The organism is Ancylobacter moscoviensis, from assembly GCF_007559435.1.
In the GTDB taxonomy this organism is placed as follows: domain Bacteria; phylum Pseudomonadota; class Alphaproteobacteria; order Rhizobiales; family Xanthobacteraceae; genus Ancylobacter; species Ancylobacter moscoviensis.
Window position 1 is genome coordinate 164,867 of the sequence record NZ_VMBP01000002.1, and the last position, 54,782, is coordinate 219,648.

Annotated in this window: 57 protein-coding genes (2 of these 57 running past the window's edge); 21 read left to right on the forward strand and 36 right to left on the reverse strand. The window is 69.4% G+C overall.

The features are described 5' to 3' along the window. On the reverse strand, positions 1–724 hold the 5' portion of the coding sequence (locus tag FO470_RS06960) for a glutathione S-transferase family protein (RefSeq protein WP_144342228.1). It extends 245 nt beyond the left edge of the window; the window shows 724 of its 969 coding nt (coding positions 1–724); it begins with the start codon at positions 722–724; its stop codon lies off the left edge, out of view. Positions 725–851: 127 nt separating this feature from the next. Beyond that, positions 852–1,388: a GNAT family N-acetyltransferase gene (locus FO470_RS06965; protein ID WP_144342229.1), complete on the reverse strand. Its 537-nt coding sequence runs from the start codon at positions 1,386–1,388 to the stop codon at positions 852–854. Positions 1,389–1,686: 298 nt separating this feature from the next. Between FO470_RS06965 and FO470_RS06970 the strand changes: the two genes are divergently transcribed. Beyond that, positions 1,687–2,223 (forward strand): GNAT family N-acetyltransferase, encoded by a 537-nt coding sequence (locus FO470_RS06970; protein ID WP_144342230.1) that lies wholly within the window; start codon positions 1,687–1,689, stop codon positions 2,221–2,223. A 17-nt stretch (positions 2,224–2,240) separates the two neighbouring features. Here FO470_RS06970 and FO470_RS06975 read toward each other — a convergent pair whose 3' ends face one another. From FO470_RS06975 to FO470_RS07010, 8 genes are all read right to left on the reverse strand, one after another. Then, positions 2,241–2,765, reverse strand: coding sequence for a dihydrofolate reductase family protein (locus FO470_RS06975; protein ID WP_144342231.1), 525 nt, complete (start codon positions 2,763–2,765; stop codon positions 2,241–2,243). A 61-nt stretch (positions 2,766–2,826) separates the two neighbouring features. Further along, positions 2,827–3,825 (reverse strand): alpha/beta fold hydrolase, encoded by a 999-nt coding sequence (locus FO470_RS06980; protein WP_144342232.1) that lies wholly within the window; start codon positions 3,823–3,825, stop codon positions 2,827–2,829. A 162-nt stretch (positions 3,826–3,987) separates the two neighbouring features. Then, entirely contained in the window at positions 3,988–4,599 is a 612-nt protein-coding gene (locus FO470_RS06985) for a cob(I)yrinic acid a,c-diamide adenosyltransferase (RefSeq protein WP_144342233.1), read from the reverse strand. Next, entirely contained in the window at positions 4,559–5,665 is a 1,107-nt protein-coding gene (locus tag FO470_RS06990; protein ID WP_144342234.1) for a gamma carbonic anhydrase family protein, read from the reverse strand. Before FO470_RS06990 ends, FO470_RS06985 begins: the two co-directional genes overlap by 41 nt. Before the next feature lie 8 nt (positions 5,666–5,673). Next, entirely contained in the window at positions 5,674–7,380 is a 1,707-nt protein-coding gene (locus tag FO470_RS06995; RefSeq protein WP_186291877.1) for a methylmalonyl-CoA mutase family protein, read from the reverse strand. Then, positions 7,331–8,353: a methylmalonyl Co-A mutase-associated GTPase MeaB gene (gene meaB / locus FO470_RS07000; protein WP_144342235.1), complete on the reverse strand. Its 1,023-nt coding sequence runs from the start codon at positions 8,351–8,353 to the stop codon at positions 7,331–7,333. The genes FO470_RS06995 and meaB overlap by 50 nt, the downstream gene beginning before the upstream one ends. After that, a complete protein-coding gene (locus FO470_RS07005; protein WP_144342236.1) occupies positions 8,350–9,780 on the reverse strand; it encodes a phenylacetate--CoA ligase family protein in 1,431 nt (476 codons plus the stop codon). Before FO470_RS07005 ends, meaB begins: the two co-directional genes overlap by 4 nt. Before the next feature lie 15 nt (positions 9,781–9,795). Further along, positions 9,796–10,203, reverse strand: coding sequence for a cobalamin B12-binding domain-containing protein (locus tag FO470_RS07010; protein ID WP_144342237.1), 408 nt, complete (start codon positions 10,201–10,203; stop codon positions 9,796–9,798). A gap of 136 nt (positions 10,204–10,339) precedes the next feature. Here FO470_RS07010 and FO470_RS07015 point away from each other — a divergent pair, with 136 nt between their 5' ends. Then, positions 10,340–11,011, forward strand: a complete 672-nt coding sequence (locus tag FO470_RS07015) for a GntR family transcriptional regulator (protein ID WP_144342238.1) — start codon at positions 10,340–10,342, stop codon at positions 11,009–11,011. 40 nt (positions 11,012–11,051) lie between these two features. Here the strand turns inward: FO470_RS07015 and FO470_RS07020 are convergent, their stop codons facing one another. The 4 genes from FO470_RS07020 to FO470_RS07035 all read right to left on the reverse strand — a co-directional run bounded on the left by FO470_RS07020 (position 11,052) and on the right by FO470_RS07035 (position 18,067). Then, complete coding sequence (locus FO470_RS07020; protein WP_144342239.1) at positions 11,052–13,124, reverse strand: hypothetical protein; 2,073 nt, start codon at positions 13,122–13,124, stop codon at positions 11,052–11,054. Further along, a complete protein-coding gene (locus tag FO470_RS07025) occupies positions 13,121–16,003 on the reverse strand; it encodes a DUF4159 domain-containing protein (protein ID WP_144342240.1) in 2,883 nt (960 codons plus the stop codon). The genes FO470_RS07020 and FO470_RS07025 overlap by 4 nt, the downstream gene beginning before the upstream one ends. Continuing rightward, complete coding sequence (locus FO470_RS07030; protein ID WP_144342241.1) at positions 16,000–16,947, reverse strand: DUF58 domain-containing protein; 948 nt, start codon at positions 16,945–16,947, stop codon at positions 16,000–16,002. The genes FO470_RS07025 and FO470_RS07030 overlap by 4 nt, the downstream gene beginning before the upstream one ends. A 109-nt stretch (positions 16,948–17,056) precedes the next feature. Further along, positions 17,057–18,067 carry an AAA family ATPase gene (locus FO470_RS07035; RefSeq protein WP_144342242.1) on the reverse strand — a complete coding sequence of 337 codons (1,011 nt, stop codon included), beginning with the start codon at positions 18,065–18,067 and terminating at the stop codon, positions 17,057–17,059. A 255-nt stretch (positions 18,068–18,322) separates the two neighbouring features. Between FO470_RS07035 and FO470_RS07040 the strand changes: the two genes are divergently transcribed. From FO470_RS07040 to FO470_RS07055, 4 genes are read left to right on the forward strand one after another with little or no spacing between them, the layout of a single operon-like run. Continuing rightward, entirely contained in the window at positions 18,323–18,910 is a 588-nt protein-coding gene (locus FO470_RS07040) for a DUF1285 domain-containing protein (protein ID WP_144342243.1), read from the forward strand. After that, positions 18,907–19,572 (forward strand): CoA pyrophosphatase, encoded by a 666-nt coding sequence (locus tag FO470_RS07045; protein ID WP_144342244.1) that lies wholly within the window; start codon positions 18,907–18,909, stop codon positions 19,570–19,572. The genes FO470_RS07040 and FO470_RS07045 overlap by 4 nt, the downstream gene beginning before the upstream one ends. Then, on the forward strand, positions 19,572–19,832 hold the full coding sequence (locus FO470_RS07050) for a DUF6111 family protein (protein ID WP_144342245.1): 261 nt from the start codon (positions 19,572–19,574) through the stop codon (positions 19,830–19,832). Before FO470_RS07045 ends, FO470_RS07050 begins: the two co-directional genes overlap by 1 nt. Beyond that, complete coding sequence (locus tag FO470_RS07055) at positions 19,829–21,040, forward strand: CCA tRNA nucleotidyltransferase (RefSeq protein ID WP_144342246.1); 1,212 nt, start codon at positions 19,829–19,831, stop codon at positions 21,038–21,040. The genes FO470_RS07050 and FO470_RS07055 overlap by 4 nt, the downstream gene beginning before the upstream one ends. A 30-nt stretch (positions 21,041–21,070) precedes the next feature. Here the strand turns inward: FO470_RS07055 and hemF are convergent, their stop codons facing one another. Together hemF and FO470_RS07065 are read right to left on the reverse strand one after the other, a co-directional pair. Next, positions 21,071–21,964 carry an oxygen-dependent coproporphyrinogen oxidase gene (gene hemF / locus FO470_RS07060; protein WP_144342247.1) on the reverse strand — a complete coding sequence of 298 codons (894 nt, stop codon included), beginning with the start codon at positions 21,962–21,964 and terminating at the stop codon, positions 21,071–21,073. A 100-nt stretch (positions 21,965–22,064) separates the two neighbouring features. Then, complete coding sequence (locus FO470_RS07065; protein WP_144342248.1) at positions 22,065–22,760, reverse strand: VIT1/CCC1 transporter family protein; 696 nt, start codon at positions 22,758–22,760, stop codon at positions 22,065–22,067. A gap of 72 nt (positions 22,761–22,832) precedes the next feature. On the opposite strand from FO470_RS07065, the gene FO470_RS07070 reads away from it, so the two are divergent. Next, entirely contained in the window at positions 22,833–24,692 is a 1,860-nt protein-coding gene (locus tag FO470_RS07070) for an ABC transporter ATP-binding protein (RefSeq protein WP_144342249.1), read from the forward strand. Positions 24,693–24,695: 3 nt separating this feature from the next. Here the strand turns inward: FO470_RS07070 and FO470_RS07075 are convergent, their stop codons facing one another. Beyond that, positions 24,696–25,157 carry a tRNA (cytidine(34)-2'-O)-methyltransferase gene (locus tag FO470_RS07075; protein ID WP_144342250.1) on the reverse strand — a complete coding sequence of 154 codons (462 nt, stop codon included), beginning with the start codon at positions 25,155–25,157 and terminating at the stop codon, positions 24,696–24,698. 261 nt (positions 25,158–25,418) lie between these two features. Between FO470_RS07075 and petA the strand changes: the two genes are divergently transcribed. From petA to FO470_RS07095, 4 genes are all read left to right on the forward strand, one after another. Continuing rightward, positions 25,419–26,006 carry a ubiquinol-cytochrome c reductase iron-sulfur subunit gene (gene petA / locus FO470_RS07080; protein ID WP_186291878.1) on the forward strand — a complete coding sequence of 196 codons (588 nt, stop codon included), beginning with the start codon at positions 25,419–25,421 and terminating at the stop codon, positions 26,004–26,006. 23 nt (positions 26,007–26,029) lie between these two features. Next, complete coding sequence (locus tag FO470_RS19810; protein ID WP_144342252.1) at positions 26,030–27,304, forward strand: cytochrome b; 1,275 nt, start codon at positions 26,030–26,032, stop codon at positions 27,302–27,304. A gap of 10 nt (positions 27,305–27,314) precedes the next feature. Further along, positions 27,315–28,166, forward strand: a complete 852-nt coding sequence (locus FO470_RS19815) for a cytochrome c1 (RefSeq protein WP_144342253.1) — start codon at positions 27,315–27,317, stop codon at positions 28,164–28,166. Positions 28,167–28,270: 104 nt separating this feature from the next. Next, positions 28,271–29,008 (forward strand): transporter substrate-binding domain-containing protein, encoded by a 738-nt coding sequence (locus FO470_RS07095; protein ID WP_144342254.1) that lies wholly within the window; start codon positions 28,271–28,273, stop codon positions 29,006–29,008. Positions 29,009–29,010: 2 nt separating this feature from the next. Here FO470_RS07095 and FO470_RS07100 read toward each other — a convergent pair whose 3' ends face one another. The 11 genes from FO470_RS07100 to lgt form a co-directional block, all read right to left on the reverse strand. After that, positions 29,011–29,487, reverse strand: coding sequence for a MaoC family dehydratase (locus tag FO470_RS07100; protein WP_144342255.1), 477 nt, complete (start codon positions 29,485–29,487; stop codon positions 29,011–29,013). A 9-nt stretch (positions 29,488–29,496) separates the two neighbouring features. Further along, positions 29,497–29,955: a MaoC family dehydratase gene (locus FO470_RS07105; protein WP_144342256.1), complete on the reverse strand. Its 459-nt coding sequence runs from the start codon at positions 29,953–29,955 to the stop codon at positions 29,497–29,499. A 206-nt stretch (positions 29,956–30,161) separates the two neighbouring features. Then, on the reverse strand, positions 30,162–31,259 hold the full coding sequence (ychF, locus tag FO470_RS07110) for a redox-regulated ATPase YchF (RefSeq protein ID WP_144342802.1): 1,098 nt from the start codon (positions 31,257–31,259) through the stop codon (positions 30,162–30,164). An 82-nt stretch (positions 31,260–31,341) separates the two neighbouring features. Next, the gene (pth, locus tag FO470_RS07115; protein ID WP_144342257.1) at positions 31,342–31,971 is read right to left on the reverse strand and encodes an aminoacyl-tRNA hydrolase; all 630 of its coding nucleotides are present in this window, start codon (positions 31,969–31,971) and stop codon (positions 31,342–31,344) included. Between the two features lie 161 nt (positions 31,972–32,132). Then, positions 32,133–32,771 (reverse strand): 50S ribosomal protein L25/general stress protein Ctc, encoded by a 639-nt coding sequence (locus FO470_RS07120; RefSeq protein ID WP_144342258.1) that lies wholly within the window; start codon positions 32,769–32,771, stop codon positions 32,133–32,135. A gap of 171 nt (positions 32,772–32,942) precedes the next feature. After that, entirely contained in the window at positions 32,943–33,788 is an 846-nt protein-coding gene (locus FO470_RS07125; protein ID WP_144342259.1) for a hypothetical protein, read from the reverse strand. Between the two features lie 134 nt (positions 33,789–33,922). Beyond that, complete coding sequence (locus tag FO470_RS07130) at positions 33,923–34,876, reverse strand: ribose-phosphate pyrophosphokinase (RefSeq protein ID WP_144342260.1); 954 nt, start codon at positions 34,874–34,876, stop codon at positions 33,923–33,925. Between the two features lie 182 nt (positions 34,877–35,058). Continuing rightward, entirely contained in the window at positions 35,059–35,775 is a 717-nt protein-coding gene (locus FO470_RS07135; RefSeq protein ID WP_144342261.1) for a hypothetical protein, read from the reverse strand. Positions 35,776–35,974: 199 nt separating this feature from the next. Further along, the gene (gene pgeF, locus FO470_RS07140) at positions 35,975–36,736 is read right to left on the reverse strand and encodes a peptidoglycan editing factor PgeF (RefSeq protein WP_144342262.1); all 762 of its coding nucleotides are present in this window, start codon (positions 36,734–36,736) and stop codon (positions 35,975–35,977) included. Then, entirely contained in the window at positions 36,733–37,860 is a 1,128-nt protein-coding gene (locus tag FO470_RS07145; protein WP_144342263.1) for a class I SAM-dependent methyltransferase, read from the reverse strand. The genes pgeF and FO470_RS07145 overlap by 4 nt, the downstream gene beginning before the upstream one ends. 10 nt (positions 37,861–37,870) lie before the next feature. Further along, positions 37,871–38,722 (reverse strand): prolipoprotein diacylglyceryl transferase, encoded by an 852-nt coding sequence (gene lgt / locus FO470_RS07150; protein WP_144342264.1) that lies wholly within the window; start codon positions 38,720–38,722, stop codon positions 37,871–37,873. 351 nt (positions 38,723–39,073) lie between these two features. Here lgt and FO470_RS07155 point away from each other — a divergent pair, with 351 nt between their 5' ends. The 5 genes from FO470_RS07155 (at position 39,074) to FO470_RS07175 (ending at position 42,345) form a co-directional block, all read left to right on the forward strand. Continuing rightward, positions 39,074–39,361, forward strand: coding sequence for an accessory factor UbiK family protein (locus tag FO470_RS07155; protein WP_144342265.1), 288 nt, complete (start codon positions 39,074–39,076; stop codon positions 39,359–39,361). Between the two features lie 248 nt (positions 39,362–39,609). Beyond that, positions 39,610–40,107: a type III secretion system chaperone family protein gene (locus FO470_RS07160; protein ID WP_144342266.1), complete on the forward strand. Its 498-nt coding sequence runs from the start codon at positions 39,610–39,612 to the stop codon at positions 40,105–40,107. Positions 40,108–40,301: 194 nt separating this feature from the next. Then, positions 40,302–41,126: a pyrroline-5-carboxylate reductase gene (gene proC, locus FO470_RS07165; RefSeq protein WP_144342267.1), complete on the forward strand. Its 825-nt coding sequence runs from the start codon at positions 40,302–40,304 to the stop codon at positions 41,124–41,126. Positions 41,127–41,268: 142 nt separating this feature from the next. Next, entirely contained in the window at positions 41,269–41,976 is a 708-nt protein-coding gene (locus FO470_RS07170; protein WP_246659504.1) for a TetR/AcrR family transcriptional regulator, read from the forward strand. Between the two features lie 15 nt (positions 41,977–41,991). Beyond that, a complete protein-coding gene (locus tag FO470_RS07175) occupies positions 41,992–42,345 on the forward strand; it encodes a tRNA-binding protein (RefSeq protein WP_144342268.1) in 354 nt (117 codons plus the stop codon). Positions 42,346–42,411: 66 nt separating this feature from the next. On the opposite strand, the gene FO470_RS07180 is transcribed toward FO470_RS07175, so the two are convergent. The 3 genes from FO470_RS07180 to FO470_RS07190 form a co-directional block, all read right to left on the reverse strand. Then, a complete protein-coding gene (locus FO470_RS07180; RefSeq protein WP_144342269.1) occupies positions 42,412–43,815 on the reverse strand; it encodes an ATP-binding protein in 1,404 nt (467 codons plus the stop codon). Beyond that, the gene (locus FO470_RS07185) at positions 43,812–44,501 is read right to left on the reverse strand and encodes a response regulator (RefSeq protein WP_418655043.1); all 690 of its coding nucleotides are present in this window, start codon (positions 44,499–44,501) and stop codon (positions 43,812–43,814) included. Before FO470_RS07185 ends, FO470_RS07180 begins: the two co-directional genes overlap by 4 nt. 64 nt (positions 44,502–44,565) lie before the next feature. After that, positions 44,566–45,162: a MarR family winged helix-turn-helix transcriptional regulator gene (locus FO470_RS07190; protein ID WP_144342271.1), complete on the reverse strand. Its 597-nt coding sequence runs from the start codon at positions 45,160–45,162 to the stop codon at positions 44,566–44,568. Positions 45,163–45,410: 248 nt separating this feature from the next. Here FO470_RS07190 and FO470_RS07195 point away from each other — a divergent pair, with 248 nt between their 5' ends. Continuing rightward, complete coding sequence (locus FO470_RS07195; RefSeq protein ID WP_144342272.1) at positions 45,411–46,301, forward strand: branched-chain amino acid aminotransferase; 891 nt, start codon at positions 45,411–45,413, stop codon at positions 46,299–46,301. Between the two features lie 158 nt (positions 46,302–46,459). On the opposite strand, the gene FO470_RS07200 is transcribed toward FO470_RS07195, so the two are convergent. From FO470_RS07200 to uvrC, 4 genes are all read right to left on the reverse strand, one after another. Next, positions 46,460–46,918 carry a molybdenum cofactor biosynthesis protein MoaE gene (locus FO470_RS07200; protein WP_144342273.1) on the reverse strand — a complete coding sequence of 153 codons (459 nt, stop codon included), beginning with the start codon at positions 46,916–46,918 and terminating at the stop codon, positions 46,460–46,462. Between the two features lie 14 nt (positions 46,919–46,932). Continuing rightward, complete coding sequence (moaD, locus tag FO470_RS07205; protein WP_144342274.1) at positions 46,933–47,184, reverse strand: molybdopterin converting factor subunit 1; 252 nt, start codon at positions 47,182–47,184, stop codon at positions 46,933–46,935. Then, a complete protein-coding gene (pgsA, locus tag FO470_RS07210; RefSeq protein ID WP_418655044.1) occupies positions 47,181–47,822 on the reverse strand; it encodes a CDP-diacylglycerol--glycerol-3-phosphate 3-phosphatidyltransferase in 642 nt (213 codons plus the stop codon). Before pgsA ends, moaD begins: the two co-directional genes overlap by 4 nt. A 143-nt stretch (positions 47,823–47,965) precedes the next feature. Next, positions 47,966–50,110 (reverse strand): excinuclease ABC subunit UvrC, encoded by a 2,145-nt coding sequence (gene uvrC, locus FO470_RS07215; RefSeq protein WP_144342275.1) that lies wholly within the window; start codon positions 50,108–50,110, stop codon positions 47,966–47,968. Between the two features lie 118 nt (positions 50,111–50,228). On the opposite strand from uvrC, the gene FO470_RS07220 reads away from it, so the two are divergent. Both FO470_RS07220 and FO470_RS07225 read left to right on the forward strand, forming a co-directional pair. Next, complete coding sequence (locus FO470_RS07220; protein WP_246659505.1) at positions 50,229–51,056, forward strand: FkbM family methyltransferase; 828 nt, start codon at positions 50,229–50,231, stop codon at positions 51,054–51,056. Positions 51,057–51,164: 108 nt separating this feature from the next. Then, on the forward strand, positions 51,165–52,103 hold the full coding sequence (locus FO470_RS07225) for a DMT family transporter (protein WP_144342277.1): 939 nt from the start codon (positions 51,165–51,167) through the stop codon (positions 52,101–52,103). Here the strand turns inward: FO470_RS07225 and FO470_RS07230 are convergent. Further along, positions 52,100–52,939, reverse strand: a complete 840-nt coding sequence (locus FO470_RS07230; protein WP_246659506.1) for an SDR family oxidoreductase — start codon at positions 52,937–52,939, stop codon at positions 52,100–52,102. The genes FO470_RS07225 and FO470_RS07230 overlap by 4 nt on opposite strands. 346 nt (positions 52,940–53,285) lie before the next feature. Between FO470_RS07230 and FO470_RS07235 the strand changes: the two genes are divergently transcribed. Both FO470_RS07235 and FO470_RS07240 read left to right on the forward strand, forming a co-directional pair. Further along, a complete protein-coding gene (locus FO470_RS07235; protein ID WP_144342278.1) occupies positions 53,286–53,900 on the forward strand; it encodes an outer membrane protein in 615 nt (204 codons plus the stop codon). A 411-nt stretch (positions 53,901–54,311) separates the two neighbouring features. Then, positions 54,312–54,782: the 5' portion of an outer membrane protein gene (locus FO470_RS07240; RefSeq protein WP_144342279.1), read on the forward strand. 174 nt of this gene lie beyond the right edge of the window; 471 of the gene's 645 nt are visible here — the first part of the coding sequence; the start codon lies at positions 54,312–54,314; the stop codon falls past the right edge of the window.

Genomic DNA, 54,782 nt, shown 5'->3' on the forward strand with positions numbered 1-54,782 from the left:
CCTCGGTCAGCGTCTCGCCCATCAGCCAAGAGCGGCCGGCGAGCCGGGCTTCCAGCTCGTCCAGCATCGCGAACAGGGCGGCGACGGCCTCCTCATAGGCCTCCTGCGAGGTGGCGAAGCCGGCCTTGTAGACGCCGTTGTTCACCGTGTCGTAGATGCGCGCGTTGAGCGCGTCGATCTCGGCGGCGAGGGCCGGGGGGTAGTAGTCGTGGCGGTCGTCGGTGAAGGCGCCGAAGCCTGAGTTGAACATGCGGATGATCTCCGCCGACTCGTTGCTGACGATGGTGGCGCGCCGCCGGTCCCACAGCACGGGCACGGTGACGCGGCCGGAATAGGCGGGATCGGCGGTGAGATAGACCTCGTAGAGCCGCTTCATGCCCAGCACGGAATCGCTCGTCGCGCCCTCGGTGCGGCGCGCGGCGTGGTCGGCGAAGACCCAGCCCTCGGCGCCCATGAAGGGATCGATCACCGAGACGGAGACGATGTCCGCCAGCTTCTTCAGCTGGCGGAAGATGAGCGTGCGGTGCGCCCAGGGGCAGGCATAGGAGACGTAGAGGTGGTAGCGCCCCGCTTCCGCCGGAAAGCCGCCTTCACCGGTGGGGCCGGGGGCGCCGTCCGGCGTGATCCAGTTGCGGAAGCGGGTGACGGTGCGCACGAAGCGGCCACCCGTGCTCTGGGTGTCGTACCATTTGTCGACCCACTTGCCTTCGACGAGCAATCCCATGGGTGCCTCCCGTTCCGTTGCTGTTTCCAGAGTAGGGCGGAACGGCGCGGGCGCCAGCGGGCATCGCTTGCGCGGCCGGCAGCATGGTCTTGCGCCGATGCCGCGCCGGCGGGCTCGGGCGGGACGCTCAGGCGGGGAGGCGCTTCCAGTAGAGCCGCGTGCCGGTGAGCCCGCCCTGCGGCTTGAGCGCGAAATCGGGGATCTCGCCGGCCCGGACATAGCCGAGCTTCTCGTAGAGGCCGGAGGCGCCGCCATCGACGGCGGTGTCGAGCACCAGCAGCGTGCGCCCGCGTGCGGCGGCAAGGCGCTCGGCCTCGCGCAGCAGGGCGGTGGCGACGCCCCGGCCGCGATGGGAGGGGCGGGTCATCATCTTGGCGATCTCGGCCCGGTGCGGCTGGTTGGGCGGCAGATCGAGCAGCAGGCTGACGGTGCCGACGAGTTCGTCCTGCGCGCGTTCATCCCGCGTAAAGGCGCCGAGCACGACGCGCCCGCCGCGCGCGGCCGCCTCCAGCGCGGCGCGCCAGAAGGCGGCGGCTTCGTCCGGTGCCAGCGGATCCATGAAGCCGACCGAACCGCCGCCGGCCACCGTCTCGACGAGCAGCACGGCGAGGGCGTCGACATCGGCGGGATGGGGGAGAAGCGGGCGGAGCGTGAGGGTGGTCATAATGGACCCGGCAGGAGGCGAGGTATCCTCACCCTGTCTAGCCGGCGTGCCGTTGCCCGGCAACGTGCCATGCGGATCCGCCGGCAAATGCGTGCTCGACCTCGCCCGCCGGCTGTGCTATCGGGCGCGTCCGATCTAGGGAAAGCCAGATGAACCGGATGCCGGCCCAGCGACGACGAGAGGAGCCAGCCCGCCGCGCCAGCGCGCGTGCGTGCCTGTCCGTCTCTGCCTGCCGGCGGCCGTGAGGCGCGGACGCTCGGCGCGGCAGCGTGCCGATGTCTGAGTGCCGAGAGCCAGCATGACCGAGCTTTCCATTTCCCTGCTGCCTGAGAACCCTTCCGACGACGCCGCGATCGAGCGGCTGGTGGCGCGCACCTTCGGGCCGGGCCGCTTCGCGCGCACGGCCTACCGGCTGCGCGAGAACAACCCGCACCGGCGCGACCTGTCCTTCACCGCCTATATCGGCACGATGCTGGTGGGCTCGGTGCGGCTCACGCCGATCGAGATCGGCGAATTGCCGGCGCTGCTGCTCGGCCCGCTGACGGTGGAGCCGCCCTTCCGCTCGCACGGCATCGGCCGGCGGCTGGTGGAGCGCTGCCTCGACGCGGCGAAGGCGGCGATGTCCGCCGAGGGCGCGGCGCGGCTGGTGCTGCTGGTCGGCGACGAGCCCTATTACGGACGCCTGGGCTTCCACCGCGTGCCACACGGGCAGGTGAGCCTGCCGGGGCCGGTGGACCCGGCCCGCGTGCTGGTCTGCGCGCTGGACGGCACGCCGATGGAGGCGGTGCGCGGCGCGGTGCGCAAGGCGGCCTTCCAGCAGGCGCCGGCGGCGTAAACGCGACCGTCCGGCCGTCAGCTCAGCGCATAGCGCAGCCGCACCATGCCGTTGGCGTAGCTTTCCGTTCCCTCGAGCGCCAGCCGGCGCGACGGGGTGGCCTCCGGCGGGAAGAGCGGCACGCCGCTGCCGAGCAGCACCGGAATGACGAAGAGATCGAGCCGGTCGAGCGCGTCGGCAGCGATGAAGGCCGCCTGCAGCCCACCGCCGCCGACCACCCAGGCATTCCCGCCGTCCTGCGCGCGCAGATACGCGATCAGTGCGGGAACGCCGGCATGCCACGCCTCGACGCCGGGCGGTGCATCGGGGAGCGGCGTGGAGGTGACGACGATGCCGCGCTTGCCGGCATAGGGCCAGCCGCCCTCGAAGCCAGCGACGGCATCGAAGGTCCCGCGCCCCATCACCACCGTGCCGATGCCGGCGATGAAGCCGGCATAGTCGTAATCGACGTCGTCGAACGGGGTGAGCCAGCCGATACCGCCGTCCCGGTCGGCGATGTAGCTGTCGAGGCTGGCGGCGATGAAGCCGCGGATCGTGCTCATGAGGGGCTCCCGTCGATTCGAGGAGGGGCGAGCATGACTGGCGAGGGATCCGCCTTCCAGCTCAGAGCGCTTCCAGCAGCGCCTTGTGGAACGTCTCCGGCGCCTCGACCTGCGGCGAGTGGCCGAGGCCGGGGAATTCGATCAGCCGGGCGCCGGGGATGGCCTTCGCCGTGGCCTTGCCGAGTTCGGCATAGTTGCCGAGCGTCCTGGCGACCTCGGGCGCGGCCCGGTTGGCGCCGGGCGCGGTCTTGTCGGTCATGCCGACGAACAGCAGCGTCGGCACGGCGATGTCGCCGAACTCGTAGACGACCGGCTGGGTGAAGACCATGTCGGAGGTCCGGGCCTGGTTCCAGGCGACGATCTCCTTGCCCGGCCCGCCATAGAGGCCGGCCTGCATGGCCACCCAGCGGTCATATTCCGGCTTCCACTGGCCGTTGTAGTAGAATTTGAGCTGGTAGCCCTTGATGGAGTCGAAGCTTGTCTTGAGCTCGCCCTGATAGAGCTGGTCGATGGTGGCGTAGGGCACGCCCTTGGCCTTCCAGTCCTCCAGCCCCAGCGGGTTGACCATCACCAGCTTCTCGGTCGCCGCCGGGAAGGAGAGGGCGTAGCGCGCCGCCAGCATGCCGCCCATGGAGTGGCCCATGACGGTCGCCTTCTCGATGCCGAGCGAGGCGAGCAGCTTGCGGGTGTTGTCGGCGAGCTGGTGGAAGCTGAACTGGTAGCCCTCCGGCTTGGTCGAGGCGCAGAAGCCGATCTGGTCGGGGACGACGACGCGGAAGCCGGCCTTGGTGAGCACGTCGATGGTGCCCTGCCAGGTGGCGCCGCAGAAATTCTTGCCGTGCAGCAGCACGACGGTGCGCCCGTTCGCCGTGCCGGCGGGGGCGACGTCCATATAGGCCATGGACACCGGCTTGCCCTGCGAGGTGAAGTCGAAGCGCTTCACCGGGTGAGGATAGTCGAAGCCCTGAAGCTCGGGGCCGTAGGTCTGTTGTGTGTCGGCAAGAGCGGCGGTGCCGAAGCAGAGAAGGGCGGCAGACAGGCACAGACGGACGGGATTCACCGGCTCGGATCTCCAGTTTCGAAGCGGGGCGGCACGCGGCAATGCCGCGCCGGCCCCGCCAGATCGGGGCCGGTTCGAAACTAGGGCAGGTCGGGCACGCAGGGGGTCACAAGGAGGGGAGAGCGGGGGCTTTTCCCCGGTCCCGGTTGCGGGCGTGGCGGCTCAAGCCGCGGCCCCGCTGCTCAGGCTCTTTCCGCGCTCCCACAGAACGTCGGGGCGGCCATCCGCGCGGTTTTCGAGACGCGCGACGATGAACAGCAGGTCGGACAGCCGATTGAGATAGGACAGGCCGAAATTCTCGGGCGGCGATGCCGCGCCGCCGGCCTCGTACAGTTCCGGGACGCTGTGCTCGATCTGCGCGAGGCTGAACAGGCGCCGCTCGGCCCGCCGGCATACGGTGCGGGCGATATGGGCGAAGGCGGATGTCGGCGCCCCGCCGGGGAGTATGAATTCCTCCGGCATGCCCAGTCCGGCATTTGCCTGTTCGAAGGCCGCCTCGATGCGCGAGAGGTGAGCGCGCGACAGGAGCGGGGTGCCGGGCACGCTGATCTGCGCGCCGAGATCGAAGAGATCGTGCTGCACCAGCGTGAAGATCTCCCGCGTCGCCTGCGAGCTGGACAGCGCGACAAGGACGCCGATCCAGCTGTTCAGCTCGTCGATGGCGCCCAGCGTTTCGATCGGCGGGCTGTCCTTGTCGACCCTCAGGCCGGAACCGAGGCCGGTCTGGCCCTGATCACCGGTGCGGGTGACGATCCGCGATAGGCGATGTCCCATTCGACCCTCCCTGTTGTGTCGGGCGATCCTGCGCGGCGCGATAGGCCGCCCCATAGGCGCGGTATTGATGGACGATGTCCTGCATGGCGGCGCGCCTCGTATCGTCGAGCCGCGAGAGCGGACGCGCCGGGTGCCCGCCCCAGAGCCAGCCGCCTTCGAGCTGCTGTTGCGGGGCGGTCGTGGACCCGGCGGCGAGCAGCACGTCGTCGTCGACGACGGTACCGGCCGCGAGATCGGCGCCGATGCCGATCAGGGCGCGCGCGCCGATGCGGCCCGCCCGAATGTTGACGTTGTGGCCGATGGTGGTGTCCGGGCCGATGACGACGGTGCCTTCGGCGGCGTCGATGCGGGTGTTGTCCTGAACGTTGGTGTTGGCGCCGATGGAGATCGCCGTCCCGGCGGCATCGAGCCGGCAGCCGAAGAAGACGCCGGAACCGGCGCCGAGTTCGACCGCGCCGGCGAGGCGGGCCGTCTGCGCGACGAAGGCGTGGGGATGGAGGTTTTCGGCCTCGCCTGCTTCTCCGGCCGCGGCCGTGAACGGAGAGGCGGCCGCGGCTTCGCGAAGGAGCCGCGCCCGCTCTCCCAGCTCGCCCGGGGCCAGCTCGCGGACCGGCTTGGCCGGGCTTCCGGCATAGGCGAAGCCGCTGTTCAGCGTCGAGCGCGGGAAGACGATGGAGCCAGCCTCGATGAGGACGCCGTCCTCCACCACGGAGCCGTCGAGAACCACCACCTTGTCCTCGATCACGCAGTCATCGCCGACGGTGCAGGCATGGATGACGGCGTCGCGCCCCACGGTCACCCTGTCGCCGATGATCGCGGGATAGACCTCGTGGGCGATATGGACGGTCGACACCTCCCCGAGGTGAAAATCGTCGCCGATCCGCACGAAATGCCCGTCGGCGCGAATGACCGTCCCGGCGCCGAGCACCGCCCGTGCGCCGAGGGTCACCCGGCCGAGGACGCTCGCGTCAGCACCGCACAGGCGGGGCTCAGCGGCGAAGCGCGGGCAGGTTCCCTCGAAGGGAAGGATGAAGGGGGCGGCCCGCAGGAGGAGTTCGCTCGCCATGGTACCGCTCAGAACACCGGCGTTTCGCGATAGGTGCCCCACACGCCCTTCAGCGTCTCGATGATGTCGCCCATCGTCGCCCCGGCGCGGACCAGCTCGATCGTGATCGGCATGATGTTCCGCGACGGGTCCCGGGCCGTCTCCACGAGCTGCTGCAGCAGCAGGTCGAACTTCACCGGATCGCGCTCGCTGCGCACGCGCTGTGTCCGGGCGATCTGGCGGGCCGCCGTCGTCTGGTCGTAGGGATGAGTGTGGATGACGGGATCGGGCGTGTCGTCGACGAAGCAGTTGACGCCGATGACGGGCTTCTCGCCGGACTGCTTGCGCAGGGCGGTCTCATAGGCGAAGTCGGCGATGTGGCGCTGGAACCAGCCCTCCTGGATGAGCTTGAGCGTGCCGCCGCGCTCCTCGACCTCCTCGAGGATGTCGAAGATCCGCTTCTCATATTCGGTGGTCAGGGACTCGACGTAATAGGAGCCGCCCAGCGGGTCGACGACCTGCGTGACGTTGGTCTCCTCGGCGATCACCTGCTGGGTGCGCAGCGCCATGCGCATCGCATCCTCGGTAGGGATCGCGAAGGCCTCGTCATAGCCGTTGGTGTGCAGCGACTGGGTGCCGCCCAGCGCGGCGGCGAGCGCCTGCATGGCGGTGCGCACGACATTGACCATGTATTGCGGCTTGGTCAGCGAGGCCGCCGCGGTCTGGCAATGGAAGCGCAGGCGCATGGATTCCGGGTTCTGCGCCCCGAAGCGCTCCTTCATGATCTTGGCGTAGCAGCGCCGCAGGGCGCGGAACTTGGCGATCTCTTCGAAGAAGTCCGCCTGGCAGACGAAGAAGAAGGCGAGGCGGGGGGCGAACTCATCCACCTGCATGCCGGTCTTGAGCACTTCCTCGACATAGACGATCAGGTTGGCGAGGGTGAAGGCGGCCTCGTGCAGCGGCGAGGAACCGGCCTCCGAGATGTGGTAGCCGGAAATGTTGATCGGGTTGTACCGCTTCAGGTTCCGGGCGCAGTAGGTGATGCAGTCGCGGACGATCCGCACCGACGGCGCGATGGGGAAGACGTATTCCTTCTGCGCCATGTACTCCTTGAGGATGTCGGCCTGGATCGTCCCCGAGAGCTTGTTGAGGTCGTAGCCGCGCTTCTCCGCGAGCACGATGTACATGGCGAGCAGGATCCAGGCCGACGGATTGATCGTCATGGAGACGGAGATCTTCTCCAGATCGATGCCGTCGAACAGCGCCTCCATGTCGGCCAGCGTGTCGATCGCCACGCCTTCGCGGCCGACCTCGCCCTCGCTCATCGGGTGGTCGGAATCGTAGCCCATCAGGGTCGGCATATCGAAATCGGTCGAGATGCCGGTCTGGCCCTGCGCGATCAGGTATTTGAAGCGCTTGTTGGTATCCTCGCCGGTGCCGAAGCCGGCGATCTGGCGCATCGTCCAGGTCCGCGAGCGGTACATGGTGGGGTAGGGGCCGCGGGTGAACGGGTAGCGGCCGGGCAGGCCGATATCCTCGACCGGCGTATCGGCGAGGTCGGCGGCGGTGTAGGTGCGCTTGACCGGGATGTCGCCGAGCGTGAAGAAGTCGCTCCGGCGCTCCGCCTGCTTGTGCAGGAACTGCGCGACCTCGTTCGCCTCCCAGTCCCGTTCCTCGGCGCGAAGCTCACCAATGGTCTTCTGCGAAATGGGGCGGGCGGTGATGGTCTCGTTCATGGGCCGATCCTCGTTCAAACGACGCGGCAAGCAGTTCATTGGCTAGCGAGTAGGGGTCGGCGTCGCGGCGCCGGAGACGTTCCGCCAGCGCCGGTGCGCGGGTCACGGCGGCCTTGGCGAAGCGCTCGATGAGCAGGTTTTCCGCCGTCTTCTCCAGCCGGAAGCGGGCGATCGCCAATTGCCGCCGGCTGCCGCTCGCCGTGCCGAACGCCACGTCCCGGTGCCTGTCGATGGCGCGGGTGAGCGCGTCGAAGCCCTCGCCCGTATAGGAGCTGACGCCGACGACCGGCGTCTGCCATTCCGGCTTCGCCGACGTCGCCGCGCCGAGCGTCAGCATCTGCTTGATGTCGACGAGCGTGCGGTTGGCGTCGCTGCGGTCGCATTTCGACACGACGTGGATGTCGGCGATTTCCAGCATGCCGGCCTTGATGGCCTGGATCTCGTCGCCCAGCCCCGGTGCCGAGACGACGACGGTGGTGTGGGAGGCCTTGGCGATCTCGACCTCGTCCTGGCCGACGCCGACGGTCTCGATGATGATGGTGTCGAAGCCGCCGAGATCGAGGATGTCGACGGCGTCGAGCGTCGCCCGCGCCAGCCCGCCCATCGCCCCGCGCGTCGCCATGCTGCGGATGTAGACGCCGGGGTCGTTGACGAGGTCCGACATGCGGATGCGGTCGCCGAGGATGGCGCCGCCCGAATAGGGGCTCGACGGGTCGACCGCGACGATGCCGACCTTCAGGCCCTGCGTGCGCAGGCGCGCGGTGAGCGCGGCGACGAGGGTGGACTTGCCACTGCCGGGAACGCCGGTCAGGCCGATGACATGGGCGCGGCCGGCGCGCCGGTAGATCGTGGCCAGCGCCCCCCGCGCTTCCGGCATGCCGGCTTCGGCGCGCGATATCAGGCGGCCGATGGCCGGCACCTCGCCGCGCGCGGCGCGCTCCACCAGCTCGCTCGAGGGGACATAGCGGCTCATGCGCCGCTCTCCGCCTCGATCTGGGCGTACATCTCGCGAAAGACGGAACGGTCGTCGGTGACGCGGCGCGCCTTGAAATCGGTGCGCGGCAGGGTGCCCTTGGCGACGATCTCGGCCCTCGTGCGAAGCCCGAGCAGCTTCTGGATGCGGTGGCTGACGTCCGCCCGGAAGCGCTCCAGCTCGCCGCTGGCGAAGGTGCCCTCATCCGCCTCGACCCGCAGCAGCAGCTCGTCCATCGCGGCTTCGCGGGTGATGACGATCTGGTGCTCGCCGCCATAGCCGGGCGTCTGGTTGAGTGCGGCGTCGATCTCGCTGGGATAGACGTTCTCGCCGCGGATGGTGAACATGTCGTCGATCCGGCCGAAGATCCCGTGGGGGAGCCGCGGATAGGTGCGCCCGCACGGGTTCGGCCCGTCCTGCCAGAGCGTCAGGTCGCCGGAGGCGAGGCGGATCATCGGCTGCGAGGTCCGCTCCAGATGGGTGTAGACGGGCGTGCCGCGCTGGCCGTAGGGGACGCGCCGCATCGTCGCGGGATCGCAGACCTCGGTGTAGACGATGTCCTGCCAGCAGAGCATGCCCTCGGTCTCGGCCGAGCCGGCGACGTTCATCCACGGGGTCATTTCGGCCATCGAGCCGCAGTCGAACACCTTGGCGCCGAAGAGATCGGCGATGCGGTCGCGCACGCCGGGGATGGATGCTCCCGGCTCGCCCGAGAAGAACATGTATTTGAGGCCGAACTCCCGCGGGTTGAGGCCCTCGTCGCGGGCGGCCTGGGCGAGATGCAGCGCGTAGGTGGGCGTGCCGTAGAAGCCCGCCGGCTTCATGGTGTCGAGCCATTGCGCGCAGCGTATGGTCATTCCCGGAGCGCCGGCCCCGAACGGGAACGCCTTGGCCCCGAGGCGTTCGGCGCCCGACAGAGCGCCCCAGCTTCCCATGTAGAGGCTGAGGATGGCGGCGATGCAGATCATGTCGCCCGGCCGCATGCCCATCGCCCACATGATGCGGGCATGGGCATTGGCGATGGCGATCCAATCGTTGCGGCCGATGGCGAAGGCGGTGGGGCGCCCGGTGGTGCCGCTGGTCCCGTGGATGTGGAAGACCTCGGCGTCGGGGATGCAGAGATAGTCGCCGAAGGGCGGCGACATCGCCTGCGATTCCCTCAGCTCCTTCTTGGTGACGACCGGAACCCGGTCCTCGAAATCCTCCAGCGAGCGCAGCTGGTCGGGGTGGAAGCCGGCCTCGTTCCAGCGGCGGCGGTAGAAGGGCGAGTGGTCATAGGCATAGCGGCAGACGACGCGCAGTCGCTCCAGTATCGCCTTCTCGCGATCACCGGGCGGCATGGTCTCGCGCTGCCGGAACCAGTAGCGGCTGTCGGTCGGGGGGAGATAGGAGGCGTCGTAGGAGGGCGGGAAGGACCAGGATTCCATGGCGCGCCCTCCCTCTCACCGCTCGCCACGTTCGGCGACGAGACGGGTCAGCGTCTGCACGATCTCGTCCGGCGGCGTGTCCTGCAGCAGGACCTCCCGCACTCCCATCCTCTTGATCTCGACGACATCCTCGTCCGGCATCACCCCGCCGGCGACGACGATCATGTCGTCGGCGCCCTTGCTGGCCAGAAGCTGGAAGATCTTCGGGAAGACAGTGAGCTGCACGCCGGAGAGCAGGCTCACGCCGAGCACGTCCACGTCTTCCTGGATCGCGGCGGTCACGACCTCCTCGGGCGTGCGGTGCAGGCCGGAATAGATGACGTCCATGCCCGCGTCGCGCAGGGTTCGGGCCACCACCTTCACGCCGCGATCATGGCCATCGAGGCCAACCTTCGCGAGAAGCACACGGATGGGCTGCGTCACCTCAGTCCTCCCTTGTCGAGTTTCTTATCGAACTCTGAATTCAGAACTCCGAACGCAGAGTGCAGATGGCTTGTGACCCTGTCAAGCGGTCGCCATATTGCTGCGTGGCAACACGATTCTTGCGGAGGATGCGGGCTTGGAGTCCCTGGAAGCGCCGAAAAGCCTGGTCGATCAAGCCTATGAGGTGATCCTCGACGCCCTCAGCGACGGGACGTTCAAGCCCGGCGAGCGGCTGACGCAGGAAGACATCGCGGCGCGCCTGAAGGTCTCCCGGCAGCCGGTCACGCATGCGCTGGTCGTGCTCAAGGCGCAGGGGTTCCTCGCCCAGTCGGGCCGGCGCGGCCTGATCGTGACGCCGGTCGACGCTGCGTTCTTCGAGGCGATCTATCAGTTTCGCTCGGCCGTGGAGCCTCTCGCCGTCCGGCTGGCGACGCCACGGCTGACCAAGCAGGCGATCCTGCGCGGCCGCTCACTGATCGAGCACGGCCGCAACATGGTCGTGGCCGGCGATGCCCGCGCCGGCCTACAGGCCGACATGGACTTCCATTCCTTCATCTACGACCTGTCCGGCAATCCCATCGTCGGCGAGACGATGCGCCTGCACTGGCGCCACCTGCGTCGGGCCATGGGACAGGTGCTGCGCTATCCGGGGATGTCGATCAGCGTCTGGCAGGAACACGGGCGGATACTGGAGGCCATGATCCGCGGCGATGCCGAAGGCGCGGCCGAGCTGATGCGCCGGCACCTGATCGAGGCCTATGAGCGGGTGGAAAAACCGGCCGAGACCCCGAGCGCTTCCACCGAGTGAAGGGGAGGGCCCGTGGTCTTCCCTGTGCCGGCGCGGCGGCCTACCGGCCTTCGCGTGCCCAGGCGGCGGCGACGCCGGCGAGCAGGATGAGCAGGCCCGACAGCCCCGCGAAGAGGGGGAACAGGCCGAGGCCACGCACCACCGAGACGTCGCGCATGGCGAGGCCCATCCAGTCGTCGCCGGCGAAGCGTTCGCCCGAGCGCACCGCGACGACGCGCGGGACACCGCCGGAAAGGTTCGCCATGCGCCAGACGCCGCCGCCCGTCGCCTCGACCGTCGGGCGCAGCGCCTGCGTGGTCGACGTGACCTCGGAGAATTCGCGCGGATTGAGCGGGCCGACATTGACGAGAGCCGTATGGGTGCCGTCGGTGGCGCGCCAGAGGCCGAGCGTGTCGGCCGGGAAGGTGGCGCGGAACAGGCCGGGCGCGGCCGATTCCAGCGTCACCTGACGGCTGGCGCCGGTGGGGGTGGTGACGGTCACGGGCGGGGCGGAATCGCCCATGGTCTGGCGCTCGACCACGAGGTCGCCGCCATGGGCGCTCATGCGCAGACGTTCCTCCTCGAGGTCGGGCTCCTTCATCAGCCAGTGCGACAGGCGGCGCAGCAGGTCGATATGCGGGCCGCCACCTTCGAAGCCGCGCGCCCAGAGCCAGAAATGATCGGACAGCAGCAGCGCGACGCGGCCCTCGCCGACGCGGTCGAGCAGCACCACGGGCTTGCCGTCCGGCCCGTCCATCACGCTGGTGCCGCGCGGGTTCTGGGTGTCGATGACGCGGAAAAAGCGCGACCAGGCCGGGGGATCGCTCTGCGAGCCGGGGAGGGCGCGGGTGACGGGATGGCGTTGGCCGGCCTCGGTGAGATGCGCGCGGTAAGGCGTCTCCGTCATCTGGCCGGTGGGCGCGGCCGGCAGGATGGAATCGAGCGGCGTGTAATAGACCGAGCCGTCGGAGATGTAGTCGGTGCCGGCGGCGACCAGCAGCGCGCCGCCTTCCTCGACGTAGCGCACGATGTTGTCGAAATAGATCATCGGCAGCACGCCCTGCTGGGCGTAGCGGTCGAAGATGATCAGATCGAAGTCCTTGATCTTCTGCTGAAACAGCTCGCGCGTCGGGAAGGCGATGAGCGACAGCTCGTTGATCGGCGTGCCGTCCTGCTTCTCCGGCGGGCGCAGGATGGTGAAATGCACGAGGTCCACATTGGCGTCGGACTTCAGCAGGTTACGCCAGGTGCGCTCGCCCACATGCGGCTCGCCGGAGACCAGCAACACGCGCAGCTTGTCGCGCACGCCGTCGATGGAGACCGCGGCGCGGTTGTTGACCGGGGTCAGCTCGCCGTCGAGGCCGGCGGCCTCGATCTCGACGATGTTGGCCCCCGCATGGGTGATCTCGACCTCGACGGTGGCCGGCTGGCCGGCGGTGACGATGGGGCTCGCCACGACCTCACCGTCGCGCCGCACGGTGACGGAGACGCGCGCGCCGGCCGGCGCGCCCTCGTCCTCGACGCGGTAGCCGACCGTCTGGCGCTGGCCGACGATGCCGAAGCGCGGTGTGGAGGTGAGCGCCACGCGGCGGTCGCGCTCGCCCTCATGGCCGGAGACGATGGCGTGCACCGGCGCGCGGAAGCCGAGCGAGGCGATGGTGGCGGGAATGTCGTGCACGCGCCCGTCGGTGAGGAAGATGGCGCCGGCCACGCGCTCGGGCGGCACATCCGCGAGACCGGCCGAGAGCGCGGTGAACAGGCGCGTGCCGTCCACCTCGCCGGCACCGCCGCCGGCATCGATGAAGCGGATTTCGGCGCCCTGCTCCTTCAGGCGGGCGAGGCGGGTCTCCAGCTCGGCGCGGGCGGCCTCCGTCATCTGCGTGCGGTCGCCGAATTCCTGGCTGGCGCTCCGGTCGACGACGACGGCGACGACGGTGGAGAGCGGTTCGCGCTCTTCCTGCGTCAGCGAGGGATTGGCGAGCGCCAGCACGGCGAGCGCGATGGCGAGCGCGCGCAGCAGCGAGCCGCGGGTGCGCGAGACGAGGACGAGGAGCGCCACGGCACCCGCCAGAACGGCGGCGGCGATCAGCCAGGGCAGCGGGATGAGCGGATCGAAGGCGAGGCCGAGATTCATTGTCCGAGCCTCTCGAGCAGCGCGGGCACGTGCACCTGGTCGGCCTTGTAGTTGCCGGTGAGGACGTACATCACGAGATTGGCGCCGGCGCGGAAGGCGAGCTCGCGCTGGCGCTGGCCGCCGCCGGAGACGGGCAGCATGGGCTGGCCGTCATCGTCGAGCGCCCAGGCGCCGGCGAGGTCGTTGGAGGTGATGACCACGGGCGATACGCCGTCGCCGGCGCGGGCCGGGCGCTCCTCGCCCTCCGCGGCGGCCGGCAGGGCCTCCACCCAGGTGGTGCCGCCGTTGAAGCGGCCAGGGAAGTCGCGCAGCAGGTAGAACGCCTTGGTGAGCACGTGATCGCGCGGCACCGGCTCCAGCTCGGGGACGTCGAGGCCGGAGAGGATGGTGCGCAGCGTGTCGTTGGCGGGCGTGCCGGCGCCGTTCGAGCCGGGCATCGTGGTCTCAGCGTCGCGCGTGTCGAAGATGATGGTGCCGCCCTGCTTCATGAAGGCATCGATGCGCGCCAGCGTCTCCTGGCTCGGCCGGGCGGCGCCGGGCACGATGGGCCAGTAGATGAGCGGGAAGAAGGAGAGCTCGTCGCGGGCGATGTCGACGCCCATCGGCTCGCCGGCCTCCAGCGCGGTGCGTTCGCCGAGGAAGGAGGTCAGCCCCTTCAGCCCGGCGCGGCTGACGGCGTCGGTCTCGGCGTCGCCGGTGACGACATAGGCGAGGCGGGTGGCGTTGGTGGCCTGGATGGCAAAGTCGGTCTGCGCCTGCGTCATCGGCTTGTCGGCCGGGGCGGCGGCGCTCGCGGGTGGCGTGGCCGGGGCCGCCGTCTGCGCGCCGGCCCGGTCGAGCGGCAGCGCCGCGGCGAGGCCGACGGCCAGCAGCAGGGCGGACGCGCTCGCGGCGCGGCGGGCGGTGAGGCGGGAGAAGCCGCCGGCGAGCAGGAACACGATCATGGCATCGACGAGCAGCAGGGCGAGCAGCGCCAGCAGCAGCGGGGCGCGCAGGTCGCGCGGCGTGACGTCGCGATAGGGCTCGACGCGGCCGAGGCCGGACAAGTCGAGCGCGGCGAGCCGGTCGCGCGGCAACAGGGCGTTGACCGCCACCAGCCCTTCCGGCGGGCCGTAGAAGCCCGGCGGATGGTCGGCGCTGGCCCGGCCGTTGAAGCCGACCGGGATCGCCTTGGCGGTGGGCATGGTGGGGCGGAAGGCGCCGAAGCCGTCCAGCAGGCGGCTCGGGGCGACGGTCTCGCCGGTGGTCGCGTTCGCGCCGCTCTGGTCGGCGGCGATCTCGGCCGCGCTGGCGCCGCCGAGCGCCACCACCCGGCGCAGCATGTCGACGAAGGCGCCGGAGATCGGCAGGTTCGACCAGGAGGTGTCGGCGGTGACGTGGAACAGCACCAGCGTGCCGGCGCCGCGCCGCTCCCCGGTGACGAGGGGCGTGCCGTCCGACAGCGTCGCCCAGGTGCGCGAGGCGAGTAGGCCGTCCGGCTCGGCGAGGACCTGCCGCTCGACGGTGACGTCGTTCGGCACGGCCACGTCGCGGAACGGCCCTTCGGCCGAGAAGCCGCCCAGCGACTGCGGCTGCTCCCAGGAGAGCGAACCGCCGAGCACGCGCCCGCCCCGTCGCAGCGTGACCGGCACGAGGTCGTCCGAACCATTGGCGAGGCGCGGGCCGGCGAAGCGGATGAGAACGCCGCCGCCCTCGATCCAGCGGGTGAGGCGTTCATGCGTCTCCGGCGGCAGCGTGCCGATGTCGGAGAGGATGATGACGGGGAGCTTCTGCTCGATGAAGCGGTCCACCGCCTCGCTGGTGCCGGCACCGTCCGCGGTACGGATGTCGGCGAAGGGGCCGAGCGCGCGGGTGAGATAATAGGACGGGGCGAGCAGCGGCTGGCGCTGGTCCGCCGTGGCGCCGGAGACGACGCCGACCGTGCGCCGGCGCCAGCGCTTGTCGAGCAGCTGGACGGCGCCGGCGGATTCCTCGTCGACGATTTCGAGGCGGGCGACCTCGTTGCGGATCTCCACCGGCAGGTCGAAGCGGGCTTCGGTCTCCTTCGCGCCGGGCTCGAAGCCGAAGGGCGCATCGCCGAGAGGCAGGCCGCGCAGGTCGAGCGCGCGCACCGTGCCGGAGCGGGCGAGCGTGTCGCGGTCGGCCCGCACCACCTTCACCGTGAGCGCATCGACGGCGTTGTCGGCGGCGGTGAGCGCCAGCGGTTCGGCGACGCCGGAGACCAATGTGGTGAGCGGACGGTCGCCGACCGCGCTCGCGATGTCGGCTGGCACGCCGGCGACGCCCTCCAAGGCCACGCCGTCCGAGAGATAGACGACGGAGGCTTCCGGTGCGGCGGCCAGCGCCTTGCGCAGGCTGGCGAGTGCCGGGGCCCGGTCCGGCATGTGCGGCACCGGCGCGAGGGTGCGCAGGCGCTCGCGCGCCTCGTTCGGCGCCATCACGCGCGGCTCCAGCGGCGGCTCGCCGGTGGGAACGAGGATGATGCCGCGCCCTTCGAGATCGGCATCGGCCACCACGCCCTCGGCGCTGGCACGGCGGGCCGACCAGGTGGCGGCGGCCGGCCAGCCGGAATCGATGAGCAGCACGACCGGGCCGGAGGAGGCCGGGCCGGCGACCGGCGGGTTCCAGATCGGGCCGGCGGCGGCGAAGATGATGATCGCGGCGAGCAGCAGGCGCAGCGCGGTGAGCCACCAGGGCGTGCGCGCCGGGGTCTCCTCCTTGGGCGGGATGTCGAGGAGGAGGCGCGTGGGGGCGAAGGAGACGCGGCGCGGGCGCGGCGGCACCAGCCGCAGCAGGAACCACAGCAGCGGCAGGCCGGCGAGGGCGGCCAGCAGCAGCGGCGTGGTGAAGGCGAGGGGCAGGCCGAGGAAACCCGTCATGCGGCGTGCCCCGATTCATCGCGTCCCGTCTCGTGCGTGCCCTCGTTCGGCGGCACGGCGCCGTGGCCGCCGCTCATGCGGGCATGCAGGGCCAGCAGCAGCTCACTGGCGGGACGGTCGGTGCGGTGGATGAGGAAGCTCCAGGTACGGCGCTCGGCCTCGCGGCGGATGGTGGCGCGGTGGGTGGCGACGCGGGCGACGTATTCCTCGCGCACCGTCTCGGCGCGGCCGATGGTCAGCGTGGTGCCGCTCTCGGGCTCGCGGAATTCGACGCGACCGGAGAAGGGGAAGGTCTCCTCCGCCGGATCGCAGATCTGCACGACATGGCCGTGCGCGCCGGAGGCGGAAAGGCCGGCGAGGCTGGCGACGATCTCGCGCGTCGGGCTCCACAGATCGCTCAGCAGCACCACCTCGGCGAGGGGCGAGGGCGAGAAGGCCGGGGGCAGGCTCGACGGCAGGCTGGGTGCGTGGACGAGCGCCTCCGCCATCTTCTCGACGATGCGGCGCGAGGCGGACGGGCGCATGACCCCGGGAATGCCGACGCGCTCGCCGCCGCGCACCAGCAGCTCCGCGAGGGCGAAGGCGACGATGAGGGCGCGGTCGCGCTTGGTTTCCCAGACGAGCGGCGAGGCGAAGACCATGGAGGAGGACAGGTCCGGCCAGATCCACACCGTGTGGGCGGCTTCCCATTCCCGCTCGCGCACATAGAGATGGTCGTCGCGGGCCGAGCGGCGCCAGTCGACGCGGGCGGAGGGCTCGCCGTCCATGAAGCGCCGGTACTGCCAGAAGTTCTCGCCGGTGCCGGCGCGGCGGCGCCCGTGCAGGCCGTGATAGACGCTGGCCGCGATCCGGCGCGCCTCCAGCACGAGACGGGGCATGGCGGCCACCAGGCCCGCCGCGTCCTGCGCTGCGCTTCGCACGGCTGTATCGGCGTCGAACTCCACCCGATCAGGTCCTCGTCACGTCGTCCCGCTGTGCCGGCTCCGGGCCGTCCCAGAAGGCAATGCAATCCTCCAGCCACACGGCTGGAATGAAGGCCGGGCTGATATGGGATCAGCCGATACGCTTGGCCAGCTTGGCGATGATGCCGGGCACGGTCTCGCCATCCGCGCGGGCCGCGAAGGTGAGCGCCATGCGGTGCTTGAGGATCGGCTCGGCCAGCGCCACCACGTCGTCGATCGAGGGCGCATAGCGTCCGTCGAGCAGCGCGCGGGCACGCACGGCGAGCATCAGGGACTGCGAGGCGCGCGGGCCGGGACCCCAGGCGATGAACTTGCCGAGTTCGCCGGCGTCCGGGCCCGGACGGGCCGAGCGCACGAGGTTGAGGATGGCCTCGACCACGGATTCGCCGACGGGCAGGCGGCGCACCAGCCGCTGGGCGGCGGTGAGCTCCTCGGCGGTCATCACCGCGCGCGGCTTGGTCTCCTCGGCGCTGGTGGTGTCGAACAGGATCTTCCTCTCGGCGTCGCGGTCGGGATAATCGACGTCGATTTCCATGATGAAGCGGTCGAGCTGGGCTTCGGGCAGCGGATAGGTGCCTTCCTGCTCCAGCGGGTTCTGGGTCGCCAGCACGTGGAAGGGCTTGGGCAGGTCGTGGCGCACGCCGGCGACCGTCACATGGCCTTCCTGCATGGATTGCAGCAGCGCCGACTGGGTGCGCGGGGAGGCGCGGTTGATCTCGTCCGCCATGAGAAGCTGGGCGAAGACCGGGCCGGGAATGAAGCGGAAGGAACGGCGCCCACCCGCGCTCTCCTCCAGCACCTCGGCGCCGAGGATGTCGGAGGGCATCAGGTCCGGGGTGAACTGCACGCGGCGGGCGTCGAGGCCGAGCACCACGCCGAGCGTTTCCACCAGCTTGGTCTTGGCGAGGCCGGGTACGCCGACCAGCAGGCCATGGCCGCCGGAGAGGATGGTGATCAGGGTGCGCTCGACCACGGCCTCCTGGCCGAAGATCACCGCGCCGATGCCGGCGCGCGCGGCACGCACATTGGCCGCGGTCGATTCCGCCGAGCGGATGATCATGTCGTCGAGGGATTCGAAATTCTCGCCGGTGGCAGACGTCATGCCGTTCTCCTGCAATCCCCGAGTTCCGTAGGTGGGCGACCCGTATTCAACGCCCCGTCATCGTCATTCCCGTCGGCTATGGTGCGCTGCAATATCGACCGTTGCAATGCACGCACTCCCGTACCGTCTGGGGCTGGATCGGGAGGGCCGACGCAGGCTTTCGTAAGGGCGAGCTTACGCTATCTTGGAACCGCGTCGACTATCGGGCGGGGGATCACGACTGCGCGATTGCGTATGTGTGACACGGATTTTGTCATGAATTCAGAGGCTTCCGGCCGATTTGACGAATTGATGCGCGGGGTCGGAAACGGTGCGAAACGGGCGCTGCCGCCGATCGAGCGCTGGAATCCGCCCGATTGTGGCGAAATCGACATCGCCATCGACCGCGAGGGCGTGTGGCACCATGAAGGCCGCCCGATCCCCCGGCCGGCGCTGGTGCGCCTGTTCGCCTCGGTGCTCACGCGCGAGGGCGAGCGCTATGTGCTGGTCACGCCGGTGGAGAAGCTGGGCATCCGGGTGGAGGACGCGCCTTTCCTCGCCGTCGACATGGCGGCGGAGGAGGGGGAGGGTGGGCCGCGCCTTGTCTTCCGCACCAATCTCGACGATCTCGTGCCGCTGGACGCCGAGCATCCGCTGCGCATCGAGACGCGGGCGGACGGCGAGCCGCGCCCCTATATATATGTGCGTCGCGGCCTGTGGGCGCGGCTGACCCGCGCGGTGTTCCTCGACCTCGCCGAGCGGGCCGAGGAAAGGGAGGTCGAGGGGCGCGCCGTGTTCGGCGTCGCTTCGGGCGGGGCATTCTTTCCGCTCGCCGCCGCCGAGACCGTGAAAGAGAGCCGATGACCGCCGTGCCGCAACCCGCCCCTTCTCCCGAATCGGCCATGCCTCTCACGCTCGACGATTTCCTCGCCCGGGCGCGAACCCGGCTGCTTCACGAGCCGGACCTGACCGGTGAGGCGCCGCGCGGCGACCATGAGCTGACGCCGGAATTCCGCGCGATGGTCGACGCGATGCCGGTGCGCGGCGCGGCGGTGCTGGTGCCGGTGGTGGCGCGCGAGCGGCCGAGCGTGCTGCTCACGCTGCGCTCCCCAGATCTGCCGAGCCATGCGGGGCAGATCGCCTTTCCCGGCGGCAAGATCGACCCGACCGATGCCGGCCCGCTGGACGCGGCGCTGCGCGAGGCGGAGGAGGAGGTGGGGCTGGCGCGCGAGCTGGTCTCGCCCGTCGGCTATCTCGACGCCTATCTCTCGCGCACCGGCTACCGCATCGTGCCGGTCGTCGGCATCGTGAAGCCGGAATTCGGCCTCACCCTCAATCCCGGCGAGGTGGACGAAGCCTTCGAGGTGCCGCTCGACTTCCTCATGAGCCCCGACAACCACCGGCAGGAGAGCCGGGAATGGCTGGGGCTGATGCGCACCTTCCACGCCATGACCTATGAGAAGCGCCGTATCTGGGGCATCACCGCCGGCATCCTGCGCAGCCTCTATGAGCGGGTGTACGCCTGATGGCCCGCATCCTCGCCGAGATCGCGCTGTTCCTGCTGCCCTTCGCCGCCTTCGCGCTGTATCTGCGCTATGGCCGCAAGGTGGATTCCTTCCTCGCCGGCTGGTCGCTGCGGGCGCTGATCGGTTGCGCCGTAGTGGCGGTGCTGCTGGTGGCGGCGAGCCTCTATTTCATCGAGGCGACGGGGCGCGGGCCGACCACCGGCCGCTATGTGCCGCCGAGCTGGCAGGACGGGGTGCTGGTGCCGGGGCATATCGAATGAACCCGCTTCTGGAGGGGCGGCCGGGGCTCGCCCGCGTGCTCGACGCGCTCGACCGCGACGGCGAGGAGGCGCGGATCGTCGGTGGCGCGGTGCGCGACTGGCTGACCGGGCGCGGGGTGCGCTCCGACGTCGACATCGCCACCACCGCCCTGCCGGAAGAGGTGACGCGCCGGGCCGTGGCGGCGGGGCTGAAGCCGGTGCCGACCGGCATCGAGCACGGCACGGTGACGGTGATCGCGGAGGGCGAACCCTACGAGGTGACGACGCTGCGCGAGGATGTGGAGACCGACGGGCGCCGGGCGCGCGTGGTCTTCGGCCGGAGCTGGCCGCACGACGCCGGGCGGCGCGACTTCACCATGAACGCGCTCTATCTCACCCGCACCGGCGAGCTCGTCGACCTCGTGGACGGAGCGGCCGACGCGAAGGCGGGGCGGGTGCGCTTCATCGGCGATCCCGACGTGCGCATCCGCGAGGATTATCTGCGCATCCTGCGGCTGTTCCGCTTCCATGCCGCCTACGGCCGGGGGCCGCTCGACGCGGCGGCGCTGACGGCAGCGGTGCGCAACCGGGACGGTCTCGGCCGGCTCTCGCGCGAGCGGGTGCGGGCGGAGATGATGAAGCTCATCGTCGCCCCCCGCGCGGCGGAGACGCTTGCGCAGATGGACGCCGCCGGCCTGCTCGCGCCGGTGCTCGGGCGGGCGGGAGACGTGGCGACCTTCTCCCGTCTCACCGAGGTCGAGACGGCGCTCGGCATGGCGCCCGATGCGGTGCGCCGGCTGGGCGCGCTGGCGGTGCGGGGCGAGGAGGACGCCGAGGCGCTGCGCGAGGGGCTGCGCCTGTCCAATGCCGAGGCGGAGCGGCTTGCCGCGCTGGCCGGCCCCGCGCCGGCACCGGCGATGTGCGAGAAGGGGCAGAAGGCATTTCTCTACCGCATGGGGCGCGAGGCGTTTCAGGACCGCGCGCTGATCGCCTTCGCCCGCTCCGGCGCCGCGCTCGACGATGCGGGTTGGCGCGACCTCGCCGTCCTCGCCGCCGGCTGGCCGCTGCCGGTCTTCCCGCTGAAGGCGGCGGATTTCATCGCGCGCGGGCTGACGCCGGGCCCCGCGCTCGGCACCGCGCTGAAGCGGGCCGAGGAAGCGTGGATCGAGGCGGGGTTCCCGACGGGCGCGGAGGCGCTGGAAGGAATCGCGCGGGGGGCCATAGGTTAGGCTCTACCCCCGCCGGATGCGCGGCCTTCTCTACGGCCACTTCACCACAGGCGGCATGGAGGAGAGGATGGAATCGACGTTCCCTCCCGTCTTCAGCCCGAACAGGGTGCCGCGGTCGTAGAGCAGGTTGAACTCGACATAGCGGCCGCGGCGGATGAGCTGTTCCTCACGCTCGGCGTCGGTCCAGGGCTTGTCGAGATTGGCGCGCACGAGGCGCGGGTAGATGTCGAGGAAGGCGAGGCCGACTGCTTTCGTGAAGTGGAAGTCGGCGTCGCGGTCGCCCGAATCCAGCCAGTCGTAGAAGATGCCGCCGATGCCGCGCGGTTCCTTGCGGTGGGGAAGGTAGAAATACTCGTCGCACCACGCCTTGTAGCGGGCATAGTCGACCTGAAGGCGGCCTTCGCAGGCGCCGCGCATGGCGGCGTGGAAGGCGACGGCGTCGGGGTCGTCCTGCGTGCGGCGGGCTTCCAGCACCGGGGTCAGGTCCGCGCCGCCGCCGAACCACGCCTTGGTGGTGACGACGAAGCGCGTGTTCATGTGCACGGCCGGCACATGCGGGTTGGTCATGTGGGCGATGAGCGAGATGCCGGTGGCGTGGAAGCGCGGGTCTTCCTCGGCGCCGGGAATCTGCTTGCGGAATTCCGGGGCGAACTCGCCATGGACCGTCGAGCAGTGGACGCCGACCTTCTCGAACAGCCGCCCGTGCATGATCGACATGATGCCGCCACCGCCCGGGCCGCCGGTATGGTCGGTGCGCTGCCACGGCGTGCGCACGAAACGGCCGGGCTCGCCGGGATAGAGAGATGCCGGGGCCTCGCGCTCCAGCGCCTCGAACGCGGCGCAGATGCGGTCGCGCAGTTCCTCGAACCAGCCGCGCGCGGCGGCCTTGCGGGCTTCGATGTCGGCGGGGAGAGCGGTCGTCATGGCGGGTTCTCGATCCTGCGTTGCCGATGGCGCGCCGTGCTTCTAGCCGCTCCGGCCGGTGGCCGGAAGTCCGGGATTCTCAGGACCCGCTACAGGACGTTCACACCACCTGGCCGGACAGCGCGCCGATGGCGGCGGTCGCCGCCATGGCGAGAGCGCCCCAGAAGGTAACGCGGATGGCCGCCTTTCGTGCGTCGGCGCCGCCGGCTTTCGCGCCCGCCACGCCAAGAACGGCGAGGAAGACCAGCGAGGCGCCCGAGACGGCGACCGGCAGGCTGCCGGCGGGCGCGACCAGCACGGTGGCGAGGGGCAGGGCGGCGCCGATGGCGAAGCTCGCCGCCGAGGCCAGCGCCGCCTGCACCGGGCGGGCGGTGGTGATCTCGGTGATGCCGAGTTCGTCGCGCGCATGGGTTTCCAGCGCGTTCTTCGCCATCAACTGGCGGGCGACCTCGCTGGCCAGGGCGGGATCGAGACCGCGCTCCTCGTAGATCTGCGCCAGCTCCTCATGCTCGAAGGCGGGATCCGCGGCGAGTTCGGCGGTCTCGCGGGCGAGGTCGGCGCGCTCGGTGTCCGCCTGCGAGGAGACCGAGACATATTCGCCCGCCGCCATCGACATGGCGCCGGCGACCAGCCCGGCGATGCCGGCCAGCAGCACCGCGCTCCGGTCGGCATTCGCCGCCGCGACGCCGACGATCAGGCTCGCCGTCGACAGGATGCCGTCATTGGCGCCGAGCACGGCGGCGCGCAGCCAGCCGGCGCGGCCGACGAAATGGTTTTCGGCATGGCGTGGCCGCATCGAAATTCTCCCTAGATTCCGTGCTGTCCTGACACACTGGCGCCGCAACGTCGGGGCACAAGCGCAGGTATCATGATCTCACGCATCTTCGCCTCCTTCGAGAAGCTCGTCGATCCGTTCCGGCCCGTACCCATAACGCGGCCGCCGGAAGGACTCATGACGTTCTACTGGCACTTCGTGCGGCAGAGCGGCTGGGTCTTCCTGGCGGCGCTGGGCGCCGCCTTCATCGTCGCCATCGTCGAGGTGTCGCTGTTCCGCTATATCGGGCAGATCGTCGATCTGCTGCAATCCTCCAGCCCGGTGTCGATCTTCGCCGATCATGGCGGCCTGCTGCTGTGGATGGCCTTCGTCGTGGTGATCGCGCGCCCGGCCTCGCAGGCGCTGCACGACCTGCTGGTGCGCCAGTCCATCACCGCCAATTTCGGCAGTCTGATCCGCTGGCAATCCTATCGCTGGGTGGTGCGGCAGTCGCTCGGCTATTTCCAGAGCGATTTCGCTGGGCGCATCGCCACGCGCGTGCTGCAGGCTGGGCCGGCGCTGCGCGGCTCCGTGGTCGAGGTGATCGACGCGCTCTGGTACGTCACCGTCTATGCGGTGAGCGCGGTGGTGCTGTTCGCGGAGGCGGACTGGCGGCTCGCGGTGCCGATCGTGGCGTGGATCGCGTTCTACATCTTCGCGCTGACGCGCTTCGTGCCGACCGTGCGGCTGCTCTCCAAGAAGACCTCCGAGAGCAACTCCATGCTCTCCGGCCGCGTGGTCGACAGCTACACCAACATGATGACGGTGAAGCTGTTCGCCCATGGCGACCGCGAGGATTCCTTCGTCGGCGAGGCGATGGCGCAGCACAATGCCGACTTCAAGGAGCAGCAGCGCCAGATCACCCGCATGGCGCTGACCGTGAGCATGCTGAACAGCCTGATGCTCGGCGGCGTCGGCGGGCTGGGCATCTGGCTGTGGTCGATCGAGGCGATCAATCTGGGCGCCATCGCGCTCTCCACCGGCCTCGCCATCCGCATCACCAACATGTCCGGCTGGATCATGTGGGTGGTGACGGGCGTGTTCGAGAACGTCGGCACGGTGCAGGAGGCGATCCTCACCATCGCGCGCCCGCACACCGTGACCGACCGCCCGAACGCTCCGGCGCTGAGCGTGCGGCAGGGCGAGATCCGCTTCGACGATGTCAGCTTCCACTACGGGCGCGGCTCGGGGGTGATCGATCACCTGAACCTCACCATCCGGCCGGGCGAGCGGGTGGGCCTCGTCGGCCCCTCGGGCGCGGGCAAGTCGACGCTGATGAGCCTGCTGCTGCGCTTCTACGACCCCGAGGGCGGGCGCGTGCTGATCGACGGGCAGGACGTCTCCACCGTGGCGCAGGAGACGCTGCGCGCGAAGATCGGCGTCGTCACGCAGGACACCTCGCTGATGCACCGTTCGGTGCGCGACAACATTCGCTACGGCAAGCCCGACGCCGACGAGGCGGCGATCTGGGAGGCGGCGCGGCGCGCCCACGCCACCGATTTCATCGCCACGCTGACCGACCCGCAGGGCCGCGTCGGGCTGGAGGCGCATGTCGGCGAGCGCGGTGTGAAGCTCTCCGGCGGCCAGCGCCAACGCATCGCCATCGCCCGCGTGCTGCTGAAGGACGCGCCGATCCTGGTGCTGGACGAGGCCACCTCGGCGCTCGATTCGGAGGTCGAGGCGGCGATCCAGGCCAATCTCGACACGCTGATGACCGGCAAGACGGTGATCGCCATCGCCCATCGCCTCTCCACCATCGCCCGCATGGACCGGCTGGTGGTGATGGAGCACGGGCGGGTCGTGGAGAGCGGCACCCACGCCGAGCTGGTCGCCAAGGGCGGGCTCTACGCCCGGCTGTGGCACCGCCAGTCCGGCGGCTTCATCGACGCCGACGAACCGGCGGCGGCGGAGTAGGGATCAGGCGAACCCGCCCGTCTGCCGCAGGGCCTCGCCGAGAATCATCGCGCCGGCGAGGGCGACGTTGAGGGAGCGCGTGCCTTCCGCGAGGGGGATGACGATTCGCGCGTCCGCCGATCCGTGCACCGCCTCGGGAACGCCGGCGCTCTCGCGGCCGAGCAGCAGTATGTCCTCCGGAGCGAAGGCGAAGCGGGTATAGGGGCTGGCGCCGCGCGTGGTGCAGAGGACCAGCCGGCGGCCTTCCTCCCGGCGCCACGCATCGAAGGCGGCGAAGCTCGCGTGGCGCGTGATCGCGGCCCGGTCGAGATAATCCATGCCGGCGCGCCGGAAGCCGGCGTCGCCGACCGGGAAGCCGGCCGGCTCGATGATGTGCAGGCCGACGCCGAGGCAGGCGCTGGCGCGCGCCAGCGTGCCCGCGTTCTGCGCGATGTCCGGCTCGTAGAGCGCGAGCGCCAGGGGCATCCGATCCGTTCCTCGTCCGGGGCTTCGATCCTTCCCTAGCCGATGGCCGCGCCGGCGGCGACCGGAGCCGCATGCCGGGGAGGTGGACAGCCGGGGGCAGGACGGACTGCCGCACTGCGTTCATCTGGACAAGGGACGGTTCGAATGCAATTAGAGGCACTCGAAGGTAGGGTCGACCGCGGCCTTGCGTTCGCACGCCTGTTTCGCGCGGGGCGCTCGAATTTCGGGCCGACGCAGGCGTGTCGGGGCAGCGGTCAGGGCATGAGGGGAAAGGAAACCATCGTGGCATCAACCGAGACGGCGGGAACCACGCGCCGCGACTTCCTCTATCTGGCGACCGGAGCCATGGGCGGCATAGGTGCCGCGGCGCTGGTCTGGCCCTTCGTTTCCCAGCTTCAGCCCGACGCGTCGGTGCTCGCGCTGTCGTCGACCGAGGTGGATCTGTCGCAGGTCGCCGAGGGTCAGATGATCACGGTGAAGTGGCGCGGCAAGCCGGTCTTCGTGTGGAACCGCACCCCCGACGACATCGCCAAGTCGAAGGCGACCGAGATTTCGGTCCTGCTCGATCCGGTGGCGCGCAACGCCAATCTGCCGCTTGACGCGCTGGCGACCGACGAGAACCGCGCCGCCGAAGGCGAGGGCCACGAGAAGTGGCTGGTGGTCATCGGCATCTGCACGCATCTGGGCTGCGTGCCGATCGGCCACATGGGCGAATATGACGGCTGGTTCTGCCCCTGCCACGGCTCTGAATACGATTCGGCCGGCCGCGTGCGCCGTGGACCGGCGCCGGAAAACCTGGCGATCCCGCCCTACCATTTCGTGTCCGACACGAAGATCTCCATCGGCTGACCGGCGTTCAGGGATACTGACAGATGAGCGGACACTCCACGTTCGAGCCGAAGAATCCGGCGCTCAAGTGGTTCGAGAGCCGGCTGCCGCTGGTCGGCCTGATCCATTCCTCCTTCGTCGCTTACCCGACGCCGCGCAACCTGAACTACTGGTGGACCTTCGGCGGCATCCTGTCGCTGATGCTGGTCTGCCAGATCGTGTCGGGCGTGGTGCTGGTCATGCACTACACGCCGCATGTGACGCTGGCGTTCGACTCGGTCGAGCACATCATGCGTGACGTCAGCTGGGGCTGGCTGATCCGCTACATCCACGCCAACGGCGCCTCGATGTTCTTCATCGCGGTGTACATCCACATGTTCCGCGGCCTCTACTACGGGTCCTACAAGGCCCCGCGCGAGGTGCTGTGGATCCTCGGCTGCATCATCTACCTGCTGATGATGGCCACCGCCTTCATGGGCTACGTGCTGCCGTGGGGCCAGATGAGCTTTTGGGGCGCCACCGTCATCACCAACCTGTTCTCGGCCTTCCCGGTGGTCGGCCCGACCATCGTCGAGTGGCTGTGGGGCGGCTTCGCGGTCGACAACCCGACGCTCAACCGCTTCTTCTCGCTGCACTACCTGCTGCCCTTCATGATCGCGGGCGTCGTCGTCCTGCACGTCTGGGCGCTGCACGTCGTCGGCCAGAACAACCCGACCGGCGTCGAACCGAAGAGTGAGAAGGACACCGTGCCCTTCACGCCCTACGCGACCATCAAGGACGGGTTCGGGATGGTGTGCTTCCTGATCTTCTTCGCGTGGTTCCTGTTCTACATCCCGAACTATCTCGGCCACGCCGACAACTACATCCCGGCTAACCCGCTGGTGACGCCGGCCCACATCGTGCCCGAATGGTACTACCTGCCGTTCTACGCGATGCTGCGCGCGGTGCCGGACAAGCTCGGCGGCGTGCTGACGATGTTCGGCGCGATCATCGTGCTGTTCTTCGTGCCGTGGCTCGACACCTCCAAGGTGCGCTCGGCGGCCTATCGCCCGCTCTACAAGCAGTTCTTCTGGATCTGGGTGGCGGTGTGCATCGGCCTCGGCTGGCTCGGTTCCAAGCCGGCGGAGGGCGGTTACGTGATCGCCGGCCGTATCCTGACGATCTACTACTTCGCGCACTTCCTGATCATCCTTCCGCTGCTCGGCCTGTTCGAGAAGCCGAAGGCCATCCCGGCCTCCATCACCGAGGCCGTGCTGGGCAAGAACAAGGGCGCGGCTCCCGCCTCCGCGGGCGTCTCGGCGCCGCAGACCAAGGGTTGAGCGGAACATCATGAGCAACACCATGTCCTTCCGTTCCTCCCTTCTCCGTCCGCTCGCCGTGGCCTCGCTGGTCATCGGGCTCGCCGTCCCGGCGCTCGCTGCCGAGGGCGCCCCCAAGCCTTCGCGCGAGGACTGGAGCTTCGCCGGCCCGTTCGGCAAGTTCGACCGGGCGCAGGTCCAGCGCGGCTTCCAGGTGTTCAAGGAAGTCTGCGCCTCCTGCCACTCCGCGCACCTCTTGGCGTTCCGCAACCTCGCCCAGCCGGGCGGACCGGAATTCAGCGAGGCGCAGGTCAAGGCCGTGGCCGAGGGCTATCAGGTCCAGGACGGGCCGAACGACGCCGGCGACATGTTCGACCGTCCCGGCCGCCTGTCGGACCGCTGGCCCTCTCCCTTCCCGAACGAGCAGGCGGCGCGCGCCTCGAACGGCGGCGCGTTCCCGCCGGACTTCTCGACGCTCGCCAAGGCGCGCACCTATGAGGTGGGCTTCCCCGGCTTCCTGATCGACATCGTGCGCCAGTATCAGGAGCAGGGGCCGGACTACATCCACGCCCTGCTGAACGGCTACAAGGAGCCGCCGGAGGGCTTCAACCTGCCGGAAGGCGCGCATTACAACGCGTTCTTCCCCGGCCACGCCATCAAGATGCCGCAGCCGATCTCGGACGACCAGGTGACCTACACCGACGGCACGCCGCAGACGGTCGACCAGTATTCGCGCGACGTCACCGCCTTCATGATGTGGCTCGCCGAGCCGCACCTTGAGACGCGCAAGCGCGTCGGCTTCCAGGTGATGATCTTCCTGATCATCTTCGCGGGCCTGCTCTACTTCACCAAGAAGAAGGTGTGGAAGAGCGTCGAGCACTGAGCGCGACGGCTTCGATCGACGAACCGCGAAGGGCCCCGGGAGGGGCCCTTTTCGTTTTGGGCAATGGTGTAGGCTGGACGGGCACGTCGACAGGAGGAAGACGCATGGGCGCTATCGACATCTCCGGCCATCTGCTGCGGGTCGGGTTTCTGATCGAGCCGCCTTTCGGCTTCCGCGCGGCGGACGGCGCGGCCGCCGGCTGCGACATCGAGACGGCCGCCCGCGTCGCGCGCGATCTGGGGCTTGCCGGCATCGCGCCTATCGAGGCCACCTTCGAGGAGCTTCTGCCGGGGCTGGCGGAGTCTCGCTGGGACATGACGGTCGCCCTGTTCGTCACGCCGGAGCGGATGCGGATCGCGGATTTCTGCCGGCCGATCTGGGCGCTGGGGGATGGGCTCCTGGTGGCGCAGGGCAATCCGCGTCGCATCGTCGGCTACGGCTCGCTGGCGGCGGATGCAGACGCGCGGCTCGCCGCCATCCACGGGCAGGTCCAGCATCACACCGCACTGAACCACGGCGTGCCGGTCGAGCGCATCGTGCTGTTCGACAGCTATGAAGCCGCCGCCGCGGCCGTGGCGGAGGGCCGTGTCGATGCCTATGCCAGCGTGGCGATGGCGCATCGCGGCCATCTCGCCCTTCATCCGTCGCTGCCTTGCATGGTGGTGGACGTTCCCCCTGCCGAAAGACCGCCATTACGCGGCGCCTTTGCGGTGGCCAAAGGGCGGGATGGGCTTCGCGCCGGGATCGATGCCGCGCTGCTCCGCTTCCTCGGCACCCCCGAACACGCCGCGCTGATGACGCGCTTCGGCTTCTCGCCGCCGGAAATCGGGCCGTTCGCCTGAGCTCACGCCTCCAGCCGCTCGACGAAGATGCAGTTGGTCAGCTCGAAGACCAGCGTGCCGGCCGGGTCGAGGCCGGTTTCGTGGGTGAAGACGAGCCCCCATTCCGGGCGGCTGGCGCTGCCTTTCTTGGCCGTCACCTCGCTCTCGAAGGTGAGGGTGTCGCCAGCGCGGACCGGGCGCAGCCAGCGCAGGTTCCTGAAGCCGGGAGAGGGGCCTATGCGCGGCACCTTCTTTCCCTCGCGCCGGAGCGTCTCGTGCAGGTGCGCGCAGGCCTGGGCGCGCAGCTTGGCGGCGATGGCGACCGTCTGCCAGCCCGACGCGACGAGGCTGCCGAAGGGCGTGCGGGCGCCCGCCAGGGGGTCGAGATGGAAGGGCTGCGGATCCCAGGCGCGCGCGAAGGCGACGATCTCCGCCTCGGTGAATGTGTGCGAGCCCAGTCGCGTGATCTCGCCGATCTCGATGTCCTCGAAGAACAGCATGGCGCGCCCTCAGATCGGCCGGAAGCCGGGATTGCGCCGGCCGAACATGACGGTCCCGACGAGGTCCATCATGACGTTGCCGTCCGTATCCAGCAGCTCGAAGCGGAATTTCACGAGGCCGGTCTCGGGCCGGCTTTTCGAGGAGCGCGTCTCCAGCACCTCGCGGCGCAGGCTCAGCACGGTGCCGGGGTGCACGGGGCGCAGGAAGCGCACCTCGTCCACGCCGGGCGAGCCGAGGCCGTCGCTGTTGAGCAGGAAGCCGTCGTCGGCCAGCCGCATCAGGATGCAGCACAAATGCCAGCCGGAGGCGGATAGGCCGCCGAGCCGGGTCGCCTCGGCGGCGGCATCGTCCAGATGGATCGGCAGCGGATCGTATTCGCGGGCGAAGGCGATGATCTCCTCGCGCCCGACCACATAGCGGCCGCAGCTCGCCACATGGCCTTCCTGAAAGTCCTCCCAGAACCACATGCACGCTCACCCCGGCCTGCGGCGGCCTGCCGGCTGCCCGTCCGCCTGCTTGTTTCAGGCAGAATGACAGGCGACGTTTCCCCGGCGGTCAAGCCCTGGCGGGCCGATGCCGCGGCGAGAGGGGGGCTTCGAGGGGTGAATCCGGAGGGCCAGCCCCTCTCATAGGAGCGGGCGGACGGCAGGTTCGCCCGTGTCCGCCCGTGTCTTCAGTTGGCGAAGCGGAAGTGCAGCACGTCGCCGTCGGCGACGACATATTCCTTGCCTTCCAGCCGCAGCCGGCCGGCATCGCGCGCGCCGGCCTCGCCCTTGCCCTTGACGTAGTCGTCGAAGGCAATGGTCTCGGCGCGGATGAAGCCCTTCTCGAAATCGGTATGGATGACGCCTGCCGCGCCCGGCGCCTTGGTGCCGGCGGTGATGGTCCAGGCGCGCGCTTCCTTCGGGCCGACGGTGAAGTAGGTCACGAGCTTCAGCAGCTCGTAGCCGGCGCGGATGACGCGGTTGAGGCCGGGCTCGTCGAGATCGATGGCCTCAAGATATTCCTTCTGCTCCTCGGGGGGCAGCACGGCGATCTCGCTCTCGATCTTGGCGGAGACGACGACCGCCTTGGCGCCTTCCTTCGCCGCCTGCTCGAACACCTGCGCGGAGAGGGCGTTGCCCTCCTTGGCGGAGGCTTCCTCGACGTTGCAGACATAGAGCACCGGCTTGGAGGAGAGCAGGCCGAGCATGCGGAAGGGCTTCTCCTCCTCGGGCTTCACCTCGACGAGGCGGGCCGGCTTGCCCTCGCGCAGCAGCACCAGCGAACGGCTGATGAGGTCGAACAGCTCCTTTGATTCCTTGTCACCGCCCTTGGCCTTCTTCTCCAGCGCCGGGGCGCGCTTCTCGAGGCTTTCGAGATCGGCGAGCATCAGCTCGGTCTCGATGGTCTCGATGTCGGCGAGCGGGGCGATCTTGCCGTCGACATGGGTGATGTCGCCATCCTCGAAGCAGCGCACCACATGGGCGATGGCGTCGCATTCGCGGATGTTGGCGAGGAACTGGTTGCCGAGTCCCTCGCCCTTCGAGGCGCCGCGCACCAGGCCGGCGATGTCGACGAAGGTGAGGCGGGTCGGGATGATCTGCTGCGAGCCGGCGATCTGCGCCAGCGTCTCCAGCCGCGGATCGGGCACGGCGACGTCGCCGACATTCGGCTCGATGGTGCAGAACGGATAGTTCGCCGCCTGCGCCGCCGCCGTCTGCGTCAGCGCGTTGAAGAGGGTCGACTTGCCGACGTTCGGCAGGCCGACGATGCCGCATTTGAAGCCCATGGTGCGATGCTCGGTCGAGAAGGGATGGTTGCCACCGTGGTTAGGCAAGACGGCGGGCGAGTGCAAGCGTGAACGGCTGGGATCAGCCGGGGCGGCTGGCGGGGGACTTGTTGCCGGCGGGTTTCTCCGGCGTGCCGAAGCCCTGCGCCTCCATGAACAGGTGCAGCCGGTTCTGGAACTCGTCGAGCCGGTGGGTGGCGAGGAGGCCGGCGAGATCGGCGCAACCGTCGCACACCGCATCCACCCAGCCGCGCTCGGCCTTGGCGAAGTCGCTGAGCACGTAGTTGTGCACCAGCGCCTTGTCGCCGGGATGGCCGATGCCGAGGCGGATGCGGGCGTAGTCGTTGCCGCAATGAGCGGTGATGGAGCGCAGGCCGTTGTGCCCGGCATTGCCGCCGCCGACCTTGTAGCGGACCTTGGCCGGGGGCAGGTCGAGCTCGTCATGGAAGACGAACACGTCGCGCAGCTCGATCTTGTAGAAGCGCTGCGCCTCGGCGACCGCCCGGCCGGATTCGTTCATGTAGGTCTCGGGCAGCAGGGCGAGCACCTTCACGCCCTCGATCTCGCCCTCGCAAGCCGCGCCCTGGAAGCGCCGGCGCCACGGCGAGAAACGATGCCGGCGGGCGATCGCGTCCACCGCCATGAAGCCGATATTGTGCCGGTTGCCGGCATATTTCGGCCCGGGATTGCCGAGCCCGGTGAAGAGCAACACCGCGCGTCTCCTCATCTGGCGCCACCATGGCGGGCGCCGAAACGGCAAGAGCCGGAAGCGGGCTTCCGGCTCTCATCGCAGGACCGGCCGGGCGCGGGGCGCGCGGCGCGGTCAGATGCCCGGCGCGATCAGGCTCGAAAGCCGACCGCGCCCGCAGAACATCACGCCTTGGGGGCTTCCGTCGCAGCGGCGGCAGCGGCGGTCGCGGCAGCCTCGTCGGCCTCCGCGTCCTTCAGACCCGACGGGGCGACGATGGTGGCGAGGGTGTCGTCACCATGGCCGGCCCAGGTCACGCCCGCCGGCAGCTTGATCGCCGAGAGGTGGATCGAGTCGCCGAAGCCGTACTTGGTTAGGTCGACCTCGATGGCTTCCGGAATGGCGTCCGCCGGAACGTTCAGCGAGACGGTGTGGCTGACGATGTTCAGCGTGCCGCCCTGCTTGAGCGCGGGGGCGGTCTCGGCGTTCAGGAAGTGCACGGGCACGTCGACCGAAAGGGTCGCGCCGACGGCGACGCGCAGGAAGTCGACATGCAGCGGGAAGTCCTTCACCGGGTCGAGCTGGTAGTCGCGCGGAATCACGCGGTGCTTCTGGCCGTCGACGTCGACGCTGAACAGCGTGGTGAGGAAGTGGCCCGCATAGATGATCTTGTTGATCTCGATGTGGTCCAGGGTGATACCGACGGGCGCCTTGCCGTCGCCGTAGATGACGGCGGGCACGCGGCCGGCGCGGCGTTCTGCACGAGCGGCCCCCTTGCCGACCTTCGTGCGCGCCTGCGCCTTCAGTTCCTTGATGGCGGTCATGGCTTGTCCTTACATGGTTGCAAAAGGAGAAGGCCGCTCGCGCGGCCCGTTCCTTCAGGCTTGGTCCGGTTGTGGCCGCGGCGCGCCTCCAGGGGTGCGGAAAGGCCGGGGCCGGGCGGGCTCATAGCAGCAAAAGCCTTGCAGGGCAATGTTCGGCTGCGCGCCCGGCGCTCAGAACTTGCCGAGCACGCCGGCCTTGACGGTGCCGCTGGGGTCCGAATCCGGGCTGATCGAGCGCTGGAACGAAATGAAGCGCTCATAGGAGCCGGAAGGCGCGCGCAGTTCCACGCCGGTGGTGACGGTCTGGCCGCTGTTCACCTCGACCGTGGCGCCGAGCTTCTCGTCACGGGCGCCGAGCGGCACATGATAGCTGCTGCCGACGGAGAGATTGTCGTAGAGCGAGGCGGAGCGGCCATCGGCGGAGGCGCCGAGGGTGCCGGTGCTGTAGACGCTCAGATTGTCCTGCTGGAGGCCGACCCGCCCCTTGATCTCGCCGCTGCCGCTGGTGGTGGTCTTGTTGAGCAGGCCCGATACCGGCGCGGTGGCGCTGGCCGAGGAGGAGACGGAGAGGCTCGCGGCTCCCTGCTTCACCTCGACATTGGTCGGCAGCTTGGCGCGCTTCGCCTTGGGCGCGGGGCCGGGCACGAGCCAGAGCGGCGGCTCGTCCTTCTCCTCAGCCTCCACCGGGCGACCGAGGCCGAGCTCGATCGAGTCCCACAGCGACGGCGCCACGGCCATCTCCGCATCGGGGTCGAAGGGCTCGACCTGCGCCGGCGGCTCGGCCGGCGCGCCCGTGGCGGGGGCGGCGTCGGCGGCGTGATGCGCGGCCTCGTAGGGCGAGGTGCCGGCCTCGTCCGTCTCTTCCGGTGGGGTGACGAGAACGGAGATGCCGCTCCAAGGATTGGCGGCATAGCCGGGCAGCGAGCCGTTCGACTGGGCGACGGCCGGGGCGGCGAGGGCGATGAAGGTGGCGCTGGCGATGAGCGCACGTGAGCGGCGCGTGGTCATGCGCGTCATGGCGTCGTCCGGTTCATACGTGAGCCGGTAGTCTGAGGCCGAACTGTGGAACGATGATGGCGCAGCGCACAAAAGTGCGGCTTGAGGTCGTCCGGAAAGGCATGGCCGCCATGCGAGGTCGGCGGGCGGGGCGCTCAGTCGAAGAGGCTGGAGACGCTTTCCTCGTGCGCCGTGCGGCCGATGGCTTCGGCAAGCAGGCTGGCGATGGAGACGACGCGGATGTTGCGCGCCACGCGCACCGCCTCGGTCGGCTGGATCGAGTCGGTGATCACCAGCTCCTTGAGGTTGGAGGCGGTGACGCGCGAAACCGCGCCGCCGGACAGCACGCCATGGGTGATGTAGGCGTGCACCTCGGTGGCGCCGCGCGCCAGCAGGGCATCGGCCGCATTCACCAGCGTGCCGCCGGAATCGATGATGTCGTCGACGAGGATGCAGCGGCGGCCCTCGACGTCGCCGATGACGTTCATCACCTCACTCTCGCCCGGCCGCTCGCGGCGCTTGTCGACGATGGCGAGCTGGGCGTCGATGCGCTTGGCCAGCGCACGGGCGCGCACCACGCCGCCGACGTCCGGCGAGACCACGGTGATGTTGGAGAGATCGAAGCGGGACTTGATGTCGGCGACCATCACCGGGGCGGAGAACAGGTTGTCGGTAGGGATGTCGAAGAAGCCCTGGATCTGCCCGGCATGCAGGTCGACGGTGAGCACGCGGTCGGCGCCGGCATGGGTGATGAGGTTGGCGACCAGCTTGGCGGAGATCGGCGTACGGCCGGAGGAGCGGCGGTCCTGCCTGGCATAGCCGAAATAGGGGATGACGGCGGTGATGCGGCGGGCGGAGGAGCGGCGCAGCGCATCGGTGATGATGAGCAGCTCCATCAGGTGGTCGTTGGTCGGGAAAGAGGTGGACTGGAGGACGAAGACGTCCTTGCCGCGCACGTTCTCCTGGATCTCGACGAAGATCTCCATGTCCGCGAAACGGCGGACCACCGCCTTGGTCATCGGCGTCTGGAGGTACGCTCCGATCGCCTCCGCCAGCGGCCGGTTTGCGTTGCCCGCGACGAGTTTGATCGAACCGTTCTTGTGAGACATTTCCGGCGCGCTCCCAGCCGTAATTCTTCCGCCCGACCGTCTTACAACCGTCGCGCAGCCCTGATAGGCGGGCCGGCCCGCGCTGTAAAGCGGCGAGACCGCGCGTGGAGCGCCTTGTCCCTATGCGTTGCCGTCAGGTCTCACCGGCAGCGGCGTACCGGCGCCAGGCTCAACCCACGGTCTCAGGGATGGGCGGCGAAGGTCAGCGCGTTGGCGGGGGCGCCGGTCGCTGGCGCCTCGGCCACGGCCTCGCCCGGTTCCTCCGCAGCGGCCGCATCGGCGACCGCCGGGCCGTCATCCTCGCGCACCGGCGGGGCGTCGGCGGGATCGGGCTGGCGCGCGGCGGCGGCCGGAGTGCCGCTCGGCGTGCCGCCGTTGAGGCGGGTGGCGATCTCGTCGATGCTCTGCGCAGCGATGCGCTGAAGCATGGCATCGTCGAGCTTGTTCCAGACGTCCTTGCCGGGCCCGACCTTCTCCACGCCGGAGATGCGCATGATGCGGTCGCGATCGGCGTCGAACACGTCCCAGGCCCAGTCGACCTCGCCCTTGCCGTTCTCGACGCTGGCGGCGAGGTAGCCGCGCACGCGATAGGCCGCCTGCCCCTCGCGCGAGACGATGGGCATCTGGCGGGCGGTGGCTTCGCTGGAGAGATTGGCGACGAGGCGGTCGAACACCGGCTCGGGCGGGCCGTCGATGGATTCGAAGGCGATGGCCTTGGTTCCGGCCGGAACCTTGGCGGCGACAGGCTTGGAAGAGGCGATGGAATTAGGAGAGGCGACGGAATTGGTCGCGACCGGCTTATTGCCGTCGGTCTGGCAGGCACCAAGGGCGAGGGCGGCGAGCAGGGCCGCGATCGTCGGCAGGTGCCGGCCCCGCGGGCGGCGAAGTCGCTCGGTCATAAGCACCCATCCCTGTGAGCCGGTCGCGGCGCGTATCTCCCCGAAGCGGAGTCGCGACCGTCGCCGACGGACGGGCAATGGTTAAGACCAATTAACGATTAGGTCCAGAGGGGGCGCCGTTCAGACTTCATTAGCGTTAACACGAAAAGGTTCGGCAAATGCCCCCGGCGCCGGGCGACGCCCGCCCGCCGATCTTGCGTCAGACGAGGGTGATCGCGGCGACCAGCCGGCCGTAGTCGGGCTCGTTGCGGTGGGTGGAGCGGCGGTAGCTGTAGAACCGCTCTTCGTCCGCATAGGTGTTCAGCCCGAGATCGTCGATGGTGCCGACGCCGAGCCCGGCAAGGCGGGCGGCGATGTAGCCGGGCAGGTCGAACATCGCGTGGCCGGCCCGGGGCGAGGGCGCCAGAAAGCGGGCATTGACGGCATCCAGCGCGGTAAGGTTCTCCACGAATTCCGGCCCGACCTCGTAGCTCTCCTGCCGGATCAGCGGCCCGATGGCGGCGACGATGCGCGCGCGCCGGGCCCCGAGCTCCTCCATCCGGGCGAGAGTGCCCTCCAGCACGCCGCCGACCGCGCCCTTCCAGCCCGCATGGGCGGCACCGACGACGCGGGCCTCGGGATCGGCGAACAGCACCGGGCCGCAATCGGCGATGGAGACGGCGGCGGCGATGCCGGGCGTCGCGGTGGCGACGGCATCGGCCTTGGGGCGTTCGGCCCACGGCCGGTCGACGACCACGCAATCCGGCGAGTGGATCTGCCAGGCGGTGAGCAGGTGCCCGGCCGGCACGCCGAGCGCCCCGGCCATGCGGGCGCGGTTTTCCGCCACGCGCGCCGGGTCGTCGCGCGAGCCGGTGCCGCCGTTGAGCCCGGCATAGATGCCTTCCGAGACGCCGCCCTCGCGGGTGAAGAAGGCATGGCGGATGCCGGGAAGGGCCTTGAGCGCGGCAGATTCGACCTTCATGCGGGTGTCCTCGGAAATTCCTCGTCCGGCGCGAATCCGGCGATGCTGTCGAGTTCAGGATGCACCAGAGCGAGTGCCTTGAAGAGGGTGCCCATCTCCGCCGCGCCGGTTCCCGCGAGACGCGCGCGCGCCGCGTCGATGGTTGCGCGGGTGGAGGCGTCGGCGTCGCGCTTCAGCCGCTCGGCGCGGGCATCGAGGCCGAGCCGTTCCAGCAGCGCGCCCTGACCGATGGGCCCGAAGGCACGGGCGCCGGCCGCGGCAGCGGCGCGGGCGAGGGCGGCGAAGTCGACATGGGCGGTGAGGTCGGCCTCGCCGGGATGGGCGAGCACATCGTCATAGGCGTGGGCGCGCAGCGCCTGCAGCGTGTCTCCGAAGCCGCCGGCCGGCTCCCGCTCGCCGCGATGGCCGTAGTCGATGAAGAGCGCGGCGCCGCCGGTCGTCGCGAGGCGGGCGCCGAGCTTCTCCGCGATGGCGAGGCCGGCGGGGCAGATCTCTAGCAGTGCGCCGGACGGGGCCGCGCGCAGCCGCGCCTCGGCATGGGCGTCGAGCCGGGCGCCGGGACGCAGGCCGAAGACGAGCGCGCCATCCTCGCCCCGGCCCACCATCCGCTCGGCGATGCCTTCCGGCGTGCGGACGAACTGGCGGATCGGCAGGGCGTCGAAGAACTCGTTGGCGAGCAGGATGAGCGGGCCGGCAGGCAGCTCCTCGACTGAGCCAACCCATTCCGCGCTCTGGCCGTTCAGCTTCTCCGCCTGCTTGTCCCGCAGCCGCGGCGAAGCCTCCACCAGCACGACCCGCGCGGCCTGGAGGAAGCCGGGAACGACGCGCGCGGCGCGCAGCGCGTCCGCCATCATCGTACCGCGGCCGGGGCCGAGCTCGGCGAGGACGAAGGAGGCGGGTGTGCCGAGGCGCATCCACGTGTCGGCCGCCCACAGGCCGAGCAGTTCGCCGAACATCTGGCTGATCTCCGGCGCGGTGATGAAATCGCCGGCGGCGCCGAAGGGGTCGTGCGTCGTGTAGTAGCCGAGCGTGGGATGGAACAGGCACTGCTCCATATAATCGGCGACCGTCATAGGGCCGCCTTCCGCGATCCGCCGCGCTATGGCTTCGGCCAGCGGGGTCATGCCGGTGCCGTCATGCCGGAATATCGGCGCCGAGCGCCGGGCGCCGGCGGGCGCGCAGCATCAGCCAGCTGCCCAGCGCCAGCATCGGCAGCGAGAGAACCATGCCCATGGTGAGCCAGCCGCCATAGAGATAGCCGAGCTGGGCGTCGGGCTCGCGGAAGAACTCCACGAAGATGCGCGCGCAGCCATAGAGGAAGACAAACAGGCCGGCGACCATGCCCGGCCGTGCCAGCGCGCCGGCGCGTATGGCGAGCAGCAGTATGGTGAAGATCGCCACGCCTTCGAGCCCGGCCTCGTAGAGCTGGCTGGGATGGCGCGGTTCCGGCCCGCCATGGGGAAAGACGAAAGCCCACGGTACGTCGGAGGCACGGCCCCAGAGCTCACCGTTGATGAAATTGGCGAGGCGGCCAAGGAACAGGCCGACCGGCACCACGGTCGCGGCGATGTCGAGCATCGAGACGAAGGGCAGTCCGCGCCGGCGGCAGAACAGGTACATCGCGAGGATGGAGCCGAGGAAGCCGCCATGGAAGGCCATGCCGCCGTGCCAGAGCGTCAGCGCTTCCCACGGGTTCGCCGCGTAATAGGGCAGGTTATAGAACAGCACATAGCCGATGCGCCCGCCGAGGATGACGCCGAGCGCGATCCACACCACCGCGTCGTCGAATTCCTCCGGCTGGATCGGCGCGCGTCCGCCCCACAGCGCCGGGCTGGAGCACAGCTTCTTGGCCATCCACCAGCCGAACAGCAGGCCGGCGATATAGGCGAGCGCGTACCAGCGGATCGCGAACGGCCCGAGCTCGATCAGCACCGGATCGATGCTGGGGAAGGGCAGGGCGAACAGCGGCGGGGCGAGCATGGGCATGGCGGATCGGGTGGTTCTGGGCGGGTGGCGGAACGGACGGCGGCGCGGCGCTGCTCTTGCCCGCCCGAGGTGACAGCATCAAGGCGGGTCACTCCTAGCGCCTTATGGTGTACCGACCGTTACCACCGCGCATGGCGGCCCGCCGGAACTTGCCTGTTTGCCTGCCTCTTGCGCACCGCAGCACGCGGCCCCATTCTTCTCGCAAAGGCACGGCATTATACCGGCCCGGAGCTTTTCCCGTTCGAGACGCCGCCTGACCGGCCGGGAAACGTTCCAATTCGTTGAGTTTGGAGCCCTCTGCCCTCCGATGGCGTTCATCCGCGGAAAGGGGCCCCACGTCGGGAGATGACCATGACCCAGACCACCAGCCGAATCTTCGATGATTTCGCCCGGCTGATGAACGACGCCGCCGGCATGGCCACGGGCGTGCGCCGCGAGGCGGAGACCGTGATGCGCGCGCAGGCCGAGCGCCTTCTGCGCGAGCTCGACGTCGTGACCCGCGAGGAATTCGAGACGGTAAAGGAACTCGCCGCCGCCGCCCGCGAGGAGAACGAGCGGCTGGCCGCCCGCATCGCCGCGCTCGAGGCCAAGGAGTCCAAGCTCGAGGCGACGATCGATCCGCCGGATTCGCTGGGCTGATCTTTCCCGGACCGACACCCTGTGGACGCATCGCTTCCGCGCTTGCGGGGGTGGGGCGAATCCCCCGACAACTTTGTCATGAACCCGCCTTTTCCGCGGGTCCTGATCCAACGGTCGTAGCGAGGTACGGATTCAGCGCGATATAGTCGGAGAAACGGTGATTCGTTCGATTCTCGAACGGGTTGACGGATAAACCGCCGCGTTGATTGCGTTCGACCCCCTCCGCGTCCACCCTCGCGAGGTCGAGCATGACCTATACCGATTTCGAAACGGACAGCCGCCTCAATCCGCTCGATCTCGTCGAGCGCATGGCCGCGCTCAACGAATGGTCGTTCGAGCGTTCGGCCGAGGACGAGATCACCATCTCGCTGGAAGGCCGCTGGACCGACTGCCACGTTTCCTTCCAGTGGATGGACGAGGTGGAGGCACTGCATATCGCCTGCGCCTTCGACCTCAAGGTGCCGGAGAAACGCAAGACCGAGGTGCTGCGCCTGCTTTCGCTGATCAACGAGCAGATGTGGGTCGGCCATTTCGACCTCTGGTCGAAGGAAGGCGTGATCATGTTCCGCCATGCCCTACTGCTGGCCGGCGCGGAAGCGACCGACCGCCAGTGCGAGGTGCTGATGGAATGTGCCATCGAGGCGGTGGAACGCTACTTCCCCGCCTTCCAGTTCGTCGTCTGGGCCGGCAAGTCGGCCCGGGAGGCGATGGACGCCACGCTGTTCGAGACCGTCGGCGAGGCGTGAGCGGCGGGCGGCCGGGACGCCAATGCTTCCCGGCCGGCGTGTTTCGAGGCGGCCCGCCGGACGCTTCGGCAGGCCCGTAGGCACGGCGCCGGGCTATCCTTGATTCCCATTGCCAAAGGCGCCGGGGCCCGGCACAAGGCCGGGCATGACGGCGCGCCACGGGCGTCGCCGGGGCAGGAATGGGGATCGCGATCATGGCCATACTTTCCGATATTCCCGGCCGGGTGCTGCTCGTCGGCGCCGGCAAGATGGGCGGCGCCATGCTGGAGGGCTGGATCGGCCTCGGGCTCGATCCGGCACGTGCGGCGGTGATCGACCCCGGCCCGCCGCCCGAGGTCGCCGCCATGATCGAGGCGCGCGGCGTGGCCCTGAACCCGCTGAACGGCGGCGTTCCGGCCGTCATGCTGCTGGCGGTGAAGCCGCAGGTGGCGCCCGACGTGCTGGCGAAGGTCGCTCCGCTCGCCGGCCCCGGGACGCTGATCGTCTCGGTCATGGCCGGGCGCACGCTCGCCTTTCTCGAAGCCGCCTTCGCACCGGGCACCGCGGTGGTGCGCTCCATTCCCAACACGCCGGCGGCGATCGGGCGCGGCGTCACCGTCGCCGTGCCGAACCCGGCGGTGACGCCGGAGCAGATGAGCATCGCCGATGCGCTGCTGCGCGCCACCGGCGGGGTGGAGTGGGTGGAGGACGAGGCGCTGATCGACGTCGCCACCGCCGTTTCCGGCTCGGGCCCGGCCTATGTGTTCCTGCTCGCCGAGGCGCTCGCCGCCGCCGGTGCGAAGGCGGGCCTGCCCGCCGACATGGCGGACCGGCTGGCGCGCGCGACCGTGGCGGGAGCGGGCGAGCTGATGGTGCAGACCGGCATCGACCCCGCACAGCTGCGCAGGAACGTGACCTCGCCGAACGGCACGACGGCGGCGGCGCTGGCCGTGCTGATGGACGAGGCGAAGGGCTTCGGCCCGCTGCTCGCCGAGGCGGTGGACGCGGCGGCGCGGCGCTCGCGCGAGCTTGCCGGCTGACGGAAGGCCGGATCTCCCGGAAAATTGCGCCGGCGAGGGCACGATTGCGCTGCCGCAAGGCAGGGGAGAGGGCGGTGTGGCCTTCTCCTCGCCGTCCTCGCGCCTTAAGTTGAAGGGGCGACGTTCAGGACAGGAGGTCACCATGGCACGCTCTCCCGGAACGAAGGCGACGCCTGCCGCCAAGGGGGCCGCCGACCCTCGCGCGGCCATTCTCGACAGTTTCCTGGCGCTGCTGGCGCAGAAGCCCTTCGAGCGGATCAGCCTTGGCGACGTGGCGGACCGGGCGGGCCTTTCGCTCGCCGAGCTGCGCGCCTCCTTCGGCTCGACCTTCGACATGCTCGTCGGCTTCACCCGCGACACCGACCGGCAGGTGCTGGCGACGTCCGGCGACGACATGGACGGCGAGCCGGCGCGCGACCGGCTGTTCGATGTGCTGATGCGCCGGCTCGACGTGCTGGGTCCGCACAAGGCGGCGGTGCGCTCGCTGGCGGAATCGGCGCGGCGCAATCCCTTCTTCGCGCTGGCCCTGAACCGGCTCGCCGTGCGCTCGCAGCAATGGATGCTGGCGGCGGCGAAGATCGACACCGCCGGGTTGAAGGGGGCGGTGCGCGCGCAGGGGCTGGCGCTCGTCTTCGCCCGCGTGCTGCAGACCTATCTGCGCGACGACGATCCGGGCCTCGCCCGCACCATGGCGGCGCTGGATCGTGAACTCGCCCGGGGCGAGCGGGTGCTCGGGCTGGTGGAGGGCGCGGTGAGCCTCGCCACCTGCGGCCGGCGCGGCCGCGCACGCCACGGGGAAAAGAAGCATGCGCCGCCGGGCGAGCCGGTGGCGGCGGGAGAGGGAATTTAGAGTGAGGAGCGTCCTGTGAGCCTTGCGCCGCTCGAACAGATTTCGATCGCCGATTTCCTCAAGGTGGACATCCGGGCCGGCACGATCATTCAGGCCGAGCCTTTCCCGGAGGCCCGCAAGCCGGCGGTCAAGCTGGTGATCGATTTCGGTCCGCATATCGGCTGCCGGAAATCCACGGCGCAGGTCACCGTGCACTATGCGCCGGAGGACCTCGTCGGCCGTCAGGTGGCGGCGGTGGTGAATTTCCCGCCGCGCCAGATCGGGCCGGCGATCTCCGAGGTGCTGACCCTCGGCTTCCCGGATGAGGACGGGGCGGTGGTGCTGTTCCAGCCCGACCGCGAGGTGCCGAACGGTGCCCGGTTGTTCTAGGCGCGGTATCCCGGACAAACTGCACGACATGCGGCGCCGATCCTAGATTTAGGAGAAACGCCACGGTCAGACCGGGATGCGCACGGTCGCCCGCAGACCGCCGAGCGGGCTTTCGCCGAGGACCACGTCGCCGCCATGCGAGCGGGCGGCGTCGCGGGCGATGGTGAGGCCGAGGCCGGAGCCGCCGGCGTCCTGATTGCGCGCATCGTCGAGGCGGACGAAGGGGCGGAACACGTCCTCGCGCCGCTCGGCCGGGATGCCTGGCCCGTCGTCGTCGACGGTGACGGTGAGCCAGCGCTCGTCGCGGGTGCCGGCGATCTCGATGCGGGCGCCGTGGCGGCCGGCATTGCCGACCAGATTGGCGAGGCAGCGGCGAAAGGCGTCGAGCCGGATCATCACCATCGGGTCGCCGGTGAAGCTGGCGCCGACCTTGGCGCCGCGGCGTTCCGCATTGAAGCGGGCGTCGTCGATCAGCTTGCCGACATCGGCCAGCACCGGAGTCTCCCCGGTGTCGTCACGGGCGAAGGCGAGATAGGCCTCCAGCATGCTCTGCAGCTCGTCGACATCCTTGCGCAGCGCCTCGGTGTCCGGCGTGTCCCCGATCAGCGCCAGCTCCAGCTTGAAGCGGGTGAGGATGGTGCGCATGTCGTGCGAGACGCCCGCAAGCATGGTGGTGCGCTGCTCGATCTGCCGCTCGATGCGCCGCTTCATCTCCAGGAAGGCGAGCGCCGCCCCGCGCACCTCACGCGCGCCGCGTGGGCGGAAGCCGGCGACGTCGCGCCCCTTGCCGAAGGCGATGGCGGCATCGGCCAGGGCCTCGATCGGCTTGATCTGGTTGCGCAGGAACAGGATGGCGACAGTGAGCAGCACCAGCGAGGTGCCGACCATCCAGACGAGGAAAATGTGCGAGTTCGAGAGATAGGCCTGGCTGCGGCGGGCGAAGACGCGCAACACCCCGCCATCGAGCTGCACCCGCACCTCGATGAGGTTGGAGTTGCCGACGGTGTCGGTCCAGAACGGCCGCCGCAGACGTTTGCCGAGTTCGCCGGTGAAGGCGGAATCGAGGACGGAGAAGAACGGCTTTGGTCCCGGCGGCGGCAGGCGCTCGTCCGGCAGGAAGTCGAGCGTGAGCCCCATCGTGTTCTGTGCGATGCGCTTGATCGTCTCCTGATCGGCCGGGGCGGGGAAGACGGCCGATAGATCGACCAGCGCGGTGATATCCTGCGACACGGCGGCCGAGAGGCGGCGGGTGACCGTGTTGTAGTGCCGCTCCATGAAGACGAAGGCGAGCACCGACTGCAGGATCACCATCGGCGTGATGATGATGATGAGCGAGCGGGCGAACAGGCCTTTCGGCATGACCCGGTTGAACCAGGCGCCGAAGCGGGCATTGTTCTCGCGCATGCGCTTCTGGGTGAGCCGCAGCCGCTCGCGGGCGGCACCGACCATATCGGTCTCGAGCACGCTCAAGGCGCCACGACCAGCCGGTAGCCGACGCCCCGCACGGTCTGGACATAGGCGGGATTGGCGGGATCGCGCTCGATCTTGCGGCGAAGGCGGTTGACCTGCACGTCCACCGCGCGGTCTCCGGCGGCCACGCCGGGCGCGACGAGGTCCTGACGCGGCACGGTATCGCCCGGCTTCTCGCCGAGCACGCGCAGCATGTCGCGCTCGCGGTCGGTGAGGCGCACCGGCTCGCCGTCGCGGGTCAGCTCTCCGCGGGAAAGGTGGAAGACGAACGGCCCGAAGCGGACGGATTCGATGGCCTGTGCCGGGGGAGGCGCCGCGCGCTTGATGATGTTGCCGATGCGCAGGAGCAGCTCGCGCGGCTCGAACGGCTTGGCGAGATAGTCGTCGGCGCCGATCTCCAGCCCCTCGATGCGGTCGCCGGTGTCGGAGCGGGCGGTCAGCATGAGGATCGGCACGGAGGAGTTCTCGCGCACCGAACGCGCGAGGTCGAAACCGCTCTCGCCGGGCATCATCACGTCGAGGATGAGCAGGTCGAAGGTCAGGCCGGCGAGCCGCGCCCGCGCGTCCGCCGCCGATTCCGCCGTGGTGACCCGGTAGCCGTGTTCGCTGAGGAAGCGGGACAGCAGGTCGCGAATGCGGCGGTCGTCGTCGACGATGAGAAGGTGGAAGGCGTCGTCGGCGGGCATGGGCCGGCTCGTTCCTGCTTTCCCGGCGGGTGTGGCGTTGGCGTCGAGCATGGGAATGCCCCCGTCAGCCGGCCGAGCGGGCACGGGCCGCGCTGCGCGCCTCCGTCGCCTGGTCGGCGCGGGCGATCAGCTTCTCGGTCGAGCCGCGATCTTCCGGGTCGATCATGGCGACAAGAAAGCGGCGGACGATCTCGCGCGAATCCGGGCCGCTCTCCTCCAGCGCCCGCCGGACGCGGTCGGACTGGATGGCGACGAAGTCGCGGCTGAGCGCCTCGCCCTTCGGCGTGAGGTAGAGCAACCGCTGGCGCCGGTCCGAGGCGCCGGCGCGGCTGTCGATGAAGCCCTGGTCCACCAGCTCGCGCAGCACGCGGCCGAGGCTCTGCTTGGTGATGCGCAGAATGTCGAGGAGGTCCGTGACGCGCATACCAGGGTGGCGATTTACGAAATGCAGCACCCGGTGATGCGCGCGACCGAAGCCGAAGCCCTGCAGGATCTCATCGGGGTCGCTGACGAAGTTCCTGTAGGCAAAGAACAAAAGCTCGATCAGGTCGAGCATCCGCTCGCCCTCGGCACCACTCGCGGGGCGCGCGGTGGCAGCGGATTCTCCCTTGGTCTCGCTCTTGGCGGGGCGCTGTGTCATCGAGACATTTATGTCAGCCATGTTGACTTTTTTCGTTATGATCGTTACCCAGATGTCCCGTTCAACGAAAGGATCGTTCGGCGCGCCGGCCGATCCGCCTCGGAACAGGATCATTCCCGCCCGCTCCTCCGGGCGGCGAACGATAACGGGACTTCGGCCGCGAAGCAAAGAAGCGCTCCGCAGGATGGGCCGAGGCCATAATGTCGAAGGAACAAGTGAGGCGCCGGCGCCAACCATGGCGCGCCGGCCGTCTGTTTGGGAGACTTACCATGGCTAGCGAACCTTTCGACAAACGCAGCGGCTGGATCTGGTACGACGGCGCCTTCGTGCCGTGGTCCGATGCCAAGGTCCATGTGCTGACCCACGGGCTGCACTATGGTAGCTGCGTATTCGAAGGCGAGCGCGCCTATGGCGGCGAGATTTTCAAGCTCGACGAGCACACGGCACGCCTGAAGGAGAGCGCCCGGCTGCTCGACTTCGAGATTCCCTTCAGCGAGGACGAGATCAACGCGGCATGCCGCGAGGTTCTGGTGCGCCAGAAGTTCAAGGACGCCTATCTGCGCCCGGTCGCCTGGCGCGGCTCGGACATGATGGGCGTCTCGGCGCAGAACAACCAGATCCACCTCGCCATCGCCGCCTGGGAATGGCCGAGCTATTTCGATCCGGCGCAGCGGCTGAAGGGCATCCGCATCGGCATGGCGAAGTACCGCCGTCCCGACCCGGCGACCGCGCCTTCGACCTCGAAGGCGGCGGGTCTGTACATGATCTGCACCATCTCCAAGCACGCCGCCGAGCGCGAGGGCTATGCCGACGCGCTCATGCTGGACTGGCGCGGCCGCGTGGCCGAGTGCACCGGCGCGAACATCTTCTTCGTGAAGGACGGCGTGATCCACACGCCGGATGCCGACGCCTTCCTCAACGGCATCACGCGCCAGACGGTGATCCAGCTCGCCAAGCGCCGCGGCTACGAGGTGCAGGAGCGGGCGATCATGCCGGAGGAGCTGCCGAGCTTCGACGAGTGCTTCATCACCGGCACCGCCGCCGAGGTGACGCCGGTCTCCGAGATCGCCGGCCAGCACTTCCAGCCCGGCCCGGTGACGAAGACCTTGTTCGAGGACTACATGGCCGAAGTGCAGCCGAAGAAGGCGGCGGCGGCCTGAGGTCGTTCGTCGGCTGACATACTAGCGACGTCATGCCCGGCCTTGTGCCGGGCATTCACGTTTTTGGGCGTGCAGCGCCTCTCAAAATGAAAGTCGTGGATGGCCGGGCCAAGCCCGGCCATGACGATGCTCCGGATGACGACCTCGGGCGAGGGAACTCACCCCCACCGCCCGGCCGCCTCGTCGTCGCTGTCCTTGGCGGGCACCCAGCTGTTCTCGTCCGCGCGCTCTTCCAGCTTCCAGAAGGGGGCGTGGGTTTTCAGCCAGTCCATCAGGAACTCGGCTGCCTCGAAGGCGGCGCCGCGATGGGCGGAGGTGGTGACGACGAGCACGATGTTGTCGCCCGGCTCCATCCGCCCGAAGCGATGGATGACGGTGGCGCCGAGCAGCGGCCAGCGCGCCCGGGCCTCCTCGATCAGGCGGCCGATCTCCTCTTCCGCCATGCCGGGATAGTGCTCCAGCGTCAGCGCGATCAGCGGCGCGCCGCCCGGCGCGTCCTGCGCGCGGCAGAGCCCGGTGAAGGTGACGACGGCGCCGACATCGGTACGCCCGCGCGTCAGGGCCGCGCTTTCGGCGGCGGGGTCGAAATCCTCGGACTGGATGCGGACGGTGAACATGCCACCCTCCCTTGTCAGCCGCCCGTCATGGGCGGGAAGAAGGCGATCTCGCGGGCCGCGCCGAGCGGCGTGTCGGGCCGGGCATGGCGGCGGTCGAGCGCGGCGCGCACGACGCGCGGATTCTCGAAGGCGTGGGCGTAGCCTTCGCCGCGCGTCTTCAGGAAGGCGGCGAGATCGGCCACGGTGGACACGCCCTCCGGCAGGGCGATCTCCTCGGCTTCAAGCCCGATGCGCTCCCGCACCCAGGCGAAATAGAGAATCTTCAACTCTCGTCCTCGATCAGGTGCCGCGCGCCGGCCCGGAAATAGTCCCACCCCGTATATAGGGTGAGAAGCGCGGCGACCCAGAGCAGCACGAGGCCGACGAAGGTGATGCCCGGCACCAGCTTGTCGGCGGCCGGGCCGGCGAGCAGCACGCCGACCGCGACGAGCTGCGCCGTGGTCTTCCACTTGGCGAGGCGGGTGACGGGGACGCTGACCCGCAGCTCGGCGAGGAATTCGCGCAGGCCGGAGACCAGGATCTCACGGCAGAGGATCACGACGGCGGCCCAGAGCGACCAGCCGCGAATGGTGCCGTCCGAGGCCAGCATCAGCAGCGAGGTCGAGACCAGCAGCTTGTCGGCGATGGGATCGAGCATGCGCCCGATGGCCGATTGCTGCTGCCAGGCGCGGGCGAGGTAGCCATCGAAGAAATCGGTGATGGCGGCGACGGTGTAGAGGCCGAGCGCCACCCAGCGCAGCCATAGCCCGCCGGCCAGTATGTCGGACCAGAACAGGCAGGCCGCGACCAGCGGCACCGCCACGCAGCGGCCGTAGGTGAGGAGGTTGGGCAGCGACAGGGCGTGGCCACGCTTCACCTTGCCCGGCTCCCGTACCGTCTGCTGGCTGGTAGTGACATCGACCATGGTTCGCCGGCTCCCATCACAGGCAGGTAAACACGCTGGCCGGTAACGTCAATCGCATCGCGCGACGATGTTCCGGCGGCGGGGACGGCGACAGGGTGGGGAGCGGCTGTGGCCGTTGCGTGACGATGGCCGCTCCGGGGCCCTCATGCCGGCTTCGAATGGAAGAAATCATAGACGGCCCGGGCGGTCGCCGCGTTCACGCCGGGCACGCCTTCGAGATCGGCGAGCGAGGCGCGCTCGATGGCCTTCAGCGTGCCGAAATGATGCAGCAGCGCCCGCTTGCGGGTCGGGCCGATGCCAGGGATCTCCTGCAGGCCGCCCTGCGTGATGTCCTTCTTGCGCCGGGCACGGTGGGAGCCGATGGCGAAGCGGTGCGCCTCGTCGCGCAGGCGCTGCACGAAATAGAGCACCGGGTCGCGCGGCTCCAGCCGGAACGGCTCGCGGCCCTCGACGTAAAAGGTCTCGCGGCCGGCATCGCGGTCGGGTCCCTTGGCGACGCCGACCATCGGCACGTCGGTGACACCGAGGGCGGCGAGGGTTTCACGCGTGGCCTTGAGCTGGCCAGGTCCCCCGTCGATGAGCAGGAGGTCCGGCCAGGCGGAGGAGGTGGCGTCGGGCGCTGCATCGTCAGCTTCCCTCTCCCCGTCGGGGAGAGGTGGCCCGCGAAGCGGGTCGGTGAGGGGGGAGGCGCTCACAAAGTCGGGCACGGGCTTCCCCTCACCCCAGCCCTCTCCCCCGCGGGGAGAGGGAGTTGCCTCCCCCGGGGGGCGAGGTGAGATGTCCCGCGGTGCTTCCTTCAGCAGTCTCGAGAAGCGGCGGGTCAGCACCTCCCGCATCATGCCGTAATCGTCGCCTGGCGTGAGGTCGGTCGAGCGGATGTTGAACTTGCGGTACTGGCTCTTGGCGAAGCCTTCCGGTCCCGCCACGATCATGCCGCCCACGGCGTTGGTGCCCATGATGTGGCTGTTGTCGTAGACCTCGATGCGCTTCGGCGGCGCCGGCAGGTGGAAGGCGCGGGCGAGCTCCTCCAGCAGGCGCGCCTGGCTGGCGCTTTCGGCGAGCTTGCGGCCGAGCGCCTCGCGCGCGTTCTGCAGCGCGTGCTCGACCAGCTCGCGCTTCTCGCCGCGCCGGGGCACGGCGATCTCCACCCGGTGGCCGGCGCGGGTCGCCAGCGCTTCCTCCAGCAGTTCGCGCTCGGCGATGTCGTGGCTGAGCAGGATGAGGCGCGGGCAGGGCTTGTCCTCGTAGAACTGGGCGAGGAAGGCCTCCAGCACCTCCGCCGGGCCCAGCGCCCGGTCGGCGCGCGGGTAGAGCGCGTGGTTGCCCCAGTTCTGGCCGGTGCGGAAGAAGAACACCTGCACGCAGGTCGCTCCGCCTTCCTGATGGATGGCGAAGACGTCCGCTTCCTCCACCGAGCGCGGGTTGATGCCCTGCGTGCCCTGCACGGCGGAAAGCGCGGCGAGGCGGTCGCGCAGGGCGGCGGCGCGCTCGAACTCCAGCTCCTCGGCGGCCTCTTCCATCTCGTGGGCGAGCTGTTCCTTCACCGCCTTGCTGCGGCCGGAGAGAAAGTCGCGCGCCTCGTTCACCAGCACGGCATAGTCGGTGTGGCTGATCTCGCCGGTGCAGGGGCCGGAGCAGCGCTTGATCTGGAACAGCAGGCAGGGGCGGGTGCGCGCCTCGTAGAAGCTGTCGGAGCAGGAGCGCACGAGGAAGGCCTTCTGCAGCGCGTTGATCGTGCGGTTGACCGCCCAGACCGAGGCGAAGGGGCCGTAATAATCGCCCGGCCGCGAGCGCGCGCCGCGATGCTTGGTGATCTGCGGCGAGACGTGGTCGCGGGTGATGAGGATGTAGGGAAACGACTTGTCGTCGCGCAGCAGCACGTTGAAGCGCGGCCGAAGCTGCTTGATGAGGTTGGCCTCGAGCAGCAGCGCCTCGGTCTCCGTGCCGGTGGAGACGAATTCCATCTCGGCGGTGGCCGCCACCATGCGCATGATGCGCGCGGTCAGCCCCGCCGGACGGGTATAGGCGACGATGCGGCGCTTGATGCTCTTGGCCTTGCCGACATAGAGCACGCCGCCGTCCGGCCCGATCATGCGGTAGACGCCCGGCCCGTTCGGTGCGTGCTTGATGGCGCGCTGGATGGCGGCACGGCCCATGGCGACGGAGCCCGGCGCGGGCTCGGCCTCCTCGGCTTCCTCGGGCAGAAGGGCCAGTTCCTCGTCCACCTCGGCGACATCGTTGTCGTCGGCCTCGATGTCGGGAGCGTCTCGGTTCGGTCGGGCGATCATGCCCCCTAGATACGGATTCCCGGCCGCTGCGAACAGGGGCGGGCTTACAGGGAACGGCCGCCATGCTAGAACGCCGGTAAATTTTGCGGGTCGCAGACCGCGCGGGGGAGGCGCCGTCGTGCTCGGATCACTGAAGACGGGCGCCGCCGCGCGCCTGCCGCGGCTGTTTGCGCTGGCCAGCATTCCGGCGGACTGGCTCGCCGCCTCCAATCCGGCGAGCGAGCTCAACCTGCTGCCGCTGCTGGTCGGGCGCGGGGACTTCGCCTGCGACATCGGCGCCAATCGCGGGCTCTTCACCTACTGGCTGCTGCGCCTCGGCGTCCGGGTGGCGGCCTTCGAGCCGAACCCAGAGATGGTGCGCGTGCTCGGCTACCGCTTCCGGCGGGCGGTGGCGGACGGGCGGCTGAGGCTGTCGGCCTGCGCGCTGAGCGACGGCGATGGCGAGGCGGTGCTGCACATTCCGCACAATCAGGCGGCGCTCGCCACGCTGGATGGCGGGCTCGCCCATGATGGCGGCGTGACGCAGGACGTCGCCGTGCCGCGCCGCCGGCTCGACGACTGTCTCGACGGTCCGGTCGACTTCATCAAGCTCGACGTCGAAGGGCACGAGGCGCGGGTGCTGGAAGGCGCGCAGCGCGTGCTCGCGACGTCCCGGCCGACGCTGCTGGTCGAGGCGGAGGAGCGCCACCGGGCCGGCGCGCTTGCCTCGGTGCGCGCATTGCTGGCGCCGCACGGCTATGCCGGCTTCTTCGCGCAGGCGGACGGGATGCATCCGGTCGAGACTTTCGACCCGTCCGTGCATCAGCGTCTCGACGCCCTGAACGAGGACGGTTCGGGCGCCCGCGCGCCCTATGTCTATGTGAACAATTTCGTCTTCACGGTGCGGCCCGAGGTGAACGCGCGGCTCGCCGGCTGGCGGCCCGGCCGGACCCTGCTGCGCGGCTGAGGCCGCTTCCCTCCCGCCTGCCGAAAGGTGACGCCGCGCATGGCGGGAGACAGGCATGCGCACCGGCCCGGTGCGCGCGCGGACGAACGGCGCTATTGGAGGGTGGCCATGTCCAACGCCGCCGATGTCGCTCCACGTCCCGCCCTTCCCCTGACCGGCTACGCGCTCGGCGCCGCGGGGGCGATCCTGTTCGCCTCCAAGGGCATCATCATCAAGCTCGCCTATGCGGAGGGGATCGATCCCGAGACGCTGCTGGCGCTGCGCATGGCGCTGTCGCTGCCCTTCTATCTCGTCATCGGCGGGCTGGCGCTCGTGCGCATGCGCGCGAAGGGAGAGGCGTTGCCGGCGGCGAAGGTGGTGGCGCAGTCGGTGTTCGTCGGCGCGCTGGGCTACTGGTTCTCCAGCTATGCGGACTTCCTCGGGCTGCAATACATCTCCGCCTCGTTCGAGCGGCTGATCCTCTACACCTATCCGTTGTTCGTGGTGCTGTTCGGCGCGCTGCTGTTCGGCCAGCCGATCCGCATGAAGGCGCTGTGGGCCTTCGCGGTGGCCTATGGCGGGCTGGCGCTGATCTTCGCCGAGCATTTCTCGACCGACAGCGGGCCCACGGTGAACGGCACGTTCTTCGTCGGCCTGGCGGCGATCAGCTTCGCGCTCTACCAGCTCATGGCCCGCCAGTTGCTGAAGAACATCGGCTCGGCGCTGTTCACCTGCATCGCCATGATCTCCGCCTCGCTCGTCTCGCTGGCGCAGTTCGTGATGGTGCGGCCGCTGGAGGCGCTGCACGTCTCGTCGCATGGCTTCGCGCTGGCGGTGATGATCGCCATCGGCGCCACGGTGCTGCCGAGCTTCTTCATGAACGCCGCGCTGAAGCGCATCTCGGCGCAGGCGAATTCCATGATCAGCACGGTGAGCCCGGTGGCGACGATGGTGCTCGCCGCGCTTGTCCTGGGCGAGAGCGCGAGCCCGACCGAGCTTGCCGGCGCCGCGCTGGTGATGGTCAGCATCGGCTGGTTCACCTTCAGCGACAGCCGGCGGCGCGGCTAGTCCGCCTCGATATCCGGCGTCCGCCAGGCGAGATGCTGGCCGCCGTCGACGGCGATCATCTGTCCGGTGATGCTCGGCGTGCGCGCGAGGAAGAAGACGGCCTCGGCGATCTCCTCCGGCGTGGGGCCGCGCCCCAGCAGGACCGAGGAAGACTGGCGCGCGAAGTCGCCCGGCCTCTGCCGCGCATTGGCGAGCGTCGGGCCGGGGCCGACGCCGTTAACCCGCACCCGTGGCGCCAGCGACTGGGCGAGCATGCGCGTCGCTGTCCACAGCGCGGACTTGGTGAGGCTGTAGGAGAAGCAGGCCGGGGCCGGCTTCAGCACGCGCTGGTCGATGATGTTGACCACCGAGCCATGGGCGCCCTCCACCAGCTGCTCGGCGAAGGCTTCGGCGAGGAAGACCGGCGCGCGCAGATTGACGGCGAAATGCCGGTCCCACAGATCCGGCTCCAGATCGCCGACGGCGTCGTTGTGAAACTCCGACGCATTGTTCACGAGCAGGTCGAGCGGCCCGAGCGCCGCGACGGCCGCCGGGACAACGCCCTGCACGGCGTCGGCATCGGCAAGCTCGGCCGGGATGATGGCCGCCCGCGCGCCAAGCGCCTCCGCCGCCGAGCGGGTGGCCTCCGCCTCGGGGCCGGGGCGGCGCACATGAATGGCGACGTCATGGCCTTCCGCCGCGAGGCGCAGCGTGATGGCGCGGCCGATGCGCACCGCGCCTCCGGTGACGAGGGCGACGGGGCGGCGGGCGGAGCCCGATGCCGGGGCGGACGAAGCGGGGGAGGGGGCGTTGCCGTTCATGCCGTCTTCATGCGCCGCGAAGGCGAGGTCGTCCATCTCCGCAGCCGTGATATGCGCGGAAGGCGGTACGCAGGGACGGCCAAGGGGGATGCCGGTTCGCCTCTTCCTGCGAACAGGATACCGGTCCTTAACGGACTATTCACCAAAAAACTCTGAATTGGCGAGAAATGTCAATGTCGATATCGAGCGTTGCCGCGCTTTAGGGCGTCCGATGAAACGTATTAACGCATACAGAACACGGTAAACCGTCCTTTAAGCATAATACATCCTTTCCAGAACGCCTAAGATTCCGCTCATACATTTATGGGAGCGTCACCCTTATCACGGGCGAGGAAAGCGCCTGCGCGCCATGCGCCGCCCGGACGTGATTTAGGAGACGACTATGAAGAAGAACATCCTTGCGGGCCTTGGCATGGCTGCCCTGCTGGCCGCGCCGGCCGCCGCCGCCGACCTCGGATACCGCGCGCCTGCCGCTCCCGCCGCCTATGCGCCCGCGCCGGTCTTCACCTGGACCGGTTTCTACATCGGCGCCAATGCCGGTTACGGCTGGGGCGAGGCGGACTTCTCGCCGGACATTGACGGCTTCATCGGCGGCCTGCAGGCCGGCTACAACTGGCAGGGCGCCGGTCCGCTGGTGCTCGGCGTCGAGACCGACATCCAGTACGCCGACGTGTCGAGCTCGGTGTTCACGCTCGACTATTTCGGCACGCTGCGCGCGCGCCTCGGCTTCGCCGTCGACCAGTTCCTGCTCTACGGCACCGGCGGTCTCGCCTATGGCCGCGGCACCTACGAGGTCATCGGCCTGTCCAACGACAAGAACCACATTGGCTGGACGGTCGGCGCCGGTGCCGAATACGCCATCGACAACAACTGGAGCGTGAAGGGCGAGTATCTCTATGTCGACCTCGGCGAAGAGAACTACGCGACCTTCGGCGGCCGTCGCGACGTGGGCATGACCACCAACATCGTCCGCGCGGGCGTCAACTACCGCTTCTGAGCCTTGCGAAGCGGACCGGAAGCCTGTTCCGACCCGCTTCCTCCTTTCTGCGGCTTGCCCGGCCGCGTCCGTCCCGCGAGGGGAACGGGCGCGGCCGGTTGCATTCCGGTGCTGGCGTAAGGGAAGTCGAACCGGATTTTGTGACCTTTGCGCCACAGCATTCGCGGATGTGTTTTCGATCGTGGCGAAATTGGTGCGTAGTACACGGATCCGTGAACGACGCGATTACCTCCATGGAGCAAGGATTCGCGGGCGTTTGCGCGGGGAGCGGGTAATCATCGCGGTGGTGTGTGGAGGCGAATTGTGACGAATACGCCCCATTCCGGCCCTCGACATGCCCATGTGGCACTCTACTTCACCCTGCGAACTGAGTTGCGTTCCTGTTCGCAGGTTCTTTCGGAGAGTACCCTTATGAAGAAGATCATCAGCTCGGGCGTCGCCGCTGTCGCCCTCCTGGCCGCGGTCCCGGCTTTCGCCGCCGACATCGCGCAGCCTTATCCGACGAAGGCCCCGCCGGTGATCGCCGAGCCGGTCTTCACCTGGACGGGCTTTTATCTCGGTGCCAACGCCGGTTACGCTTGGGGTTCCGGCGAAGCGGGCGCCGACGTGCTCGGCCTGGATCCGGATGGGTTCCTCGGTGGTGGCCAGATCGGCGTGAACTACCAGTTCGACAACAACGTCGTTCTGGGCGCCGAGGCTGACTTCCAGGGCTCGGACATCAAGGACGAGCGCTTCGGCTATTCGTCCAAGATGGACTATTTCGGCACCGTGCGCGCCCGTCTCGGCTACGCCTTCGGCAACGTGCTGCCTTACGTGACCGGCGGTCTCGCCTGGGGTCACAACGAGGTCAAGGACTCCGTGCTGGGCCTCACCTCCGACAAG

Excerpts from the sequence above, each read along its gene's own strand:
- ychF (WP_144342802.1), bottom strand. The coding sequence starts at position 31,259 with ATGGGCTTCAAATGCGGCATCGTCGGCCTGCCGAACGTCGGCAAGTCG.
- FO470_RS07195 (WP_144342272.1), top strand. The coding sequence starts at position 45,411 with ATGGCTAGCGAACCTTTCGACAAACGCAGCGGCTGGATCTGGTACGAC.
- FO470_RS07075 (WP_144342250.1), bottom strand. The coding sequence starts at position 25,157 with ATGCCCCTGGCGCTCGCGCTCTACGAGCCGGACATCGCGCAGAACGCG.
- FO470_RS07135 (WP_144342261.1), bottom strand. The coding sequence starts at position 35,775 with ATGACCGAGCGACTTCGCCGCCCGCGGGGCCGGCACCTGCCGACGATC.
- uvrC (WP_144342275.1), bottom strand. The coding sequence starts at position 50,110 with ATGATCGCCCGACCGAACCGAGACGCTCCCGACATCGAGGCCGACGAC.
- FO470_RS07055 (WP_144342246.1), top strand. The coding sequence starts at position 19,829 with ATGAACCCGCTTCTGGAGGGGCGGCCGGGGCTCGCCCGCGTGCTCGAC.
- FO470_RS07230 (WP_246659506.1), bottom strand. The coding sequence starts at position 52,939 with ATGGACGACCTCGCCTTCGCGGCGCATGAAGACGGCATGAACGGCAAC.
- lgt (WP_144342264.1), bottom strand. The coding sequence starts at position 38,722 with ATGCCCATGCTCGCCCCGCCGCTGTTCGCCCTGCCCTTCCCCAGCATC.
- meaB (WP_144342235.1), bottom strand. The coding sequence starts at position 8,353 with ATGAGCCGCTATGTCCCCTCGAGCGAGCTGGTGGAGCGCGCCGCGCGC.
- FO470_RS19815 (WP_144342253.1), top strand. The coding sequence starts at position 27,315 with ATGAGCAACACCATGTCCTTCCGTTCCTCCCTTCTCCGTCCGCTCGCC.
- hemF (WP_144342247.1), bottom strand. The coding sequence starts at position 21,964 with ATGACGACCGCTCTCCCCGCCGACATCGAAGCCCGCAAGGCCGCCGCG.
- FO470_RS07050 (WP_144342245.1), top strand. The coding sequence starts at position 19,572 with ATGGCCCGCATCCTCGCCGAGATCGCGCTGTTCCTGCTGCCCTTCGCC.
- FO470_RS07225 (WP_144342277.1), top strand. The coding sequence starts at position 51,165 with ATGTCCAACGCCGCCGATGTCGCTCCACGTCCCGCCCTTCCCCTGACC.
- FO470_RS07120 (WP_144342258.1), bottom strand. The coding sequence starts at position 32,771 with ATGACCGCCATCAAGGAACTGAAGGCGCAGGCGCGCACGAAGGTCGGC.
- pgeF (WP_144342262.1), bottom strand. The coding sequence starts at position 36,736 with ATGAAGGTCGAATCTGCCGCGCTCAAGGCCCTTCCCGGCATCCGCCAT.
- FO470_RS07070 (WP_144342249.1), top strand. The coding sequence starts at position 22,833 with ATGATCTCACGCATCTTCGCCTCCTTCGAGAAGCTCGTCGATCCGTTC.
- FO470_RS07170 (WP_246659504.1), top strand. The coding sequence starts at position 41,269 with ATGGCACGCTCTCCCGGAACGAAGGCGACGCCTGCCGCCAAGGGGGCC.
- FO470_RS19810 (WP_144342252.1), top strand. The coding sequence starts at position 26,030 with ATGAGCGGACACTCCACGTTCGAGCCGAAGAATCCGGCGCTCAAGTGG.
- FO470_RS07190 (WP_144342271.1), bottom strand. The coding sequence starts at position 45,162 with ATGGCTGACATAAATGTCTCGATGACACAGCGCCCCGCCAAGAGCGAG.
- FO470_RS07125 (WP_144342259.1), bottom strand. The coding sequence starts at position 33,788 with ATGACGCGCATGACCACGCGCCGCTCACGTGCGCTCATCGCCAGCGCC.
- petA (WP_186291878.1), top strand. The coding sequence starts at position 25,419 with ATGAGGGGAAAGGAAACCATCGTGGCATCAACCGAGACGGCGGGAACC.
- proC (WP_144342267.1), top strand. The coding sequence starts at position 40,302 with ATGGCCATACTTTCCGATATTCCCGGCCGGGTGCTGCTCGTCGGCGCC.
- FO470_RS07235 (WP_144342278.1), top strand. The coding sequence starts at position 53,286 with ATGAAGAAGAACATCCTTGCGGGCCTTGGCATGGCTGCCCTGCTGGCC.
- FO470_RS06970 (WP_144342230.1), top strand. The coding sequence starts at position 1,687 with ATGACCGAGCTTTCCATTTCCCTGCTGCCTGAGAACCCTTCCGACGAC.
- FO470_RS07130 (WP_144342260.1), bottom strand. The coding sequence starts at position 34,876 with ATGTCTCACAAGAACGGTTCGATCAAACTCGTCGCGGGCAACGCAAAC.
- FO470_RS06975 (WP_144342231.1), bottom strand. The coding sequence starts at position 2,765 with ATGAGCACGATCCGCGGCTTCATCGCCGCCAGCCTCGACAGCTACATC.
- FO470_RS07035 (WP_144342242.1), bottom strand. The coding sequence starts at position 18,067 with ATGACGTCTGCCACCGGCGAGAATTTCGAATCCCTCGACGACATGATC.
- FO470_RS06995 (WP_186291877.1), bottom strand. The coding sequence starts at position 7,380 with ATGAACGAGACCATCACCGCCCGCCCCATTTCGCAGAAGACCATTGGT.
- FO470_RS07045 (WP_144342244.1), top strand. The coding sequence starts at position 18,907 with ATGACCGCCGTGCCGCAACCCGCCCCTTCTCCCGAATCGGCCATGCCT.
- pgsA (WP_418655044.1), bottom strand. The coding sequence starts at position 47,822 with ATGGTCGATGTCACTACCAGCCAGCAGACGGTACGGGAGCCGGGCAAG.
- FO470_RS06985 (WP_144342233.1), bottom strand. The coding sequence starts at position 4,599 with ATGGGACATCGCCTATCGCGGATCGTCACCCGCACCGGTGATCAGGGC.
- FO470_RS07145 (WP_144342263.1), bottom strand. The coding sequence starts at position 37,860 with ATGACCCCGCTGGCCGAAGCCATAGCGCGGCGGATCGCGGAAGGCGGC.
- FO470_RS07040 (WP_144342243.1), top strand. The coding sequence starts at position 18,323 with ATGAATTCAGAGGCTTCCGGCCGATTTGACGAATTGATGCGCGGGGTC.
- FO470_RS07065 (WP_144342248.1), bottom strand. The coding sequence starts at position 22,760 with ATGCGGCCACGCCATGCCGAAAACCATTTCGTCGGCCGCGCCGGCTGG.
- FO470_RS07100 (WP_144342255.1), bottom strand. The coding sequence starts at position 29,487 with ATGCTGTTCTTCGAGGACATCGAGATCGGCGAGATCACGCGACTGGGC.
- FO470_RS07025 (WP_144342240.1), bottom strand. The coding sequence starts at position 16,003 with ATGACGGGTTTCCTCGGCCTGCCCCTCGCCTTCACCACGCCGCTGCTG.
- FO470_RS07020 (WP_144342239.1), bottom strand. The coding sequence starts at position 13,124 with ATGAATCTCGGCCTCGCCTTCGATCCGCTCATCCCGCTGCCCTGGCTG.
- FO470_RS07200 (WP_144342273.1), bottom strand. The coding sequence starts at position 46,918 with ATGTTCACCGTCCGCATCCAGTCCGAGGATTTCGACCCCGCCGCCGAA.
- FO470_RS06990 (WP_144342234.1), bottom strand. The coding sequence starts at position 5,665 with ATGGCGAGCGAACTCCTCCTGCGGGCCGCCCCCTTCATCCTTCCCTTC.
- FO470_RS07095 (WP_144342254.1), top strand. The coding sequence starts at position 28,271 with ATGGGCGCTATCGACATCTCCGGCCATCTGCTGCGGGTCGGGTTTCTG.
- FO470_RS07155 (WP_144342265.1), top strand. The coding sequence starts at position 39,074 with ATGACCCAGACCACCAGCCGAATCTTCGATGATTTCGCCCGGCTGATG.
- FO470_RS06965 (WP_144342229.1), bottom strand. The coding sequence starts at position 1,388 with ATGACCACCCTCACGCTCCGCCCGCTTCTCCCCCATCCCGCCGATGTC.
- FO470_RS07185 (WP_418655043.1), bottom strand. The coding sequence starts at position 44,501 with ATGCCCGCCGACGACGCCTTCCACCTTCTCATCGTCGACGACGACCGC.
- FO470_RS07160 (WP_144342266.1), top strand. The coding sequence starts at position 39,610 with ATGACCTATACCGATTTCGAAACGGACAGCCGCCTCAATCCGCTCGAT.
- FO470_RS07105 (WP_144342256.1), bottom strand. The coding sequence starts at position 29,955 with ATGTGGTTCTGGGAGGACTTTCAGGAAGGCCATGTGGCGAGCTGCGGC.
- FO470_RS07005 (WP_144342236.1), bottom strand. The coding sequence starts at position 9,780 with ATGGAATCCTGGTCCTTCCCGCCCTCCTACGACGCCTCCTATCTCCCC.